A 57311-nucleotide genomic window follows, 5' to 3' on the forward strand; every position below is an offset into this window, starting at 1 on the left:
CGGTGCTCGCGTTCCGCGACGGCGCGGACCCGTGGGCGACCGCGACGCTGGTCGTCGGTGCGGTCGTCGGCGTGCTCGTGCTCGTCGCCGGGGTCGCGATCGGCGGCCGGGCGTTCGACCGGCACGGACCGGACCTCCTGGCGGCGGCCCAGCGCAACTGACCGGTCGCGCAGCGCGCGCCGACCTGTGCGCCCCCACCGGGCCGACCGTTCAGCGGGACCCAGCGGGTCGCCCCCGACGCGTGGCGACCGACCGACGGCCGGGAGGCGCGTGGCGGGTCCGCCCCGCGCCTCCCGGCCGTCATCGGTCGAGTCCCGCACCCGGTGGCGGCCGCGCGCGACGCGACCGCATCGCACCGTCGCGCGCCGCGTCGTACCCTGGACCCATGAGCATGACGGAACCCGGTGGCGGCCTCGACGTGATGGACCGCGAGCTCGAGAAGCTCCTCGAGGACGAGGGGATCGAGCCCGGCGATCACGAGCGGTTCTCGCACTACGTGAAGAAGGACAAGATCCTCGAGTCGGCGCTCAGCGGCAAGCCCGTCAAGGCGCTGTGCGGCAAGAAGTGGATCCCCGGGCGCGACCCGGAGAAGTTCCCGGTCTGCCCCGACTGCAAGAAGATCTACGAGCGCATGAAGGCGGAGTAGTCCTCCGCGACCCACGACCGCCGGTCAGATGACGAGCGTGGGGATGGCCGGGTCGCCTCGACCGATGCGTGACGCGTCGGCGGGCAGCTCGGCCTTCGCCATCCTGTGGTGCTTCCGGGCCGCCTCGACGCCCTGGCTCCCGAGGAACGCCGGGTCGACCTCGCCGTCCGTCACGACCGGCACGAGCAGCGGTCGCTCGTCCGGCCCGACCGTTCCCTTGGTGAGCACGACCTCGGCGGTCGCGATGCCGTTGCGGAGTCGTCGGCCCGCCTCCTTGCGCCCACCCGTCGATGCCTTGTCGGCGGACTTCTTCGCCACCGGTACCCAGGCCTCGTCCGCGGCGTCGCGGTGGGCCACGAGCTTGAACACCATGCCGGCGGCCGGGTGACCGGAGCCGGACACGACGGACGTGCCGACGCCGTAGGAGTCCACCGGCGCCGCCCGGAGCGCCGCGATCGTGTACTCGTCGAGGTCGTTGGTCACGGTGATCTTCGTGCCGGTCGCGCCGAGCCGGTCGAGCTGCGCGCGGACCGCGGCCACGACTGACGGCAGGTCACCGGAGTCGATGCGCACGGCACCGAGCTTCCCGTCGGTGAGCCGGACGGCGGTCTCGACCGCGGCCTCGATGTCGTACGTGTCGACGAGCAGGGTCGTGCCGTTGCCGAGGGCGTCCAGCTGCGACCGGAACGCCGCTTCCTCGGAGTCGTGCAGCAGCGTGAACGCGTGCGCGGCGGTGCCCATCGTCGGGATGCCCCACGTGCGTCCGGCCTCGAGGTTGCTCGTCGCACCGAACCCGGCGATGTACGCGGCCCGGGCGGCGGCGACCGCGTTCCACTCGCCCGTGCGGCGGGACCCCATCTCGGCGAGCGGCCGGTGGTCGGCGGCGGACACCATGCGCGCTGCCGCGCTCGCGATCGCGCTGTCGGCGTTGAAGATGCTCAGCGCGAGGGTCTCGAGGACGACGGCCTCGGCGAACGTGCCCTCGATCTGGAGGACCGGGGAGTTCGGGAAGAAGACCTCGCCCTCGCGGTAGGCCCGGACGTTCCCGGTGAACCGGTAGTCGGCGAGCCACCGCGCGGTGCCTTCGTCGATGACGCCGCGGTCGCGCAGGAAGCCGATCTCCTCGTCGCCGAAGCGGAAGTCGCCCAGCGCGGTGAGGAACCGTCCGAGGCCGGCCGCGACGCCGTACCGGCGGCCGTCCGGCAGGCGGCGGGTGAACACCTCGAAGACGCACCGACGGTCGGCGGTGCCGTCCTTCAGTGCGGCGTCCACCATGGTGAGTTCGTACTGGTCCGTGAGGAGCGCGCTGGTCACCTCCCCGACACTACGGCAGGGGTCGACCGGGAGGCACGGGTTGCGTCGGGCGGTCGGCTCGCGTCGGTACGCTGGTCACCGTGACGGATGCACCGATCGGAGTCTTCGACAGCGGGGTCGGCGGGCTGACGGTGGCGCGGGCGATCATCGACCAGCTGCCGCGCGAGAGCATCCGGTACGTCGGGGACACCCTGCACTCGCCGTACGGGCCGAAGCGCATCGCCGACGTCCGCCGCTACGCCCTCGAGGTCATGGACGACCTCGTCGAGCAGGGCGTGAAGGCGCTCGTGATCGCGTGCAACACCGCCTCCTCCGCCGTGCTCCGCGACGCCCGTGAGCGCTACGAGCAGGCGTACGGCATCCCCGTGGTCGAGGTCATCCAGCCCGCGGCCCGAGCCGCCGTGAAGCAGACCCGCACCGGCCGCATCGGAGTGATCGGGACCGTGGGGACCATCGCCTCGCGGGCGTACGAGGACGCCTTCGCGGTCGCGGCCGACGTCTCCCTGTCGCTCGCCGCCTGCCCCCGTTTCGTCGAGTTCGTCGAGGCCGGGGACACCTCGTCGCCGGCGCTCCGCACGGTCGCCGAGCAGTACCTCGCCCCGGTCCGGGCCGCCGACGTCGACACGCTCGTGCTCGGCTGCACCCACTACCCGCTGATGTCCGCGGCGATCCAGTACGTCATGGGCCCCGACGTCACCCTCGTGTCGAGCGCCGAGGAGACCGCGAACGACGTCTACCGCCGACTCGTCGAGCACGGCCTCGAACGCACCGCACCCGAGCCGCCGACCTACGCGTTCGAGGCCACCGGCGACGACAAGAACGGCTTCATCCGGCTCGCCCGACGCTTCCTCGGACCCGAGGTCTCGAGCGTCGACCACCTCCAGACCGGGGCCATCCTGCTGCCCCACACCGAAAGGACGCCATGAGCACCCGCATCGACGGCCGCGCCGCGACCGACCACCGTCCCGTCACGATCGAGCGGGGGTGGAGCACGCAGGCCGAGGGCAGCGCGCTCATCTCCTTCGGCGACACGAAGGTGCTGTGCACCGCGTCGTTCACCAACGGCGTGCCCCGCTGGCTCGCCGGCAAGGGCACCGGCTGGGTCACCGCCGAGTACTCCATGCTGCCGCGCTCCACGAACGAGCGGATGCAGCGGGAGTCGATCAAGGGCAAGGTCGGCGGCCGCACGCACGAGATCTCCCGGCTCATCGGTCGCTCGCTGCGCGCGGTGGTCGACACGAAGGGCCTCGGCGAGAACACCCTCGTGATCGACTGCGACGTGCTGCAGGCCGACGGCGGTACCCGCACGGCGTCGATCACGGGCGCGTACGTGGCCATGGTGGACGCGATCGAGTGGGGCCGCGAGCGCGGCTTCGTCGGGAAGAAGGCGACCCCGCTGCTCGACAGCGTGCAGGCGATCTCGGTCGGGATCGTCAAGGGGGAGCCGATGCTCGACCTCGCGTACACCGAGGACTCCGCGGCCGACACCGACATGAACATCGTCACGACCGGCTCGGGCAAGTTCATCGAGGTCCAGGGCACCGCCGAGCACGCGCCGTTCGACCGCGACGAGCTGGACACGCTGCTCGACCTCGGTCTCGCGGGGAACGCGTCGCTCGCCGCGATCCAGCGCGAGGTGCTGGGGCAGGCCTCGTGACCGACCGTCGGGTCGTCCTCGCCAGCCACAACGCCGGCAAGCTCGTCGAACTCCGGGACATCCTCGGCGACGCGCTCGGCGCCGGTGTCGAGCTCGTCGGGTACGACGGCCCGGAACCCGTCGAGGACGGTGACTCCTACGCCGCGAACGCCCTGATCAAGGCCCGGGCGGCGGTCGCGCACACGGGGCTCCCGGCGCTCGCCGACGACTCCGGCATCGCCGTGGACGCGCTCGACGGTGCGCCCGGCATCCACTCGGCCCGGTACGCGGGGACCCGGGTGGACGCGGACAACATCGCGCTGCTGCTCCGGAACCTCGAGGGGGTCGTCGAGCGGACGGCCGCGTTCGTCTGCGCCGCGGCGTTCGTGACGCCGGACGGCACCGAGCACGTGTTCGAGGCGGTCTGGAACGGCGAGGTCACGACCGAGCCGATCGGCGACGGCGGACACGGGTACGACCCGGTGTTCCGGCCGGACGACGCGGACCGGACCTCGGCCGAGCTCACGCGCGACGAGAAGAACGCGCTGAGCCACCGCTCGAAGGCGTTCCGCGGCATCGCGCCGATCGTGCGCGAGTACTTCGGCGCGGAGTAGTCGCCCGGCGCGGATCGTCCCCGCACGACGGAAGTCGCCCCGAACCACGCGATCACGTGCTTCGGGGCGACTTCGTTGCGCGAACGTGCCGCAGCCGAGCGCGCCGCAGCCGGACGCGCCGCAGCCGCGCGCTACTGCGGCTCGACCTCGGCGTGCTGCTCCGCCTGCTTCGCCTTGCGGGCGTTGCGGAAGTAGGTCAGTGCCATCGGGACGACCGTCACGACGACGGCCGCGAGCAGGATCACGTCGATGTAGGACCGGACGATGTGCGCCACGAACGGGATGTGGCCGATGAAGTAGCCGAGGAACGTCACGCCGACGCCCCAGATGACCGCACCGATCGCGTTGTAGAGCGAGTACTTCTTGTAGTTCATCCGGCCGACACCGGCGGCGATCGGCAGGAACGTGCGCACGACGGGCACGAAGCGGGCGAGGATCACGGCGAGCGGCCCGAAGCGGTGGAAGAACGCGTTCGTGCGGTCGACGTTCGCCTTGGAGAACAGGCCGCTCTCCTTGCGTTCGAAGATCGGCGGCCCGGCCTTCTTCCCGATGTAGTAGCCGAGTTCACCGCCGATGAAGGCGGCCGCGGCGATCATCAGGGCCGCGACCCAGATCGGGATGCCGCCGATCGCGCCGCCCCGGTCGAAGGCGAACAGGCCGGTGATGACGAGGAGGCTGTCGCCCGGGAAGATGAAGCCGACGAGCAGGCCGGTCTCGGCGAAGATGATCGCGCAGACGACGAGCACGGCGACGGCCCCGAAGTGGTCGAGGATGTACTGCGGATCCAGCCAGGGGATCAGGGCGAGTGCGACGGAGTGCATGGTTCTTCCGGTCGGGCGGGCGGGGGCACGAGGACGACCCCGCAGGGGTCAGGGTACCGTCCCCACGTGTCCGGACCATCCGCCCTCGGTATGAGTCTGCGGACGTGGCCAGGAATCTGCGGACGTGGCCAGGAAGGTGCGGAGAACCGCCGTCGTGCGGAAGGAGGGACTCGAACCCTCACGCCGGGGCACAGGAACCTAAATCCTGCGTGTCTACCAATTCCACCACTCCCGCGAGCATCGGCAGTCTACCGAGCGGGACCGGCGGGACGGACGCGCACCGTGCCTCCCGGCCGTCCCGACGCGCGCAGCGCCGTCGACGCCGTCACCGCAAGCGGCGGGGGAGGTACCGCGGCACGTACCGCAGGAGCACCCCGGCGCCGACCAGACCGAGGACGCCCATCACGCCGCTCGCCACCGCGATCGACGCGACGGCGGTGACCCCGGAGATGACCAGGGGCGCGGCGGCCGAACCGAAGTCCCCGGTGAAGCGCCAGGCGCCGAGGAACGGCGCTGGGTGGTCCCGCGGAGCGAGGTCCGCGCCGAGCGTCATGAGGATGCCGGAGCCGACGCCGTTCGCGAGCGACATCCCGATCGCGATCGCGACGAACCAGCCGACGCGCGCGTCGAGGTGGCCCGACCAGGCGAGCAGGAAGTAGCTGATGCTGAGTCCGAGCATGCAGGGGAGGGCGCTCGCGAGGCGTCCCCACCGGTCCATGATCTGCCCGCTCGTGTAGAACAGCGCGAAGTCGACGGCTCCGGCGATGCCGATGACGAGCGCGGCGGTGGAGTCGTCCAGGCCGACGCTCACGGCCCACAGGGGCAGGATGACCTGCCGTCCGGCGCGGAGCGCGCCGATGAGGCCGGCACCGCTGCCCAGACGGAGCAGGACCTTCCGGTGGGTGCGGATGGTGCGGAAGAGGCCGTGGGCCTCGTCCTGCACGAACTGCGCGCCGGTGTCGGTGGGCGGCTCCGCGACGGTCGTGGCGGTCGCGGGGACCGCGGTGTCCGGCCGGGAGGCGCGGGTCGGCTTCCGGAAGCCGCGTGCGCCCGTCGCCGGGTCGCGGATGACGAGGAGCACGACGGCCGCCAGCATGCAGCAGGTGACGTGGATCCAGAACGCGCTCTGCGTCGCACCCGTGAGGTGGATCACGCCCGCCGAGACGAACGGGCCGATGAAGTAGCCGAAGCGGAACACGCCGCCGAGGCTCGACAGCGCGCGGGCCCGGACGTGCACCGGGATCGCGGTCGTCATGTACGCGTGCCGGGCGAGCGCGAACACGGCGGTCGAGACACCGACGAGGAACACCCCGACCGCGAGGACCCACGGGTTCGGCGACCAGACGCAGACGAGCAGCCCGACGACCGACACTGCGGCCGCGCCGATCATCGCGTTCCGCTCGCCGATCCGCCCGACGACGACCCCGGACGGCACGTCGCCGATGAGCTCGCCGACGAGGATGAGCGACGCGACGAAGCCCGCGAACGCCAGACCCGCGCCGAGGTTGTCGGCGGCGATGGGGATGATCGGGATGATCGCGCCCTCTCCGATCGCGAACAGGGCTGCGGGGAGGAAGCCGGACAGGACGACCGCCCGGAGGTCGAAGGCGGGGGTCTCGGAGGGCATCGTTCGCACAACGCTACGCCGGTGCTTACCCTGGGTGCATGCGAGTACTGGCAGCGATGAGCGGTGGCGTCGACTCTGCGGTCGCGGCGGCACGGGCCGTCGACGCCGGACACGACGTGGTCGGGGTGCACCTGGCCCTCAGCCGGATGCCGGGCACGCTCCGGACCGGCAGCCGCGGGTGCTGCACGATCGAGGACTCGATGGACGCTCAGCGTGCGGCCTCGGTGCTCGGCATCCCGTACTACGTGTGGGACTTCTCGGCGCGGTTCAAGGAGGACGTCGTCGACGACTTCGTGGCCGAGTACCAGGCCGGCCGGACGCCGAACCCCTGCATGCGGTGCAACGAGCGGATCAAGTTCGCGGCGCTGCTCGAGAAGGCGCTCGCCCTCGGGTTCGACGCGGTCGCGACCGGGCACTACGCCTCGGTCGTCACCGGGCCGGACGGGTCGCGCGAGCTCCACCGGGCCGCGGCGTGGGCGAAGGACCAGTCCTACGTGCTCGGGGTGCTGACCGCCGAACAGCTCCAGCACGCGATGTTCCCGCTCGGAGCCACGCCCTCGAAGGACGAGGTCCGCGCCGAGGCCGCCGCCCGCGGGCTGACCGTGGCGCAGAAGCCCGACTCCTACGACATCTGCTTCATCCCCGACGGCGACACCCGTGGCTGGCTCGCAGACCGCGTCGGCACCGCCCCCGGCGACGTCGTGGAGCGCGACGGCACGGTCGTGGGGGAGCACCAGGGGGCGACGGGCTACACCGTCGGGCAGCGGCGGGGCCTGCACCTCGGCCGTCCCGCGCCCGACGGGAAGCCGCGGTTCGTGCTCGAGATCCGCCCGAAGGAGAACACCGTCGTGGTGGGCCCGAAGGAGGCGCTCGACGTGTCCTCGATGTCCGGCGAGCGCTTCACCTGGGCGGGTACGGCCCCGGCAGACCCGTCGGTGCCGTTCGCGTGCGACGTGCAGATCCGCGCGCACGCCGACCCGGTGCCCGCGACCGCACGCGTGTCCGACGGCCGGCTCGTCATCGACGTCGACGAGCCGCTCTCCGGTGTGGCTCCGGGGCAGACGGCCGTGGTGTACGTGGGCACGCGCGTGCTCGGGCAGTGCACGATCGACGCGACGGTGTCGGCGGTGCCGGTCGGCGCCTGACCGCGCGGCCGCCTCGCCGCTCCCGGGCCGGGTGATCGCTGCGCGCTCGGTCGGTGGTTGCCGGTAGAAATGAGGGCATGAGCGAGAGCACGCCCGACGACGACACGACGTTCGAGACGACCGCCCCGTCCGACCTCGACGCCGCCCAGTCGGCGCGTGAGGTCGACCGGCTCCGCGCCCGCATCACCGAGCTCCGGCACGAGTACTACGAGGGCAACGCCTCCACCGCGTCGGACGCCGACTACGACGCGCTGCAGCACCGGCTCGCCGCGATCGAGGAGCTCCACCCCGAGCTCCTGACCGAGGACAGCCCGACGCAGACCGTCGGCGGCCAGGCGCAGACGACGCAGTTCGCCCCGGTCGAGCACGCCGAGCGCATGCTCAGCCTCGACAACGTGTTCAGCCCCGAGGAACTCACGGAGTGGGCGACCAAGGTCGAGCGCGACGCCGGTGCCGAACGCGTGCGGTGGCTCACCGAGCTGAAGATCGACGGGCTCGCGATCAACCTCCGGTACGAGGACGGCCGACTGGTCTCGGCCGCCACGCGCGGCGACGGCGTCGTCGGTGAGGACGTCACCGGCAACGTGCGGACCATGGGCACGATCCCGGACCGCCTGTCGGGCACCGGTCACCCGCCCATCGTCGAGGTCCGCGGCGAGATCTTCTTCCCCGTCGCCGAGTTCGACGAGCTCAACGCGAAGCAGCGCGAGGCGGGCGAGAAGGTCTTCGCCAACCCGCGCAACGCGGCCGCTGGGTCCCTCCGGCAGAAGGAGGAGGGCAAGTCCGAGGCGAAGCGTGCCCTCATGGTGGACCGTCTGCGCCGGCTCCGGATGCTCGTGCACGGCATCGGCGCGTGGCCCGTGCGCGAGCTCGAGCGCGCGACCGAGGCGCACTCGCAGTCCGAGGTCTACGAGCTGCTGCAGACCTGGGGGCTGCCGACGAGTTCGCACTACCGGGTGTTCGACACGGTGGACGAGGTCCTCGCCTTCGTGCGCGAGTACGGCGACCGTCGCGCATCGGTCGAGCACCAGATCGACGGCATCGTGATCAAGGTCGACGACCTCGCCCTGCACGAGGAACTCGGATCGACCTCGCGCGCGCCGCGGTGGGCGATCGCGTACAAGTACCCGCCGGAAGAGGTCCACACCAAGCTGCTCGACATCGTGGTGAGCGTCGGGCGCACCGGCCGTGCGACCCCGTTCGCCTCGATGGAGCCGGCCGAGGTCGCCGGGTCCGTCGTGCGGCAGGCCACGCTGCACAACCAGGACGTCGTCAAGGCGAAGGGCGTCCTCATCGGCGACACGGTGGTGCTCCGCAAGGCCGGCGACGTCATCCCGGAGGTGCTCGGCCCGGTCGTCGAGCTCCGCGACGGCACCGAGCGCGAGTTCGTCATGCCCGTGGCGTGCCCGGAGTGCGGGACGCCCCTCGCCCCCGCGAAGGAGGGCGACAAGGACCTGCGGTGCCCGAACGCGAAGAGCTGCCCCGCGCAGGTCCGGGGCCGGGTGGAGCACATCGCCTCGCGCGGCTCGCTCGACATCGAGGGCCTCGGCGAGGTCGCCGCGGCCGCGCTGACCCAGCCGTCGCACCCGGAGACCCCGCCGCTCGTGACCGAGGCCGGGCTGTTCGACCTGACGATGGAGCACATCGTCCCGATCGAGGTGATCGTCCGCGACGCCGAGACCGGCATGCAGAAGACCGACGACGCCGGTTCGCCGAAGCGCGTGACGCCGTTCAGCCGCGCGCGCAAGAAGACCGACCCGCCGTTCGACCCCGGAGCCCACGGCGCGGACTACACGGGCGAGCCGAGCCGCTACCCGTCCAAGAACGCGTTCGAGATGCTCGCGAACATCGACGCCGCGAAGACGAAGGACCTCTGGCGCCAGCTCGTGGCGCTGAACATCCGGCACGTCGGACCGGTCGCGGCGCGCGCACTCGCCACGCACTTCGGCTCCCTCGAAGCGATCCGTGCGGCGACCCGCGACGACCTCGCGGCGGTGGACGGGGTCGGCGGGATCATCGCCGACGCCCTGCTCGCCTGGTTCGACGTCGACTGGCACCGCGACATCGTCGACCGGTGGACCGCGGCAGGGGTGCGGTTCGCGATCCCGGGCCACCCCGGGCCGGGTGCGGCCGCTGCCGAGGGCGGGGTCCTGACCGGGGTCACGGTCGTCGCCACGGGCACGCTCGAGGGGTACACGCGCGAAGGTGCGCAGGAGGCGATCCTCGCCGCGGGCGGCAAGGCGGCGTCGAGCGTCAGCAAGAAGACCGACTTCGTCGCGGCCGGTCCGGGGGCCGGGTCGAAGCTGACGAAGGCGGAGCAGCTCGGGGTGCGGATCATCGATGCCGAGCAGTTCCGGGTGCTCGTGACCGAGGGCCCGGACGCGCTCGGGGACGCACCGGAGACGCCCGCAGAAGACTGAGCAGCACTCAGGAGCACGCCGTACTCGTGTCCGCTCAGAGCGGCACACCCCTCGGTGCACCCAGTTGGGGGGCCAAGTTGCAACAGGCATGTTCCCAGAGGGGCCGGTTTCCGTAGACTCGACGGAGCATCACCCGTCGTCTGCAGGGGGACGACGGGACGGCCTTCCCGGGGGAGACCCGATTGCTGCTCATCGCCGCGGCTCTGCTCACCGCCTCGATGCACTCGTTCGGAGTGGTCGAGGCCCCCGCCGTGCCCGCTCCCACCCCGGTGGCCGTCGTGCACACCGCGCAGCGCCTCCTCGAGGACGCCTCAGTACCCCAGAGTGCGTCGATCGGGGTACAGATCGACGCCGACGCCGTCGCGCACGCCCCGGGCAACGAGTTCCTCGACGACCTGGTGTCGATGCCGACCGCCGACCTCCGGCGCGTGGCCGTCGACCCGGCCGTCGTGGCCACCGTGCAGGACGACCCGCCGACGGCGCGGCAGGTCGCGTCGTGGTGGGCAGGTCTCGGCGACGACGAGCACCAGGTCCTGGAGACCCTCGCGCCGGGGGTCGTCGGCAACCTCGATGGCGTTCCGTACGCCGTCCGGGACCGCGCGAACCGCATCACGCTCACCGCAGCGCTCGAGGACCCCGCCACCCCGTCCGCCGAGACCGCGATGCTCGGCCAGGTCCGCCGCTCACTCGAGTCCGCTCCCGGAGACCCCCGGCGGACGCTCGTCACGCTCGACACCCGCGGTGCCGGACGGGCAGCGATCGCGATCGGCGACCTCACGACCGCGGCCGACGTGACCGTCGTCGTCCCCGGCATGTTCTTCACCGTCACCGGCCAGATGCGGGACTTCACCGACACCGCGAACGACCTCGCCACGGAGCAGGCGACGCTCGCGCCCCTGGCCGCTGCGGGGCACGGACACGGCGTGGCCGTCGTGGCGTGGATGGGGTACCGCACGCCGGACCTGTCGAACATCCTGTCGCTCTCGCTCGCTCAGACCGGAGCCGAACGGCTCGAGCGTGCGGTGACCGGGCTGCGGGAGGTCCGCGGCACCGAACAGCCGCGCCTGAACATCGTCGCGCACTCGTACGGCTCGACGACGGCGCTCATCGCCCTGGCCTCGGGGCGGATGCACGCGGACAGCCTCACCGTGCTCGGGTCGCCCGGCAGCTCCGTCCGGACGGCATCGCAGCTCGCGGTGACCCGGGGCGAGGTGTTCGTCGGGGGTGCACACAGCGACCCGATCGCCGGGTCCGGGTACTTCGGCACCGACCCCGGCTCGGCGTCCTTCGGCTCGACCCTGCTCGACCTCGCCGGGAGCGCGGACACCAGTGCGGCGGGTGACGTGTTCCGTCGTCCGTCGGGACACAACGACTACCTCAAGCCCGGCACCGCATCGCTGCACGACGTGGCCCTCATCGCCGTCGGCCGGGGCGACCTGGTGCGCGAGCAGCTCCGACGGGGCGAAGGCACCGGCGGTGGTGGTGTGCCGGGCACGCCGGACATGTACCTCGTCCGGCCCCAGGACGTCCAGCAGCGCGATTGACGCGACCGTGCCGGGGTGCACCGTGACCCGATCGTGACCGACGGCCGGTCCGTCGGGGGGTTCGCCGTGCCTCCAGGCCGGATCCGCAACCCCGCGCGGGAGCCGAGCGGGTACGTCGTCAGCCTGAGCGGCAACCTGAGCGACGGTGCAGTCTGCGGTGGTTCCGCGGCAGAACCAACCCAGGGCGCCCACCTAGCGTGCTCGCCATGCGTGTGATCCGGTGGCCGGCGGCCCTCCTGACCTTCCTCGGCATGTCCGTCCTCGCGGGGATGCTCGTGACCGTCGCCGTCACGCCCGCCGTGGCGGTCGTCGGCGAGGGGGCGTCCGGGGCGGCCTCGTTCTTCGAGGACCTGCCCGACTACCTCGACATCCAGACGCCGCAGCAGGTGTCCGCCGTCTACGCGACGAAGGGCGGCAAGCAGGTCAAGATCGCGTCGTTCTACGCCGAGAACCGGACGAACGTGACGAGCGCGCAGATGGCGGACTCCCTCAAGGAGGCCGCCATCGACACCGAGGACCCCCGCTTCTACGACGAGGGCGGCATCGACGTCATCGGCACCCTCCGGGGCGCGGCGGCGACCGCGGTCGGCGGCGACGTCCAGGGCGGGTCGAGCATCACGCAGCAGTACGTCAAGAACGTCCTCGTGCAGCAGTGCGAGTCGCTGACCGGCAAGGACGCGGCCGCCACGAAGGCGAAGGTCGACGCCTGCTACGCGGACGCGGCCGGCGTCACCCCGCAGCGCAAGCTGCAGGAGATGCGGTACGCGATCGCCGTGAACAAGAAGTACTCGAAGGACCAGATCCTCACCGGGTACCTCAACATCGTCGGGCTCGGCGGCCGGGTCTACGGTGCCGAGGCCGGCGCCGAGTACTACTTCGGCGTGCACGCGAAGGACCTCTCCCTCGTGCAGTCCGCGACCCTCGTGGCGATCCTCAACAACCCGTCGAACCTGCGCATCGACCAGCCGAGCGACAAGGCGAACGGCAAGGCGAACGGCTACGCCCTCACGAAGGAGCGTCGCGACTACGTCCTCCGGCGGATGGAGGCGCACCACTCGATCACGAAGGCGCAGATGACCGCGGCCATCGCGACGCCGATCCAGCCGAAGATCACCGCGACGGCGAACGGCTGCTCGACCGCCGCCACCGGCTTCGACGCGGGCTACTTCTGCGACTACGTGCGCGACGAGGTGCTGCAGGACCCGGCGTTCGGCAAGACCGCGGCCGAGCGCATCGCGACGCTCGACACGAAGGGTCTGCAGATCCACACCTCGCTCGACCTCGACCTGCAGGCGCAGGGGCAGTCGGCTCTGTCCGCCTACGTCCCCGCGACGATGGCCGGTGTCGACGTCGGCGGCTCGAACGTCACGGTGGAACCGGGGACCGGCCGCATCCTGTCGATGGTGCAGAACACCGCCTACACGCAGGGCGACAGCAGTGCGCCGGGCACGACCGCGGTGAACTACAGCGCGGACACGGCGTACGGCAACTCGGGCGGGTTCCAGACCGGTTCGACGTTCAAGGTGTTCACGCTCGCGGAGTGGCTCGCCACCGGGCACACGCTGAGCGACTCGGTGAGCACGACCGAGCACACGTACCAGGCGTCCGAGTTCACCAACTCGTGCGAGGGGATCGGGGGAGTGTGGAACGTGGCGAACGCCGAGGCGGTCCCGGCCTCGATGTCGGTGCAGGCCGCGACGAGCGAGTCGATCAACACCGCCTTCGCCGCCATGGGCAAGCAGCTCGACCTGTGCAACATCGCGAACCTCGCCGAGAAGATGGGCATCCACCTCGCGAACGGCGGCAAGATCAGCTCGGTCCCGTCGATGATCCTCGGCACGAACAACCTCTCGCCCATCGACCTCGCCGAGGCGTACGCGGGCTTCGCGAACGACGGCATCGTCTGCACCCCGACCGCGATCGACTCCGTCACCGAGGCCGACGGCACGAAGATCACGCCCACGAAGTCGTCCTGCACCCAGGGCGTGGACCCGGCCGTCGCCGGCACGGTCGACTACGCGCTCCAGGGTGTGCTGAAGGGCAACGGCACGGCCGCGAGCGCCAACCCGAACGACTCCATCCCGAAGTTCGCGAAGACGGGCACGACCGACAGCGACGTGCAGAACTGGCTCGTGGCGTCGAGCACGAAGTACACGAACGCGACCTGGATCGGCAACGTGCAGGGCAACGTCGGGCTCGCGAACACGCCGTTCCTGCAGAACACGACCGGGTACAGCGCGAAGTTCGGGGTCGGCAAGCAGATGATGACCTACCTCGACGGGCACTACGGCGGCGATGCGCTGCCGACGCCGGACCCGGCGATGATCGGACACGCGTCGTCGTCCTCGTCCGCGTCGTCCTCGTCGTCCTCGTCGTCGGGCTCGGCGGGCTCGGCGGGCTCGCAGTCCGGCGACGGGTCGGGTTCGCCCGCGACGCCGGGGGACCAGCCGTCCTCCGGGACGCAGCAGCCCGGTCAGCAGCAGACGGGCGCGCCGGCTGCACCCGCGGGTGCCGGTGGCACCGGCTCCGCCGGCGGAGCCGGGGCGGGCGGTGCCGGCGGGAAGAGCGGCGGGGCGGGCAAGGGCGGTACGACCGGCGGGTGACGGCCGGGAGGCACGGCTCGGCCCCGTCTCCCCGTCGCCGACGTGCGGACGGCCGGGTCGCGACGCCGCGCCCGGCTGGGGCACGCCGGCGCGGCTCGCCCCCGCACGGGCGAGTGCGGCTCGTTCCTGCACCGGCGGTGGTGCGACGCGCTCCGTCCACGGCGTCTCGTCCGGCGGGCAGGCCCGCCGGACCTCGGCAATAGACTGGTGCGCATCCCACGAACGCAATCGACGGAGCACCATGCCTGACATCACGAGCGAGCAGGTCGCCCACCTGGCGAGCCTCGCGCGTATCGCACTCACGCCCGACGAGATCGAAAAGATGACCGGGGAGCTCGCGCACATCGTCGAGAGCGTCGCCAAGGTCACCGAGGTCGCGACGCCCGACGTCCCGGCGACGAGCCACCCGGTCCCGCTCGAGAACGTCACCCGCCCGGACGAGGTCGGGACGACCCTCACGCAGGAGCAGGCGCTCTCCGGTGCGCCCGACTCCGACGGTGAGCGTTTCCGGGTCACCGCCATCCTCGGCGAAGAGCAGTAAGGGGCCACGACCGTGACCGACATCACCAAGCTGAGCGCCGCTGCGCTCGCCGATGCCCTCGTCGCCCGCGACGTCTCGAGCGTCGAGGCCACGCAGGCCCACCTCGACCGCATCGCTGCCGTCGACGGGGACGTGCACGCCTTCCTCCACGTCAACGAGAACGCCCTCGCCGTCGCGAAGTCGGTGGACTCACGCCGCGCGGCCGGTGACGAGCTCGGGGCGCTCGCCGGCGTGCCCGTGGCCGTGAAGGACGTCCTGTGCACGCAGGACATGCCGACGACCTCCGGATCGAAGATCCTCGAGGGTTGGCGGCCCCCGTACGACGCCACCCCGGTCGCCAAACTGCGTGCCGCCGGCCTGGTGCCGATCGGCAAGACCAACATGGACGAGTTCGCCATGGGGTCGACCACGCAGTTCTCGGCCTACGGCCCGACCCACAACCCGTGGGACCTCGACCGCGTCCCCGGCGGCTCCGGTGGTGGCTCGGCGGCTGCGGTCGCCGCGTACGAGGCGCCCTTCGCGCTCGGCTCCGACACCGGTGGCTCGATCCGGCAGCCCGGCGCGTTCACCGGCACCGTCGGCGTGAAGCCCACCTACGGCGGCGTGAGCCGGTACGGCGCGATCGCCCTCGCGTCGTCGCTCGACCAGATCGGCCCGGTGTCGCGAACGGTGCTCGACGCCGCCCTGCTGCACGACGTCATCGGCGGGCACGACCCGCGCGACTCGACCTCGATCCCGGCGGAGTGGCCCTCGATGGCGGACGCCGCCAGGGCGGGGCTCCAGGCCGACACGCTGCGCGGACTCACGGTCGGTGTCGTCAAGGAGCTCGCGGGTGGCGAGGGCTTCCAGGCCGGTGTGACCCAGCGGTTCCAGGAGACCGTCGCGCTCCTCGAGTCGGCAGGTGCCGAGGTCGTCGAGATCGACGCCCCCTCGTTCGCCTACGCGATCAGCGCGTACTACCTGATCCTGCCGGCCGAGGCGTCGTCGAACCTCGCGAAGTTCGACTCCGTGCGCTTCGGCCTCCGTGTCACGCCCGAGAACGGTGCGACCGTCGAGGACGTCATGGCCGCCACGCGTGAGGTCGGCTTCGGCCCCGAGGTCAAGCGACGCATCATCCTCGGCACCTACGCGCTGAGCGCCGGCTACTACGACGCGTACTACGGCTCCGCGCAGAAGGTGCGCACGCTCGTGCAGCGCGACTTCGCGGCGGCCTTCGACAAGGTCGACCTGCTCCTCAGCCCCTCCGCGCCGACGACGGCCCTGCCGTTCGGCGACCGCATGGACGACCCGCTGGCGATGTACCTCAACGACCTCACCACGATCCCGGCGAACCTCGCGGGTGTGCCCGGCATGAGCATCCCGAACGGCCTCGCGCCCGAGGACGGCCTGCCGACCGGTGTGCAGCTCATGGCGCCGCAGCGTGAGGACGCCCGTCTCTACCGGTACGGCGCCGCGCTCGAGCGACTGCTCGAGCAGCAGTGGGGCGCCCCGCTCATCGACCGAATCCCCGACCTGGACGCCTCCCAGCAGTCGGCAGCGCAGGAAGGCGTGATCTGATGGCGCAGAAGGAAGCCCTGATGGACTTCGACGAGGCACTCGAACGCTACGAGCCGGTGCTCGGGTTCGAGGTGCACGTCGAGCTCGGCACGAAGACCAAGATGTTCTCCGACGCGCCGAACTTCTTCGGCGGCGAGCCGAACACGAACGTGACGCCGGTCGACCTCGGGCTGCCCGGGTCGCTGCCGGTCGTCAACGAGCAGGCCGTCCGCTACTCGATCAGCCTCGGCCTCGCGCTCGGTTGCTCGATCGCCGAGTCGTCGCGGTTCGCGCGGAAGAACTACTTCTACCCGGACAACCCGAAGAACTACCAGATCTCGCAGTACGACGAGCCGATCGCGTACGAGGGCGAGGTCGAGGTCGAACTCGCCGACGGCACCATCTTCCAGGTGCCGATCGAGCGCGCCCACATGGAGGAGGACGCCGGCAAGCTCACGCACGTCGGCGGTGCCACCGGACGCATCCAGGGCGCCGAGTACTCGCTCGTCGACTACAACCGTGCGGGTGTCCCGCTCGTCGAGATCGTCACGAAGCCGATCTTCGGCGCCGAGCACCGTGCACCCGAGCTCGGCGCGGCGTACGTGCAGGTCATCCGTGACCTCGTCCGGGCGCTCGGTGTCTCCGAGGCCCGCATGGAGCGCGGCAACCTCCGCTGCGACGCGAACATCTCGCTCCGCCCGCGCGGGCAGGAGAAGCTCGGGACCCGCACCGAGACGAAGAACGTCAACTCGTTCCGCTCGGTCGAACGCGCCATCCGCTACGAGATCCAGCGGCAGGCGGCGATCCTCGCAGCCGGCGGCGCGATCACGCAGGAGACCCGGCACTGGCACGAGGACACCGGTCGCACGTCGGCCGGCCGTCCGAAGTCGGACGCGGACGACTACCGCTACTTCCCGGAGCCCGACCTCCTGCCCGTCGTGCCCGACCCCGCGCTCGTCGAGGAACTGCGTGCCGCGCTGCCGGAGGCGCCGGTCGCTCGTCGTCGTCGGCTCAAGGGCGAGTGGGGCTTCGCCGACCTCGAGTTCCAGGACGTCGTGAACGGCGGCCTGCTCGACGAGGTCGAGGGCACGGTCGCGGCTGGTGCAGCGCCCCAGGCCGCGCGCAAGTGGTGGACGGGTGAGATCACCCGCGTCGCGAACGCACAGGACGCCGCCGCCGGCGACCTCGTGTCGCCGCAGCACGTCGCCGAGCTCATCGCGCTCGTCGAGTCCGGCGACCTCACCGACCGCCTCGCGCGTCAGGTCCTCGAAGGCGTCATCGCCGGTGAGGGTTCGCCGGCGCAGGTCGTCGAGTCGCGCGGGCTGAAGGTCGTCTCGGACGACTCCGCGCTCACGGCCGCGGTCGACCAGGCACTCGCCGCGCAGCCGGACGTCCTCGCGAAGATCCAGGACGGCAAGGTCCAGGCGGCCGGCGCGATCATCGGCGCGGTCATGAAGGCCATGCAGGGCCAGGCCGACGCCGCGCGCGTCCGCGAGCTCGTGCTCGAACGGGCGCAGCAGGGCTGACGCAGCAGGGCTGACGCAGCAGGGCTGACGCACCCGCCGCCGAGCCCGGCCGAACCAGGTTCCGGACACAGCACCGTGGTTCTCCACGGTGCTGTGTCCGTTCCACGGTGCCGTTCCCGTTCCGACGCAACCTGGGGACGCGTCAGCGACCCGGTGACAGGATGAGTCGTGTCTGCAACGATCCGCGCCATCGGTACCGCCGTCCCGCAGACGACCCTCGGACAGTCCGCCGTCCGCGACCTCTTCCGCAGTCAGACCGCCACGTCGCGGTTGGCGCAGCGGCTCATCGGTGCGGCGTTCGACGGGTCCGCCGTGGACACGCGACACACCGTGCTGCCCGAGCTCGACCCGGCGGCCGACGCCGGTGCCTTCCGCGACGTCCGGGGTGCGCTGGTCTCCCCGTCGACCGGGTCCCGGAACGACGCGTACCGGGTCCTCGCCCCGCCGCTCTTCGTCGCGTCCGCCCGTGACGCGCTCGACCGTGCGGGGACGGCGCCGGAGACGATCACCCACGTCGTGACGGTCTCGTGCACGGGGTTCACCCAGCCCGGGCCCGACCTGGACGTCGTCGAACAGCTCGGCCTCCGCCCCTCGGTCTTCCGGCAGCACATCGGGTTCATGGGTTGCTGTGCGGCGTTCCCGGCGCTCCGCATCGCCGCCGCGTTCGTCGACGCCGACCCGGACGCGGTGGTGCTCGTCGTCTGCGCCGAGCTCTGCACGCTCCACGTCCGGACCTCGGACGACCCGGACCAGATCGTGTCGAACAGCGTCTTCGGCGACGGGGCGGCGGCGGCGGTGGTCGCCGCTGACGGCCCGGGCCTCCGGATCGACGACTTCGCGACGAGCGTCGTGGCCGAGGGTGCGGGCGACATGGCGTGGAACATCGGTGACGAGGGCTTCGAGATGGTGCTCTCCACGGCCGTCCCGAAGCTCATCGGGGAGCACGTCGGTGCGGCGGTCGCCCCGCTGCTCGGCGACGCTCCGGCCGCTGCGGTCCCGACCTGGGCCGTGCACCCCGGTGGTCGGGCGATCCTCGACCGGACGGAGGAGGCGCTCGGGCTGCCCGCCGACGCCCTCGCCGCGAGCCGGACCGTCCTCCGGGAGCACGGGAACATGTCGAGCGCGACCGTCCTGTTCGTGCTCGCCGAGGCACTCGGGAGCGGCCTCGAGGACGGTGACCCGGTCATCGCCCTCGCGTTCGGGCCGGGACTCACCGTGGAGTGCGCGCGCCTCACCGTGGCGGCACCGGCGCGCACCGAACTCGCCGGAGCCGCGTCGGCGACCGTCGCGGCCGACGCCGACGCCGACGCCGACGCCACCGACGCGACCGACACCGACCCGGTCGCCACCGGCGCAGCGGTGACCGCAGGCCGGCCGTGAGCCGGCGCGACGGGGCCGCGCCGCGCCTCCCGGTCGACCTCTCGGTCCGTGACCTCACGTTGCGCGAGCTGATGGACGACCCCGACTGCGACCCGCGCGCGCTGGACCGGACCTTCCGGCGCTTCGCCGTGGTGAACGCCCTCGTGAGCGGGTGGCGGACGGCGTGGCGGACGCACGTCATGCCCGCGCTGCCGCCGACCGGGCGGGGCCGGGTGCTCGACCTCGGGTGCGGCGGCGGCGACCTCGCCCGTGCACTCGTGCGGTGGGCGGCGAGCGACGGTTTCGACGTCGAGGTCGTCGGCGTCGACCCCGACCCGCGTGCGATCGCCGCGGCCAGCCGATCGCGGCTCCGGGGCGCGACGTTCCGGGAAGCGTCGAGCGGGGACCTCGTCGCGGCCGGTGAACGCTTCGACGTGGTGGTCTCGAACCACGTGCTGCACCACCTCGGCGACGACGAACGCTCCGGCTTCCTCGCCGACTCCGTGCGCCTCGCCGCGTCACGGGTGGTGCACTCCGACATCCGGCGCTCGCGCAGCGCCTACCGTTCCTACGCCCTGGCGTCGCCCCTCGTGGCCGCGGGCACCTTCGTGCGGGTCGACGGACTCCGGTCGATCCGACGGAGCTTCACGGTCGACGAGCTCCGACGGGCACTGCCGACCGGCTGGGTCGCCGAGGCCGCGTCCCCGCACCGCGTCCTGGCCGTCCACGACACCTGACCCCGGCGGCTGCCACGGCCGGTCCGCCCGGTGGTCGTAGCTGATCCGCTAGCGTCGGCGCATGGCCGATCGTCCGCACCGCGTGGCCGTCCTCGTCCTGCCCGGCGCGAAGCCCCTCGACGTCGGGATCCCCGCGCAGGTGTTCTCGAACCGCCCGAGCATGCCGTACGAGGTCCGGGTCTGTGGCCCACGAGCGGGCACGGTACGGGGCGGCGACGGACTCTCGTACGCCGTCGGCCGCGGGCTCGAAGCCGTGGACTGGGCCGAGACGGTCTTCGTGCCGGGCTACCGCTTCCCGGCTGACACCCCACCGCCCGAGGCCGTCGTCCGTGCCCTCCGGGGAGCCCACGCCGACGGCAAGCGCATCGCGGCGATCTCGACCGGAGCGTTCGCGCTCGCCGCCGCAGGACTCCTCGACGGGCGTCGGGCGACGACGCACTGGCACTACACGCGGGTCCTCCGTGACCGGTACCCCGCGGTCGACGTCGACGAGGACGTCCTCTTCGTCGACGAGGGCAGCGTCCTGACCAGCGCGGGAGCGGCGAGCGGCATCGACCTCTGCCTGCACCTCGTGCGGCGCGACCACGGCGTCGGGCTCGCGAACCACGTCGCGCGACGGCTCGTCAGTGCGCCGCACCGCAGCGGCGGGCAGGCGCAGTACATCGAGCGCTCGGTCCCGGAGCCGACCGACGCAACGTACGCCGACACCCGGGAGTGGGCACTGCGGCACCTCGGGGATCCGCTCACCCTCGCCGACCTGGCCGGACACGCGGCGGTCTCCACCCGGACGTTCTCGCGGCGCTTCGTCGAGGGGACCGGGTACACCCCGATGCAGTGGGTGCTGCGGGCACGGGTCGACCTCGCACGAGAGCTCCTCGAGCGGTCCGACCTCGCCATCGACCAGGTCGCCGCACGGGTGGGACTCGGGACGGACGCGAACCTCCGGCTGCACTTCCGGCGCGTGCTCGGGGTGACGCCGACGGCGTACCGGAGGACGTTCCAGCAGGAGTGAGGGAGCTTGGCGAGATCCTTCCGGAAGAGGGCGAGAGCGCCACTGGGGGAGTCCGCGGCCGCCGGTGAGCATGGAGGTCGAACGAAAGGAACGCCATGACCCGCATCGGCATCAACGGCTTCGGCCGCATCGGTCGCAACACGCTCCGCGCCCTGCTCGCGCGCGCAGGAGACGCCGCCCACCGCTCCGACGGTGACCGGCTCGAGGTCGTCGCCGTCAACGACCTGACCGCGCCCGACACCCTCGCGCACCTGTTCCGGTACGACTCCGCCCTCGGGCCCTTCGACGGGACCGTCGAGGTCGCGCACGACGACGGCACCGACTTCCTGGTCGTCGACGGGCACCGCATCCGTGTGCTCGCCGAGCGCGAACCGTCCGCCCTGCCGTGGGGCGAGCTGGGCGTCGACGTCGTCCTCGAGTCCACCGGCCGGTTCACCTCCCGCGAGGCCGCGGCGCAACACCTCGACGCCGGCGCACGACGGGTGCTCATCAGCGCTCCGGCGACCGGTGCCGACGTGACCCTGGCGTACGGCGTCAACACGGACGCGTTCGACACGGACCGGCACACGGTGGTGTCGAACGCGTCCTGCACGACGAACGCGCTGGCACCGCTCGCCTCCGTCCTCGACGACCTCGCCGGCATCGAGCACGGCTTCATGACGACCGTGCACGCGTACACGCAGGAGCAGAACCTGCAGGACGGCCCGCACCGGGACCTCCGCCGGGCCCGCGCGGCCGCGGTCAACATCGCGCCGACCACCACCGGCGCGGCGAAGGCGATCGGTCTGGTGTTGCCGCGCCTCGACGGCAAGCTGTCCGGGGACGCGATCCGGGTGCCGGTCCCGGTCGGGTCCATCGTGGAGCTCAACACGGTCGTCGGGCGGGACGTCACCGTCGACGAGGTCAACGCCGCCTACCGTGCCGCCGCCGGAGGAGCGCTCGCCGGGGTGCTCGCGTACACGAGCGACCCGATCGTGTCGACGGACGTCCAGCAGAACCCGGCGTCGAGCATCTTCGACTCGCTCCTCACCCGGGTCGACGGTGGCCGGCACGTGAAGGTCGTCGCATGGTACGACAACGAGTGGGGCTTCTCGAACCGGGTCGTGGACACGCTCGGCCTGCTCGGCCGGGCGGTCGCGGCCGCCGCGTAGCGGCACGGCACGGCCGAGGCTCGGCCCCGCGGACACCCTCGTGGGCGGGGCGTCGCGAAAGAGTCCGCACAGCCGAGACTCGGGTGATCGGGCGGGCCGCGCTCTGCGCGCAACGCACGCAGCAGACGGACGGGAGGCCCGTGGCGGCGCCGCCACGGGCCTCCCGTCCGTCGTGTGGTGCGGTCAGACGATCGGCGCGGCCGTCGACGCGAACTCGCGTCCGAGGACCGCTGCGCGGTACCGGTCCAGCGCTTCCGGTCCGGCCCCGACCGACTCGAGCGCCGCGAGTCCCGCGCCGAGCACCGGCGGCGCCGTGACCCACGTCGGGACCGCACCCGGCACCCGCTCGGCGAACCCGGCGACGACCGGCTCGACGAGGAGTGGGTGCCGTGCCGCGAGGACCCCGCCGCCGAGCACGATCGGCACCGGGGTGTCCGTGCCGCCGAGACCGAGCCGTTCGAGTGCGACCGAGGCCATGAGCACGATCTCCTCCGCCTGCCGCTCGATGACCGACCGGGCGACCGCGTCCCCGTCGCCGGCGACGTCGAAGAGCACCGGGCAGAGCCGACCGACGGCAGCGGGCTCGAGGCGTCCGAAGTGCAGGGCCTCCGTGACCTCGCGGACGGACCGGAACCCGAGCGACCGCGGGACGGCGTCGACGAGGGCGGTCGCCGGGCCGCGGCCGTCGTCGGCGCGGGCGGCGTGCCAGAGTGCCCGGTTGCCGAGGTAGGCGCCACCGCCCCAGTCGCCCGAGACGTCGCCGATCGCCGGGTAGCGGATCGTGGCGCCGTCGGCCCGGACCGCGAGGGCGTTGATGCCCGTGCCGCAGACGAGCGCCGCGGCGTCGGGCGAGAGCGTCCCGGCACGGAGCAGGGCGAACAGGTCGTTGTCGAGGACGTCCGGTGCTCCGCCGTCCTCCGACCAGTGGGCGAGTGCTGCCTCGGCCGCGACGAGCTCGTCGTGCAGGTCGAGCCCGGCGAGGTAGACGTGTGTCGTCCGGACCTCGCGTGTGCCGATCTCGTCGAGCACGGCGGCGCGGACCTCGTCGAGCACCGGTCCGACGGCCGCCCAACCCCGCGTCTGCGGGTTCGATCCCGGCCCTCGGGCGTGGGCGATCAGCGAACCGTCGAGCCCGATCGCGACGACGTCGGTCTTGCTGCCGCCGCCGTCGACGGCGAGCACGACGTCGTCGGAGCGCACGACGTCGTCCGAGCCGTACCCGGAATCACTCGGCGCGCGGACCACGCCGTCCGCGGTGGTCATCGTGCTCCGGCGAGCGCGCCGCCCGCCCAGGGGAGGAGGTCGGCGTTCGCGGCGAGCAGCAGGTCGGTCAGGCGCTCGGCCTTGTCGACCTGTCCGACGAGCGGGTGCGCCCACATCGCCCGGAGCACCCGGTCGCGGCCACCGTGGAGCGCGGCCTCGAGGGCGAGCCGCTCGTAGCCGGCCACGTGCGAGACGAGTCCGGCCATGTCCGGAGCGAGCGGCGCGACCGGCAGCGGGGTGATCGCCTGCCGGGTGACGCGCGCCGGGACCTCGATGACGTGGTCGTCGGGGAGGAACGGGAACGTGCCGTCGTTCCGCACGTTGAGGACCTGCACGTCGCCGCGGTCGCCGAGGATCGAGGACAGCACGTCGATCGCGGCCTCGGAGTAGTACGCGCCGCCGCGCTGTTCGAGCTCGGCCGGCTTCGTCACGACGGCCTCGTCGGCGTACTTCGCGAGCAGTGCCCGCTCGGTGTCCATGACGGCCTCGGCGCGGGTGCGCTCGTGCAACTGCTCCTCGAGCACGACGTCGTGGGCGTAGAAGTAGCGGAGGTAGTACGAGGGCACGGCGTGCTGGAGTCGGATGAGGTCGGCGGGCATGTGCACGCTCTCGGCCATCCGGTCGAGGGCTCCGCTGTCGGCGGCGAGGAGGTCCGGCAGGACGTCGCGCTCCGTCCCGTCGGCGGACCGGACGTGCACCCCGCGCTCCCACGTCAGGTGGTTCAGGCCGACGTGGTCGAGCCGGACCGCCTCGGGGGCGACGTCGAACTCGCGGGCGAAGCGGCGCTGGAACCCGATCGCGACGTTGCAGAGCCCGACCGCGCGGTGCCCGGCGTCGAGCAGCGCACGGGTGACGATGCCGACGGGGTTCGTGAAGTCCACGATCCAGGCGTCGGGCTTCGCGTGCTCGCGGACCAGATCTGCGTACTCGAGGACCACCGGCACCGTCCGGAGCGCCTTGGCGAACCCGCCGGGTCCGGTGGTCTCCTGGCCGATGCAGCACGCCTCGTGCGGCCACGTCTCGTCCTGCTGCCGCGCCGCCTGTCCGCCGATGCGGAGCTGGAACATGACGGCGTCGGCGTCCGACACCCCGGCCACCACGTCGTCCGTGACGTGCACCGTGCCCGGGTGCCCGGCGTGCGCGAACATCCGCTGCGCGACGCCGCCGACCAACCGGCGGCGCTCGGGGTCGGGGTCGACGAGCCAGAGCTCGTCGATCGGCAGCTGGTCGCGGAGCCGGGCGAAGCCGTCCACGAGTTCGGGGGTGTAGGTGGATCCGCCACCGATGACCGTGAGTTTCACTGTGGTGCTATCCCTTCACGCCGGTGAGCGCGATGCCCTCGACGAATGCCTTCTGTGCGAAGAAGAAGATGACGACGACCGGGACCATGACGACGACGGTCATCGCCATCGTCATCGACCAGTCGGTGCCGTGCTGACCGCGGAACGTGGCGAGGCCGTACGCCACCGGCCACGCGGCCTGGTTCTCGGACGCGTAGAGCAGCGGCCCGTAGTAGTCGTTCCAGGAGTGGAAGAACATGAAGATCGCCGCCGACGCGATGCCCGGCCGTGCCATCGGGACGACGACGCGGGCGAGCACGCCCCACTCGCTGCAGCCGTCCATGCGGGCGGCGTCGCCGTACTCCTTCGGGATCGTCAGGAAGAACTGGCGGAGCAGGAAGATGCTGAACGCGTCGCCGAGCAGGTTCGGCAGGATCAGTGGCCACAGCGTCCCGGTGAGGTGCAGTTCGGACCACATCACGTAGACGGGCACGGCGGTGACCTGCGGTGGCAGGAGCATCGCCACGATGATGATCGTGAAGATCGCGTTCGCGCCCCGGAACCTGATCTGGGCGAGGGCGTACGCCGCCGGAACAGAGCTGAGGAGCATGAACGCGGTCGCGAGCACGGCGTACAGCGCGGAGTTGCCGAACCACTGCGCGAGGGGCAGCTCGGTGAACACCCGGCCGTAGTTCGCGAGGTCGAACGGCTTCGGGATGATCGACGCCGTCAGGGCCTGGTTGCTCGACATGAGCGACGTCAGCACGACGAACACGATCGGGGCGATGGTGACCACCCCGAGCGCGACGAGGGCCGCGTGCTCGGCGATCCAGACCAGCAGGCTCCGGCGCGGGCCGCGGGCGGTTCGGAGGGGTGTGGGAGACGGCAGCTCCACAGCGCGGACGGCCTCCGGCCGCAGTGTCGGTGTCCTCGGGTCGACTGTGCTCATGATCCGTCCTCCGGCCGGAACACGGAGATGCGGCGCATGGTGAGGACGAGGACGATCGCGGTGACCACGAACAGCACCACGGCCATCGCGGAGGCGTAGCCGAACTGGAAGTTCGCGAACCCGTGCTGGTACAGCAGCTCGGTGTAGGTCAGCAGCGAGGTGCCCGGGTACCCGAGCTGCGCCGCCGTGCCACCACCGATCGTCGCCTTGCCCGACGCCACCCCGGATGCGACGGCTGCCTCGGTGAAGTACTGCAGCGCCGCGATCACCCCCGTGACGACCGCGAACCCGATGACGGGCGCGATGGTCGGCAGGGTGATGTGGCGCACCTGTTGCGGGCCGTTGGCGCCGTCGAGTGACGCTGCCTCGTAGAGGTCACGGGGGACGTCGAGCAGCGCCGCGAGGAAGATGATCATGATGTCGCCCATGACCCAGACGCCCATGATCACGAGCGACGGCTTCGACCACGCCGGGTCGTTGAACCACAGGGGACCGTCGATGCCGAAGAACCGCAGGATCTGGTTCACGGGCCCGGTGCCGGGGTTGAACAGGAACACGAACGCGACGACACTCGCCACGGGCGGCACCAGCGCCGGCAGGTAGAACAGCGTCCGCCAGAACCCGGTGGCCGCCTTCGCTCGGCTGAGCAGCCCGGCGACGAGCAGTGCGCAGACGATCCGGACCGGCACGAGGATCACCACGAACCAGATCGTGTTGACGACCGCGGCCCCGATCTGCGGGTCCTGCGTGAACAGGAAGCGGTAGTTGAGCAGCCCGACGAACTGCGGCTCCTGCAGCTGGTTGTACCGCGTGAACGAGTACACGATCGACGCGACCAACGGGTACGCGAAGAAGACCACGAGCCCGAGGATCGCCGGCGCGAGCATCGTCAGGGCGACGGTGCGACGCCGGGACTCGGCGCTGCGGCGCCGACGCGACGTGCGCGCGGGCGCACCGGATGGGGTGCGAGGCGACCCGGCTGGGCCGGCCGGCCGGGAGGCGCGGGTGGGCCGCGCCTCCAGGCTGTCCGTTCCGGGGGTGGTGACGTCCGTCATCACGGACCCGCCAGCTGGTTGGCGTTGTCGATGTCCTCGTCGAGCTGCTTCAGCTTCTGGTCGAGGTTCCCGCCGTTCTCTTGGTACGCCTGCCAGAACTTCGTGAAGGTGCCGATGTAGGCGGCGCCGTCGGCGGTGCCGGGCGAGGTCATCGTGTCCTTGTTGCCCGCGACGTCGACGAAGGTCTTGTAGTTCTCGTCGACCTCGAGCTTCGGCGACTCGAGTGCCGAGGTGATCGTCGGGATGTTCTTCAGCCCGTTCGCCATCGTGACCTGCGCGTCGGTGTTCGTCGACAGGTACTTCAGGAGTGCCCAGGCGAGCTCGGGGTGCTTCGACCCCTTCGCGATGCCCGCCACGTTGCCCGCGATGTAGGTCGAGCCGTAGTTGCCGAGGCCCTCCATCACCGGGGTGGGGGCGGTGCCGTAGTCGAGGTCCGGCTTCTGGTCCTTGATGAACGCCGTCCGGTACTCGCCGTCGATCTGCATGGCGACCTGGCCGGTCTGGAACGCGTTGTCGGCCGCGAACTCCTGCCCGAGGCCGGACGTGAACGCCTTGAGCTTGTCGTAGCCGATCTCGTCGACGAAGTCCTTCTGCCAGGTGATGAGCTTCTTCCAGGCGTCGGAGGTGCCGATGACGCTGTTGCCCTTGCTGTCGAGCCACGAGCCGTCGATCATCGGCGCCCAGTGCTCCGGGGAGTTCTCGTAGAAGTCGATGAGCGGGTTGAAGCCGAGGGTCTTGATCGATCCGTCGGCGTTGTAGGTCGTGAGCTTGAGTGCGTCGGTCTTCAGCTCGTCGAGGGTCTTCGGCGGGGTGCTGATGCCGGCCTTCTCGAGCAGCGGCTTGTTGTACATGAGCGCGCTGACGTCGGCGAGGGCCGGGAGGGTGCAGCGCTTGCCCTTGTACTCGGTGTACGACCGCACGGCCTTCGGGATGTCGGAGAGGTCGACCTTGTCCCGCTCGACGTACGGAGTGAGGTCGCGGAAGGCACCGGACGAGCAGAAGCTCCCGACGATCGCGGTCGAGTAGGACAGGCCGACGTCGATGTTCTGGCCCGACGAGATCGCCTTCTGCAGCTTCTCGTCGTCCTGGCCGGCGTGGATGTCGACCGTGACGCCGGGGTTGGCCTTCTCGAAGCCCGCGACGGCCGACTTGACCACGCCGGCCTCACGGCCCGTGAAGAAGTGCCAGAGGGAGACGGTGCCCGTGAGCTCCTTCGGCGCGGTCTTGTCGATGCTGTCGGCGCTCGACCCCGAACTGCAGCCCGCGATGACGAGCGCTCCGGTGGCGGCGACGGCGGTCGCGGCGACGATCCGCCGGATCCTGGGACTGGGGAGTGACATGTGGGACTCGCTCTCTGCGCTCGCTCCGGCGCGGCCCGTTTCCGGGCGCGCCGAAGAGCCCTGGGACAGGGCTGGTGGTGGTGCCTCGAGTGGTGCGGGTGGGTGGTGCTGGTCAGGTGCGCTCGACGGGGGTCGGTGCATCGTCACTGATGCGGTCGACCCGGGCGGCGAGTGCGGAGCGCACCACGTCGATGAGGACGTGCCGTGCTCCGTGCAGGACGGGTGTGTCGGGGACACCGGGTGCGACCACGGCGGTGGACCAGCGGGTGCGGGTCCGGAGCCAGGCGGTCACGGCGGCGGCCAGGGCGGGACCGCCCGCGATGCCGGTCGGGCCGTGCAGGACGACCGTCTCGGGATCGGCGACGGCGAGGGCGGGGAGCACGTTGTGCCCGATGCGCTCGCCGAGGGCGGTCGTGAAGGGGTGCTGCTCGGGGAGTCCGGGCAGCCGCAGGAGCACCTCGCGCCAGTCGGTCGGTGAGCCGTCCGGTGCGGTGATCCCGTGCTCGGCGGCGAGCGCGGTGATCGCGGACTCGGAGATGAGGTCCGCGATGATCGTGGCCGTCGGGTCGATGGGGCGTGCGTCGGCGGGCACACCGAGGTAGCCGATCTCACCGGCGGCTCCGGAGGCCCCGGTGTGCAAGCGGCCGTCGAGGTCGAGTGCCATGCCGAGGCCCTCGGCCATCCAGAACAGGGCGAAGGAGCCGACGGTCCGGCCGGCGCCCATGCTCCGCTCGGCGATCGCGGCGAGGTTGGCGTCGTTCTCGACGACGACCTGCACACCGAGTTCGGCCGAGAGCGTCGCCGCGACACGCTCACGCGGCCAGCCGGGCAGGCCGTCGGTGAAGATCAGGGTGTCCGTGGTGTGGTCGACCGAGGCCTGCACACCGACCGCGACCGCCGTGACGAGGTCCTCGTCGATGCCGGCAGCCGACGCTGCACGGGCGATCGCGGCGGCGACGATGTCCGCTCCGGGGGCGCGCACCTCGTCGGGCGTCATGGTGTGCGTGGCGACCGGGTAGGGCCGACCGACCGCGTCCACGACGGTGGAGCGGACGTCGACGAGCTGGACGTCGACGGCCACCGCGAGGTCACGGTCGGTGATGGCCTCGTACACCGCCGCGCTCGGGCCACGCCGGCCGGCCTGGGCCTCGGTGCCCGCGGCGCGGATGAGGTCGGCGGACTCGAGTCGGCGGATGATCTCAGCTGCGGTGGGCTTGCTCAGCCCGGTGCGGCCCGCGATCTCGTTCCGGGTGAGCGGCCCCTCGTCGAGGAGCAGCTCGAGGGCGGCTCGGTCGTTGAGCACGCGCAGCAGACCGGGCTGGCCGGGGGTGCGTCCGCGAGTGCTCATGCGAGGACTGTAACGGACAACCTTCTTTACTGAAAGGTTTGTTCACAGATCCGAAACACGAGTTCCGCACCGCGGAACGCGGACTACGGGCGGAGCAGCACCTTGATCGCGCGACGCTCGTCCATCGCCCGGTACGCCTCGGCGGTCTCGTCGAGCGGCAGCTCGAGGTCGAACACCCGGCCCGGGTCGATCGCGCCCGAGAGCACGTCGGGCAGCAGCTCGGGGATGTACTTCCGGGCCGGGGCCATCCCGCCCGCGACGGAGATGTTCGTGTCGAAGAGGTAGCGCGTCCCGATGGTCGGCACCCCGTGGGGGACCCCGACGAACCCGAGTGCGCCACCGGGGCGGACCGAGTGCAGGGCCTGGTCCATGCTCTCCTCGGTGCCGACGGCCTCGACCGCTGAGTCGGCGAGGTCCCCGCCGAGCAGCTCGCGGATCGCCGCGACGCCCTCGGCACCGCGCTCCGAGACGATGTCGGTGGCGCCGAACTCCCGTGCGAGGGCCTGCCGGTCGGCGTGTCGGCTCATCGCGATGATGCGCTCCGCCCCGAGTCGCTTCGACGCGAGCACCGCCGAGAGCCCCACCGCGCCGTCGCCGACCACGACGACGGTCCGCCCGGGGCCGACCTGTGCCGACACCGCGGCGTGGTGTCCGGTGGAGAACACGTCCGACAGGGTGAGGAGCGACGGGACGAGCGCGGGGTCGACCGGCCCGGGGACCGCCACGAGCGTCGCCGAGGCGTCCGGGATGCGCACGTACTCGGCCTGCGCGCCGCCGACCGGGTCGCCGTACGCGTCCTTCCCGCCGAACCCGGACAGGTGCTCGCACCCGGTGGTCATGCCGTGGCGGCAGGCCTGGCACGTGCCGTCGTTCATGGTGAAGGGGGAGATGACGAAGTCGCCCTCGTGCAGGTCGGTGACCGCGTCGCCGACCTCCACCACCGTGCCGACGAGCTCGTGGCCGATCGGCCGCGGCCGCTTCGTCTCGGTCACGCCGCGGTAGGGCCAGAGGTCGGAGCCGCAGACGCACGCCGCGACGACCTGGACGACGACGTCCCCCGGCGTCAGGACGGTCGGCCGGTCGCGGTCCTCGACGCGGACGTCGTTCGGGGCGTGGATGATGGCTGCGCGCACGGGGGTGCCTTCCGTCGGATGGGTGGGTGTCCGGCCCGGCGACGTCGTCCTGGGCCGCATCGACACTACGCTCCTGCGGGTGGACGACGACCGGTACGGCAACGACGTCCTCTCGGGCGACTGGCGCTCGCGGGGCGTGAAGAAGGTGCGGCAGGTGCCGCTCGAGCGGGACATGGTGCTCGAGGACCCCACGACCGGCTGGGCCGGCGCGGTGGTGCGGCTCGAGGCCGGCAACGTCGAGCTCGAGGACTGGAAGGGTCGCACGCGGTCGTTCCCCTTCACCGGGCAGTTCCTGCTCGAGGGCGAGCTCGTCACGCTCGGCCGTCCGCAGGCGCCGGTCGGGCGACCGGGCGGTGGCGCGTCCGCTGCGGCCGGGCGGTCTGCCGCGGCCGCTCCACCGGCCAGGAGGCCCGGATCGGCTCCAGCGGTGCAGCACGCGTCCGACGGTGGTCGCCTCCGCACCGCGTCCGGATCGTTCGCGGTCGAGCAGCAGCGCGCGCGTGTGGCGCTGCCGTCGCGGATCATGGTCGAGGGCAAGCACGACGCCGAACTCGTCGAGAAGGTCTGGGGAGCCGACCTCCGCGTCGAGGGCGTCGTCGTCGAGGAGCTCTCCGGGGTGGACAACCTCGCGGACGTCCTGGACGACTTCCGGCCGACCCGGGAGCGCCGCGTGGGCGTCCTCGTCGACCACCTCGTGCCGGGCTCGAAGGAGTCCCGGTTCGCCGACGCCGTGATGCGCGGGAAGTGGGGCGCGCACGTGCTCGTCGTCGGGCACCCGTTCGTCGACGTCTGGCAGTCGGTCAAGCCCGCGCGGCTCGGCCTCGAAGCGTGGCCGACGATCCCGCGCTCCGTCGAGTGGAAGCAGGGCATCTGCCAGCACCTCGGCTGGCCGCATGCCGAGCAGGCCGACATCGCGCGCGCGTGGCAGCGCATCCTCGGCCGGGTCCGCACGTTCGCGGACCTCGAGCCGCAGCTGCTCGGCCGTGTCGAGGAGCTCATCGACTTCGTGACGGAACCGAAGGCCTGACGACCCGACCGTTTCGTCCACGCGCGCGGGATGGCGGGGGTGATCCGAGCCTCCAGGCCTACTGTTGAGGGATGGACGGCATCGACGGTCGCGTGCGGAGCGCCGTCGACGTCTGGTTGCGGTGGTTGCCGCGGTGGCAGATCGGCACCGCACGCCCGCGGACCCGCATCTGCCGGAAGTGCACCGGGTCGCCGATCGCGAGCGCGGCCGGGTTCGGGCCGGACGTGCCGCACGCGGTCCAGCACGCCCTCATCGGACGCATCTCGACGATCATCGAGGACGCGGTCGACGACTACACGGCGCGGAACCTGCCGCTGCTGCACCGCGAACTCGAACGCGCGGCGGCGCGCAAGCGGCACGCGGGCTACCAGCCGACGGAGGGGCTCTCGCCCGAGTTCCAGGGGCTCGACGTCGACCCGGAGCCCTCGCCGGGATCGCCGTTCCTGTTCACCCTCGGCGAGATGACCGGTACCGGGGCGGGGGAGCAGACGCCGCGCGAACCGCTGTCCGACGAGGCGAAGGCGGCGCTCCGACACGAGATCGAGCTCTCCGACGAGTGCGCCAGGGCCACCGGGACGGCCGTGTGCCTGGCGTTGATCGAGCACCGGCCGCGCATCGCCGAGGCCGTCGAGCGGCTGGTCGAGCCGCAGATCGAGGCGCTCGTGTCCGACATGTTCCGCGGGTTCGACGGACTCGAGGAGGACCGGCGCGACGGACTGTTCTGAGCGGCGCGGGAGAATGGCGGTGTGACTCGTACCTGGGGCTGGCTCGCAGCCGTCGTCGACATCGTCCTCATCGTCGCCTTCGCCGCGATCGGTCGGTCCTCGCACGCCGAGGCGTTCTCGCCGCTCGGCCTCTGGACCACCGCGTACCCGTTCCTCGCGGGCTGGGCGATCGGCTACGTCTCGAGCGGTGCCTGGGGTCGTCCGCTGCGCCTCTGGCCGACCGGGGTCGTCGTGTGGGTCCTGACCGTGTTCATCGGGATGGCCGTCCGGGTCGCGACGGGGCAGGGCGTCGTCGACGGGAACCCGCTCCCGGTGTCGTTCGTCATCGTCGCGACCATCGTGCTCGCGGTGTTCCTGCTGGGGTGGCGTCTGGTCGCGGGGCTGCTCGTCGCCCGGCGCGAGCGGCGCTCGGTCGGGGCGCCGGCGCGCTGACGATCGGGCGCGGATGCGCTGACGGTCGGGCGCGGGTGCGCTGACGGTCGGGTGCGGGTGCGCTGACGATCGGCGTTCACCGACGCGTCACCGGGGGTTCGCTCGGCGGCGGCACGATGCCGGGATGACGACGCTCGACCAGGCACCGACGACGGGTCACCTGCGACCGCGGACGCGTCCGGCGCTGGTCGCCCGGGGCGGCGCGCCGCGGGTCCGACGGGAGAACACGATGCCCGCCGTCGCGGTGGCGGAGGCGCTCGGCGCGGAGGCGATCGAGGTCGACGTCCGCCGGACGTCCGACGGTGTCGCCGTCCTGCTCCACGACGAGACCCTCGGACGACTGTGGGGCGACGCCCGCCGTGTCGACGAGGTGCCGTGGTGCGAGGTCGCCCGCCTCGGCAACGGTCTCGACCGCATCCCCCGGCTCGACGCCGTGCTGGAGCGGCTCGACGGCTGCCGGTCCGCGCTCGTGGTCACGTGCCGTTCGGCGGAGGACGCCGAGGTCGCGGCGGACACGGTCGCGACGTCGTCCGCCGACGTGTCGGTGGCCTGGCGCGGGGCCCCGGACGCCCTGCGCGCTGTCCGGGCGGCCCTGCCGGACGCGGACACGTGGCTCGCGTGGGAGTCGCTCGAGCCGCCCACCTGCGACGACCTCGTCGGTGCCGCTGCGGGTACCGGTGCCGAGCCGTCGACGCTCGACCTCGACGTCGCGTTCCTCACGCCGCGCACCGTGGCGGCCGCGCACCGGCTCGGCCTGCGGGTCGCGGTGCGGACCGTCAACGACCCGGAGCCGGCGCTCTGGGCGGCCAGGACGGGGGCGGACCTCGTCGCGACCGACGACCTCGCGACCCTGCACGCGACGTTCGCGGCGGCGGAGCGGGACGGCTGGCCGACGGCCGCGCACGAGCCCTCGGAGGCCGAGGTCGCCTCACGGGCACAGGCCCTCGCGCACCGCATCGCACACGAGGTGGTCGCCTTCACCCGCGAGCACCCGGTCGGGCAGGTCGCCACGAAGGCTCACGCCGCCGACCTGGTCACGGACGTGGACCGTCTGGTCGAGCAACACGTCCGAGGACGGGTCCGAGCAGCCTTCCCGACCCACGGCTTCACCGGAGAGGAGTACGGCGACGCGCCCGGCGACCGGCACCGCTGGTACCTCGACCCCGTCGACGGCACCACCAACCTGGCGAACGGCGTCCCGTGGACGTCGATGTCGCTCTGCCTCACCCGCGGCGGGCAGCCGGTCGTCGGGGTCGTGGCGGACCCGTGGCGCGGCGAGGTCCTCGAGGCCCGACGCGGGCGCGGGGCCGTCCTGCGCGACCGACCCCTGCGCCTGGACGACGATCCGCGGCCGCTCGCCGGCGCGGTCGTCGGCACCGAGCTCGACGGGCACCGGCCCTGGCCCGGGTTCGGGAGGTTCCTCGACGCCCTCGCGGAGCGGTCGTGCACGCTCCGGGTGCCGGGTTCGGGCACGCTCACGATCGCGCAGGTCGCAGCCGGACGGGGCATCGGCGGCTGCGTGTCCGCGTTCGACCCGGTGGACCACGGCGCCGCGGTGCTGCTCGTGCACGAGGCCGGTGGCGTCGTGCTGACGCGCAGTGGTCCCGTCGACGGGTTCCCTCCGCTCGGCGAGCCGTTCCTCGTCGCCCACCCCGGTGCCGCCGACGAGCTGCACACGGTCTGGGTGTCGGCGCTCGGCGTTCTCTGAGTCGGCGTACAGGGACCGGCCGCCGGTCGCTCGTAGGCTCGGCATCCCAGCACCGCACCGACCTCCCGAAGGAGCACGGACCATGGGTTTCCTCGATCGACTGCTCGGCCGCCCCGAGCGCCCGCAGCAGGACCAGAACCAGTGGGGGCAGCCCCAGCAGCCGCAGCAGCCGCAGCAACAGGGCTACCGCTACGGGCAGCAGTCGTACCAGGTGCCGTCCGGAGCGCCGCAGTGGGGGTCCGGATCACCAGCGGGCGCTCCTGCCGGGGGACCGGCGCCGCAGGTCGGGTCGGCCGAGGACGAACGCGCCGTCGAGCGCTACCGCTACCTGCTCCGCACCGCGCCGCCGGAGCGCATCGAGGAGGTGCACGCCGAGGCCTTCGCGACCCTGACGCCCGAGCAGCGGCGCATGGTCTACGACGAGTTCACCCGCAGCGCCCCCGCTGGCGAGGCCCCGCGCGGTGACGACCCGCGCTCCCTCGCCCAGGCGGCGACGCGGTCCGAGATCCGGCAGCCGGGGTTCATGGAGCGCTCGCTCGGCGGGATGGGCGGCGGCGGTGTCGGCGGTGGGTTCGGCGGACGCCAGGGGCCGTCGTTCGGCCGCATGGTCGGTGCCTCGATCCTCGGCACGGTGGCGGGCTACGTGATCGGCTCGGCGATCATGAGTGCCTTCCTGCCGGATCCCGGTTCGTTCGACGGCGGTACCGACGCTGCGGATGACGGCGGGTCGGGGGACACTGGTGGCGGGTACGACGAAGCGTCTGCCGACGGCGGCTCCGACTGGGGCGGCGACTTCGGTGGCGACTTCGGTGGTGACTTCGACGTCTGAGCGTGCGGAACGACCGGCAACGGTCGTCCACAGGTGTCCGGTCACCCGCTGACACACTGGTATTCTCCATGCTCGAACGAGGAGCGACATGGCGATCATCGAAGCAAGCGGACTGACCAAGACCTACCGGTCGAAGTCGGGTCCCGTGCACGCCCTGGCGGGGCTCGACCTCGCCGTCCCCCAGGGCACCGTCAAGGCCCTGCTCGGCCCGAACGGCGCGGGCAAGACCACCACGGTCAAGGTGCTGACCACGCTCATCACCCCCGACAGCGGCACCGCGACGATCGACGGTGTCGACGTCGTGCAGGACCCACAGGCGACCCGCCGGTCCATCGGGGTGTCCGGGCAGTACGCCGCGGTCGACGAGAACCTGACCGGGTTCGAGAACCTGGAGATGATCGGCCGGCTGTACCACCTCGGCCGTCGGACCGCGCGGGACCGAGCCCGGCAGCTGATCGACGTGTTCGACCTGTCCGAGGCCGGCGACCGGCCGGTGAAGGGCTTCTCGGGCGGCATGCGTCGCCGCATCGACCTCGCCGGCGCCCTCGTGATGAACCCGCGCGTGCTGTTCCTCGACGAGCCCACCACCGGACTCGACCCGCGGAGCCGACTCGCCCTCTGGGACATCATCGAGGGCCTGGTCGCGGACGGTGCGACGGTGCTCCTGACGACCCAGTACCTCGAGGAAGCCGACCGCCTCGCCGACGACATCGCGGTGATCGACGGCGGCACGGTCATCGCCGAGGGCACTGCCGACCAGCTGAAGGCACAGGTCGGCGGACACCGCGTGGTCGTGACCCTGGTCGACGCTGCGGACGGGGACGCCGCCACCACAGCGCTCCGCCGGTACGGCGTGGGTGACGTCGAGGTCTCCGGCGACGGCCGCACGTTCGCCATCGCGGTGGACGCCGGGCCCGCTGCGCTCCAGCGGGTGCTCGCCGACCTGGGCGAGGCGGGCATCGACCTGCACGACGCCGGGATGCGCCGTCCGACCCTCGACGACGTGTTCCTCCGGCTCACCGGTCACGCCGCGACCGAGGACGAACCCGACGACACCGCCACGGGACCGAGCCGCACGAAGCAGAAGCAGAAGCAGAAGCAGAAGGAGTCGGCGCGATGACCGCTACCGTCTCGGCGCCGGGTCGGGCGCTCCCCGTCGCGATCACCTCGCCGGTCGCCGTCTGGTTCGAGGACGGCTGGACCGTCACGAAGCGGAACCTCACGAAGATCAAGCGGTCGCCGGACATGCTCGTGTTCGCCGTGCTGCAACCGATCATGTTCGTCCTGCTCTTCAGCCAGGTCTACGGCGGCGCGATCGACGTCAAGGGCACGGACTACACGCAGTTCCTGATGGCCGGCATCTTCGCGCAGACCGTCGTGTTCGGCGCCACGTTCTCGGGGTCGGCGATGGCACAGGACCTCAAGGAGGGCTTGATCGACCGCTTCCGCACGCTGCCCATGTCGGCCTCGGCGGTGCTCATCGGACGCACGAACTCCGACCTCGTCCTCAACGGCATCTCGATGGTGATCATGATGCTCACCGGGCTCGCCGTCGGGTGGCGGGTGAACTCCTCGCCGCTGGAGTTCCTCGCCGGCATCGCGCTGCTCCTGCTGTTCAGCTACGCGTTCAGCTGGGTGATGGCGCTGCTCGGGATGAGCGTCAAGACGCCTGAGGTGATCAACAACGCCTCGTTCATGATCCTCTTCCCGTTGACCTTCATCTCGAACGCGTTCGTGCCGAGTGACACGCTGCCGCTCGTGCTGCGGGTGTTCGCGGAGTGGAACCCGGTGTCCTCCCTCGTGCAGGCCGCCCGCGAGCTCTTCGGCAACGTCGGGTCGGCGCCGGTGCCGGACATCTGGACCATGCAGCACCCCGTCGTCACCGTGCTCGTCGGCATCGCGGTGATGCTCGTCGTGTTCGTCCCGTGGGCGGTGAACAAGTACACCCGCATCAGCGCGAAGTGAGGAGCGCGACAGGGTGCACCGGGACGACTCCGTGACCGCTTAGCATCATCCCGTGACCGCGACCGAACCCCGACGCCTGCCCGAGCGTCGAAGCCGCCTCAAGCGCTGGATGCTCGAGGGCACCGACCGTGGCGCCTCCCACCAGGGGCCGCACCAGGTCGAGGTCGAGAAGACCCACTCCTGGTGGCGCGTGATGTGCCTGACCGGCGTCGACTACTTCTCGACGCTCGGCTACCAGCCGGCCATCGCCGCGCTCGCGGCCGGGCTGCTCTCGCCCATCGCGACGATCGTCCTCGTGCTCGTGACCCTGTTCGGCGCGCTCCCCGTGTACCGCCGGGTGGCCCAGGACAGCTTCAAGGGTGCGGGGTCGATCATGATGCTCGAGAAGCTCCTGCCGTGGTGGGCGGGCAAGCTCTTCGTGCTCGTGCTGCTCGGGTTCGCGGTCACGGACTTCATGATCACGATGACGCTCTCGGCCGCCGACGCCACCGCGCACATCGCCGAGAACCCCTTCACGCCGCACTGGTTCACCGAGATCCCGGTGCCGCTCACGCTCGCGCTGCTGCTCCTGCTCGGGGTGGTGTTCCTCCGCGGCTTCCGGGAGGCCATCGGCATCGCGGTCGGACTCGTCGCCGTGTACCTCGCGCTCAACGCGGTCGTGGTCGTGGTGGCGCTCGCGCACGTGTTCGAGAACCCGATGGTGGCGAGCGACTGGTGGAGCGGCCTGACCGCCCAGCACAGCAACCCGCTGGTCATGATCGGCATCGCGCTCGTGGTGTTCCCCAAGCTCGCGCTCGGCCTCTCCGGCTTCGAGACCGGCGTCGCGGTGATGCCGCAGGTCCGCGGCGACGCGTCCGACGCGGGGTCGCCCCGGCCCGAGGGTCGGATCCGCGGGACGAAGCGACTGCTCACCACGGCGGCGATCATCATGAGCAGCTTCCTCATAACCTCGTCGATCGTCACGACGTTCCTCATCCCGCAGCGCGAGTTCCAGGCCGGCGGGCAGGCGAACGGCCGTGCGCTCGCGTACCTCGCGCACGAGTACCTCGGTGGCGTCTTCGGATCGATCTACGACTTCTCGACCGTCGCGATCCTGTGGTTCGCGGGCGCGAGTGCGATGGCCGGGCTGCTCAACCTCGTACCCCGCTTCCTGCCGCGCTACGGCATGGCGCCGCAGTGGGCGCGCGCGACCCGACCGCTCGTCGTCATCTTCACCCTCATCGCCTTCGCGATCACGATCCTCTTCGACGCGAACGTCGACGCGCAGGGCGGCGCGTACGCCACCGGTGTGCTCGTGCTCATCACCAGCGCGGCGGTCGCGGTGACGCTCTCGGCACGGCGCAAGGGACAGAAGAAGCGCACGATCGGCTTCGGGATCATCACCGTGGTCTTCGTCTACACGACGGTCGCGAACGTCATCGAACGCCCGGACGGCGTCCGGATCGCCGCGGTGTTCATCATCGCGATCGTGGTCGTCTCGCTGGTGTCCCGCGTGCGGCGGTCGTTCGAGCTCCGCGCCTCGTCGATCGAGCTCGACGCCGTCGCCCGGCAGTTCGTCGAGGCCGACGCCGACCAGTTCAGCTCCGTCTGCATCATCGCCAACGAGCCCGGGGCGGGAACGGCCGAGGCGTACCGGTCGAAGGGGCGGGAGGAACGCCGTGACTCGGGCATCCCGGCGCGCGTCCCGACGATGTTCCTCGAGGTCCTGCCCGCGGACTCGTCCGACTTCGAGGAGGACCTCGTCGTCGAGGGCCACGTCGTGCACGGCCACCGGGTCCTGCGGGTCCGGTCCGGCAACGTGCCGAACACCATCGCGTCGACGTTGCTCGCGATCCGTGACCTCGCGGGCGTCGTGCCGAGCATCTACTTCGAGTGGAACGAGGGCAGCCCGATCCAGAACGCGCTGCGCTTCGTGTTCACGGGCGTCGGCGACGTCGCTCCGGTGACGCGCGAGGTCCTGCGCGAGGCTGAGCCGGACGTGCACCGCCGACCGAGCGTCCACGTGTCCTGACGCGACGAGACGGCGCGCGCCGTCGACGTGACGGTGCACGCCATGGACGTGACCGCGAAACGGACGGGAGGCCCGTGGCGGCGCCGCCACGGGCCTCCCGGCCGTCGTGCCGGTCGCGTCAGGAGCCGCCGGTGATCTGGTCGCGCACCTTGCGGCGCAGCACCTTCCCGATCATGGAACGGGGGAGGTCCTCGACCAGGACGATGCGCCGCGGCACCTTGTACGGGGTGAGGTGCTCGCGCGACCACGCACGGAGCGCGTCGGCGTCGAACGACGACGGGTCCTTCGGGACGACCGCGGCGACGACCTGCTCGTTGCCGCCCTGCGTGATGCCCACCACCGCGACCTCGCGCACGCTGGGGTGGCGCATGAGGGTGTCCTCGACCTCGGACGGTGAGACGTTGAACCCACCGGTGATGATGAGTTCCTTGAGGCGGTCGACGATCCGGACGTAGCCGTCGGGGTCGATCGCGACGATGTCGCCGGTGCGGAACCAGCCGTCGGCGGTGAAGACCTCGTCCGTGGCCTCCGCTTTGCCCCAGTAGCCCCGGAACACCTGCGGGCCGCGGACCTGGAGCTCGCCGGCCTCGCCGGTCCCAAGGATCTTCGTGGCGTCGTCCGGGTCCGCGACGCGTGCCTCGGTCGACGACAGCGGGAGGCCGATCGAGCCGAGTCGGCGCTCCGGTGACACCGGGTTCGCCATGAGCACGGGGGAGCACTCGGACAGCCCGTAGCCCTCGACGAGGTAGCCGCCGGTGCGGGCCTCCCACGGCTCGACGACGTCCTGCGACAGCGGCATGGCGCCGGAGATGCCGATCTCGATGCCCTCGAGCGAGACCTTCGCCGAGTCCGCCGCGTGCTGCAGTCGAGCGTAGATCGGGGGCACGGCCGGGAGGAATGTCGGCGGGTGCTTCCGCATGGCCTTGAGCACGAGGGCCGGGTCGAACGCCGGGAAGAGCACGAGCCGCGAGGCCATGCTCATCGCGAAGGTCAGGCAGAGCGTGAGGCCGTAGGCGTGGAACATCGGCAGGACCGCGTAGACGGTGTTGTCGCCGCGGCGGATCTGCGGGACCCACGCCCGTGCCTGTGCGGCGTTGGCGATGAGGTTGCCGTGCGTCAGCACCGCCCCCTTCGGCGTGCCCGTCGTCCCGGAGGTGTACTGGATCAGCGCGACCGCGTCGGTCGCCGGGCGCGGGTGCCGCTTCGCGAGCTTCCGGTTCCCGACGAGGTCGTCCCACCTCGTCGTGCCGCGGACCTTCGTGGTGAGCTTCGCGCGGCTCTCGCGGGCCTTCGCGACCGGCAGCGACAGCGCCAGCCGCGTGCTGCGGGGCATCGCCCGGGTGAGGTCGACGGAGACGATCGTGTCGAGCGCCACGTCGGCCGGGAAGTCCTGCACGGTGGCGACGGACTTGTCCCACACGATCGCGACCTTCGCGCCGTGGTCCTCGAACTGGTGGCGGAGCTCGCGCGGGGTGTACAGCGGGTTGTGCTCGACGACGATCGCGCCGAGCCGGAGGGCGGCGTAGAACGCGACGACGTGCTGGGGGCAGTTCGGCAGGACGATCGCCACCCGGTCGCCCGCCGTGACGCCGGCCTTGCGCAGGCCGTTCGCGGCGCGGAGCACCTGCTCCTCGAGTTCGGCGTAGGTCGTCGTGCGGCCGAAGAACTCCAGGGCGACGCGCTTCGGGAACCGCCGTGCGGACTCCTCGACCAGGTCGTACAGGGAGCCCGTCGGCTCGTCGATGTCGTGCGGGACCCCCGGGGCGTACGAGGCAAGCCAGGGACGAGGCGTGTCGATGCTCACGCCGTCCAACCTAGCGGCCGGGCCCCAGGGCGCCTGGGAGGTGCCGCGCTGCGACGATCCCTCGGCGGAGTGTCAGGGGCGGGACGGAACATGGGGGCATGGCCTCGCTCTCGAACGCCTTCCGCTCCCGACTCGACGACACCTTCACCGGCGGCTCTCCCGGCCGTCCCGAGTGGATCGACGCCCTCGAGCAGGGCTCTGACGCCGGGTACTTCGGCCCCGGGTCCGCGACGTGGAGCGTCCACGGCGGCCGGCAGACCGTGCTCGCGGGCGTCCGGGCGCTGCTGGTCCAGGCACTCCACCCGGGTGCGCTCGCCGGTGTGGTCGACCACTCGCGCTACCGCGAGGACCCGTTCGGGCGGCTCGCCGGCACCATCCGGTGGATCTACACCGTCTCGCACGGCGACCGGGCCGCGGCGGAGCACGCGAGCGCCTGGGTCGTGCGGTTGCACGAGAAGGTCCGGGGTGAGTACGTCGACGGACACGGGGTGTCGCGGCCGTACGCGGCGAACGACCCGGACCTCGCGCGCTGGGTGCACCTGGCGTTCACGGATGCCTTCCTCCGCAGTGCCCAGACGTGGGGTGAGCCGATCCCCGGCGGGCCCGACGCGTACGTACGGGAGTGGGCGACCGCCGGACACCTCATGGGCGTGACGGACGCCCCGGAGTCCGAAGCCGAGCTCCGGGCGCAGATGGACGGCTACCTCGAGCGCGGCGAACTCGTCGCGACGGCGCGCACCCACGAGGTCGTGCGGTTCATCAAGGACCCGCCGCTCGCGAAGCTGCTCCGACCGGGCTACCGGGCGCTCTTCGCGGGGGCGGTGTCGACGCTCGACCCGCGGCACCGGGAGATGCTCGACCTCCGGGTGCCGACCGTGGGGCCGCTGGAGTTCCCGTCGCGTCGGGCAGCGGGGCTCGTCATCGACGGGATGACCGGCGTCCTCGGCGGGCGGCCGGACACGGAGACGGCGGCGAGGCGGCGCATCGCGCGGCTCGCAGCGGAGTCGGCTGAGCCGGCGGAGTCGGCTGAGCCGGCGGAGTCGGCTGAGCCGGCGGGGTCGGCTGAGCCGGCGGGGTCGGCTGGGTCCGCTGCGGCGTCCTAGTCCGCTGCGGCGTCCTCGTCCGCGATCCCGCCCCTGACGTGGTGAAGACGCGACCCGCCGTCGGCCTGGAGGCGCGGTGCGGGCCCGCCCCGAGCCTCCAGGCCGTCCGGTGCGAGCGTCAGAACCCGGACGGCACCCGGGGCGTGTACGCCTGCTCGAGCCGCGCGACCTCGTCCGCGGTCAGCTCCATCGCGGACGCGGCGACCGCGTCGTCGATGTGGTGTTCCTTCGTCGCACCGACGATCGGCGCGCTCACCACGGACCGGCCCGCGACCCACGCGAGGGCGACCTGTGCCATCGGCACGCCGCGCTCGTCGGCGACCTGCGCGACCGCCTCGACGATCGCGCGGTTCGCGTCCTCGTCCTGCCGGTAGAGGGTCTTGCCGAACTCGTCGGTGTCGGCGCGCGAGCCGGAGCCCTGCGCGTCCCACGGGCGGGTGAGCCGGCCGCGGGCGAGGGGGCTCCACGGGATCACGCCGACGCCGGTGTGGGCGCAGAACGGGTGCATCTCGCGCTCTTCCTCGCGCTCGAGGAGGTTGTACTGGTCCTGCATGGCGACGAACCGCGTCCAGCCGTGCAGTTCGGCGACGTGCTGCATCTCGGCGAACTGCCACGCCCACATGCTGCTCGCGCCGATGTAGCGCGCCTTGCCGGCCTTGACGACGTCGTGCAGTGCCTCCATCGTCTCCTCGACCGGCGTGTGCGGGTCGAAGCGATGGATCTGGTACAGGTCGACGTAGTCGGTGCCGAGGCGGGTCAGTGAGGCGTCGATCTCGTGCATGATCGCCGCGCGGGAGAGCCCGGCGCCGTTGCGACCCGGCCGCATCCGGTTGAACACCTTCGTGAAGACCTGGACGTCCTCGCGCGGGGCGACCTCCTTGAGGAGCTGGCCCGTGATCTCCTCGCTGCTGCCGGCGGAGTACACGTTCGCGGTGTCGAACGTCGTGATCCCCGCCTCGAAGGCGCGGCGCACGAACGGTCGTGCCTCGTCGATGCCGACGCTCCACTCGTGCGACCCCTTCGCCGGGTCGCCGTAGGACATCATGCCGAGGATCACGCTGCTGATCTCGAGGCCGGTGGCGCCGAGTCGGGTGGTGGCGGTGGTCATGCGTCCACCCTGGCATCACGCCCTGTGACCGCGAGGAGCCGGACCTGCAGCGGTGCGTCGTCGGGGACCCGGACCGGCGGGGCGTAGAGGCCGGTGGCGGCGAGGTCCTCGATCTTGGGCTCGAACCGGTGCCACACGGCCTCGACCAGCTCGTCCGGGAGCGTCTCGTCGGATCCCGTGGCGCGCGCGAGGTCCCACGTGTGGATCGTGATGTCGCTCGTCTGCTCGGCGAGGTACTCGTGCGCCGGGACGACGTCGGTGCTGAGGTGCACCGGGACGTCGGCCGGGGCGTCGCGCCAGGCCTCGGTCGCACGGGAGGCGTGCTTCGACCACTCGGCGGTCAGGTCGTCGCCGATCGGTTCGAGGTCGGCCTCGGCCTGGGCGTACTCGCACCCGGTCAGGAGCAGGGGGATCCACCGCTGCTCGTCGACCACGTGTGCGACGAGGTCCCGGGTGGTCCACTCGGAGTCGGGGGTGGGGGCGTCCCAGTCGGTGACTGCGGCGACGCGGCGGCCGAACTCGGCGGCGGCGAGGGCCTGCAGTGCGATCCAGTCGGTGGCCATGCGGGTGCTCCTGTCCGTGGTGCGGGTCGTTCCGAGGTGCGGGTCGTTCCGTCGTGCCGGTCGTTCTGTGTGCCGGTCGTGCGGCGGCGGTGGACGCCACGAACCGGAACCCGTGTTCGGGTCGGGCGATTCCCGTGCCCCACACGCTACTGCGCCGGGCCCCCTCGACGAGCGGCCGCCGGCCGATCTGTGGACACGACCTCCGGACACGACGACGCCCCGGCTCCGTGGGGGAGGAGTCGGGGCGTCGAGGCGGGTGCTGCAGTACTGCTGTTCGGTGTCCTCAGGTCGCGCGGGTCAGGCGGACCTCAGGCTCGGGCGACCGGCCGGACCGGTGTCGCCGGGGTGTGTGGTGCTCAGGCCGCCTGGAGGACGAACTGCACGTCGAGGTTGATCGTCACGTCGTTGCCGAGCGTGAAGCCACCGGCCTCGAGCGCGGCGTTCCAGTTCACACCGAACTCGGTGCGGTCGATCTTGGTCGTCGCCTCGGCGCCGAGCTTGACCTGGCCGTAGCCGTCGGTGGTGACGCCGCCGAACTCGGTCTTGAGGGTCACGTTCTTGGTGACGCCACGGAGCGAGAGCTCGCCGTCGATGAGCATGTCGTCGCCGTCCTCGCGGATGCCGGTCGATCGGAAGGTCATCTGCGGGTGCTCCTCGGCGAGGAAGAAGTCGCCGGTCGCGAGGTGCTGGTCGCGCTGCTGCTGGTTGGTGTTGACGCTGGCGACGTCGATCGAGGCCTCGAGGGTCGAGTCGAGCGGGTTCTCGGCGGTGACGAGCGTGGCGTCGAAGCGCTCGAACGAGCCCTTGACCTTGCTGATCGCGAGGTGGCGGACCGAGAAGGTGACCTCGGAGTGCGTCGGGTCGATCTTCCAGGTACCGGTCTGGTAGCCGGGGATGGCGGAAGCGGTGAGCGTCATGGTGTGTCCTTCGAACGGTGTCTGCGGTCCCGAGCGGCGCGGAGTGTTCCATGCGCCTGCATCGACTTGAACTGTACGCCATTCTGCACCTGTTTGGTTGAAGCGTCAACCAATTCTTCCCGAACAGGTCGCATCACGCTCACGGGTACCGGCACTGCCCCTCTGGCCGCCGCATGAGCCAGTAGCGTCGGGACCATGGAATTCAGGTACCTGGGCAACTCCGGACTCAAGATCTCCGAGATCACCTACGGCAACTGGCTGACGCACGGATCGCAGGTCGAGAACGACGTCGCGTCCCAGTGCGTGCGGGCAGCGCTCGACGCCGGCATCACCACGTTCGACACGGCCGACACCTACGCCAACACCGCCGCCGAGACCGTCCTGGGCGAAGCGCTCAAGGGGGAGCGTCGGCAGTCCCTCGAGGTCTTCACGAAGGTGTACTGGCCGACCGGGCCGAAGGGGCACAACGACACCGGCCTCAGCCGCAAGCACATCCTCGAGTCGATCGACGGGTCGCTCGAGCGCCTCCAGACCGACTACGTCGACCTCTACCAGGCGCACCGGTACGACCACGAGACGCCGCTCGAGGAGACCATGCAGGCCTTCGCCGACGTGGTCCGGCAGGGCAAGGCGCTCTACATCGGCGTCAGCGAGTGGAACGCCGAGCAGATCCGCGCCGGCGCCGCGCTCGCGAAGGAGCTCGGCTTCCAGCTCATCTCGAACCAGCCGCAGTACTCGATGCTGTGGCGGGTCATCGAGGGCGAGGTCGTCCCGGCCTCGAAGCAGCTCGGCCTGTCGCAGATCGTCTGGTCGCCCATCGCGCAGGGCGTGCTGACCGGCAAGTACAAGCCGGGTCAGCCGCTGCCGGAGGGCTCGCGCGCCACCGACGAGAAGGGCGGCGCCGACATGATCAAGCGGTTCATGCGCGACGAGGTCCTCGAGGCCGTGCAGCGCCTGCAGCCCGTCGCGGACGAGGCCGGCCTCACGCTCGCCCAGCTCGCGATCGCGTGGACCCTGCAGAACGAGAACGTCGCCTCGGCGATCGTCGGGGCCTCGCGCCCGGAGCAGGTCACCGACAACGTCAAGGCGTCCGGCGTGCGGCTCGACGCCGACGCGCTGGCCGCGATCGACGCGGCGCTCGGGGACATCCCGGAGCGCGACGTCGCGAAGACGGTGTCGCCCGCCTCGCGCGTCGCCTGATCGACGACCCGGCGGACGGACGGGAGGCACGGTGCGGGTTCCGCACCGTGCCTTCCGTCCGTCCGTGCGGTCGCGTCCGCTCCCAGGCGCTGGTCAGCCAGTTCGTAGGGACCCTGTCCGGGTTCGAAGTGGCGTCGCGGCACCTTCGCACCGCGCGACCGATACCTTGGCCAGCGAGCAAGGAGCACCACCATGGACGAGTCACTGGTCATCATCCCGACGTACGACGAAGCGGAGAACATCCGTCCGATCGTGGCGCGCACGCTCGCGGCCACGGACGCGTCGGTGCACGTGCTGGTCGTGGACGACAACTCACCCGACGGCACCGGCGACATCGCCGACCAGCTCGCGACCGAGACCGACCGGGTGCACGTGCTGCACCGCACCGTGAAGGACGGCCTCGGCGGCGCCTACCTCGCTGGCTTCGCCTGGGGGCTGGAACACGGCTACGACAAGCTCGTCGAGATGGACGCCGACGGCTCCCACCACCCCGAGTACCTGCCCTGGATGCTCGAACTCGCCGACACCGACGACCTCGTCCTCGGCTCCCGCTGGGTCCGGGGCGGACAGGTCGAGAACTGGCCCTGGTACCGGGAAGCGCTCTCCCGCGGCGGCAACCTCTACACCCGTCTCGCGCTCGGGATCGCAGTCCGCGACGCCACCGGCGGGTTCCGGGTCTTCACCCGCAGCGCGTTGGAACGGATCGACCTGGCCGGGATCGCGTCGAAGGGGTACTGCTTCCAGGTCGACCTGTGCTGGCGTGCCCTCGAGGCCGGCCTGCGGGTCGTGGAGACACCGATCACGTTCACCGAACGGCAGCACGGGGTGTCGAAGATGAGCGGCAACATCGTCCGCGAATCACTCACCCTGGTCACGAAGTGGGGCATCGACCGACGCCTCCGCGAAGTCCGGGCTCTCGTCCGCGACCACCGACCCCTGCCCTCCGTCCGACGGAACGCCCACGCGGTGTCGGGCCGCGCCGCCTGACGTCCCCGCGGGACCGACCAGGAGGCGGGACCGACGACGAGCGCCGCCCCGGCGGCCGATCTCCGGATCGGTCGACGGGGCGCTCGTCGTCGGTGGTGGGGTCGTCAGCGCACGACGACCACGCCTCGACCGGTGAAGCGCACGCACCCGCGCTCGACCGTGGCCTCGCCGAAGCGGTAGAGCTCCTCACCGGAGGCCGTCGGTACCGGCACCTCGGCGACGTCGTCGAGGAAGTTCACGACGACGTGCGCGGGAGCGGCGTCCGAGCCGAGGAGCCCGCGCGACAGCACGAGCCAGCGTCGGTCCTCGCTGAACCGGACGGCGTTCGCCTCGTAGCGGTGGTCCACGAACGCCTGCTCCGTGCGACGCAGCGCGACGAGCACCCGGTACGCGGTGAGGATCGTCGACTCGCGTTCCCCGGAGAGCGACGACCAGTCGAGCTTCGACCGACGGAAGGTCTCGGGGTCCTGCGGGTCCGGCACGACCGACTCGTCCCAGCCGTGCTCCGCGAACTCCTTGATGCGACCCTCGGCGGTGACCTTGCCGAGCTCCGGCTCCGGGTGCGAGGTGAAGAACTGCCAGGGTGTCGAGGCCGCGAACTCCTCGCCCATGAACAGCATCGGCGTGAACGGTCCGAGCAGGGTCAGGGCCGCCGCGATGACGAGCTGCTCGTCGTCGAGGGTCGCCGCGAGCCGGTCGCCCGCGGCACGGTTGCCGATCTGGTCGTGGTTCTGGTTCGCGATCACGAGCGCCGTGGTCGGCGAGGTCCCGCGGTCGATCGGACGACCGTGCCGCTTCTTCCGGAACGACGACCACGTGCCGTCGTGGAAGAACCCGTGCTCGAGCACCTTCGCGAGCGCCCCGAGCGGAGCGAAGTCGCCGTAGTAGCCGTTCGTCTCACCGGTGAGGGCGACGTGCACGGCGTGGTGGAAGTCGTCGGACCACTGCCCGGCGAGCCCGTACCCGGCGGACTCTCGCGGACGGAACATGACCGGGTCGTTGAGGTCCGACTCCGCGATGAGCGACAGGGGCCGACCGACGAACGCCGAGTAGGCGTCCGTCTCGGATGCCATGTCGGCCAGGACGTGCGGCCGGGTGGTGTCGCGGATGGCGTGCACGGCGTCGAGCCGGAGCCCGTCGACGTGGTGGTCACGGAACCACATCCGCACGTTGTCGAGCACGTACCGCCGCACCTCGGGGTGCTCCACGTTGACGGAGTCGCCCCACGTGTTGCCGAGCCCTTGGAGCAGGTACGGCCCGAACAGCGGCAGGTAGTTGCCGCTCGGCCCGAGGTGGTTGTAGACGACGTCCTGGATGACGCCGAGGCCGAGCGCGTGCGCCCGGTCGACGAAGCGGTCGTACGCGTCCGGCCCGCCGTAGGAGTGCTGCACCGCGTACCAGGCGACGCCGTCGTAGCCCCAGTTCCACTCGCCGTTGAAGCCGTTGACGGGGAGGACCTCGACGAACGACACCCCGAGTTCGACGAGGTGCTCGAGGCGTGCGGTCGCGGCGTCGAGCGTGCCCTCCGGCGTGAAGGTGCCGACGTGCATCTCGTAGACCACACCACCGCGGGCCGGGCGACCGGTCCAGGCGTCGTCGGTCCAGGCGAAGCGCTCGGGGTCGACGACCTCGGACGGGCCGTGCACCCCCTCGGGCTGGAACCGGCTGCGGGGGTCCGGGCGGAGCGCGTCGTCGTCGTCGATGCGGAAGCCGTAGCGCGCACCGACGTGGGGGAGCACCGCGTCGGTGGTCCACCAGTCGTCGGTGCCGCGGGTCAGTGGGTACTCGACGTCGTCGACGACGAGCCGGACCCGGTCGGGCTCCGGCGCCCAGACGGCGTAGCGGGCGGGGACGGTCATGCGTGGCCTTCCAGGATGTCGACCTCGGCCTGCGCCTCGGACTCGGGTTCGTCGGGGCTCGTGCCGCCGGACGTGGTGGTGGAGCCGGTCGTGGCCCGGGAGCCGGACGCGGTGTCTGCCGTGGTGTCGGCGCCCGCGGACTCGCGCTCCGTGCCGTCGGCGACGGCCGCGGGCACGAGGAGGGCGACGGGGAGGTCGGCGAGCACCTCGGCCAGGGGGATGCCCCGGGAAGCCGGCACGCGCCTCCCGGTCAGCAGGTCCACGCGCTCCACGGGGGCCGCGTGCACCAGGGTGTCACCCCAGCCACCGACGCGCTCGAGGCCGATCGGCAGGCGCGTCGCGATGGTGACGGCGCCGCCGCGGTCGAACGCGAGCACGTGGTCGGCGGCGACGCCACTGGCCTCGAGACCGAGGTACCGGGTGAACAGCTCCGGGTGGTCGCGGCGGAGCCGGAGTGCGCGGCTCGTGACGAGCACCTTCGCGGCACCGTCGAGCCCGATCGCTGGCAGCTGCTCGGGCCCGGACTCCTCCGGCCCGTCGAGGGTCGCGAGCGTGTGGCGGCGCTCGGCGTAGTCGACGGGTCGACGGTTGTCGGGGTCGACGAGGGAGCGGTCCCACGTCTCCGTGCCCTGGTAGACGTCCGGGACCCCCGGTGCGGTGAGCTGCACGAGCTTGGCGCCGAGGCCGTTCGACCAGCCGGCCAGGTCGATCCGCTCGTCCAGTGCGTCGAGCACCGCGACCACGGCCGGGTCGTCGAACGCCGCGTCGACGAGCGCGTGCATCCGACGCTCGAAGTCCTCGTCCGGCTCCGTCCAGGTGGTGCTGTCGCCGGCCTCGCGCGACGCCTTCTCGGCGTAGGCGTGCAGACGCTCACGGCTGGCCGGCCGTGCTCCTACGATCGCTTGCCAGAGCAGGTCGGCGAGCACCGCGTCCTCGAGCGGGGCGAGGGACTGCAGCCGGTCGAGGGTCGACGACCACTCGTCCGCGATCTCGGCGAGCACGGCGATGCGGGCGCGGGTGTCCTCGCTCCGTTTCGTGTCGTGCGTGGTCAACGTCGTCATCGTGTGAGGCCAGCTGCCGAGACGATCACGCTGCGCCCGGTGGAAGTCCGCGACCGACACCGCGAACACGCTCGGGTCGCCGCCGACCTCGCTCAGGCTCGTCAGGCGGGAGGTGCGGTAGAACGCGGTGTCCTCGACGCCCTTCGCCATCACCATGCCGGAGGTCTGTTGCAGGCGCACCGCAGCGGCGGAGTCGGGGTCGATGAGGGTCGGCGCGATCCGGTCGATCACGTCGTCGAGGTCCGGACGTGCCTCGGCAGCGCCCTCGAGCGCGTCGATGAGGTGGTGCCCGCCCTCGGGCAGGTAGGTCCGGTAGACGTCGAAGGACGCGATGACCTCGGCCAGTGCGTCGACGACGCGGTCCTCGGGGAGGCCCTCGGTCGTCGGGGCGAGCAGCCGCGCGAGGCGTCGGACCTCGCTCCCGAGGATGCCGTCGGCGATGCCGCGCCGGGTGTCGTGCGTGAGCTGCTGCCAGTCGGTCGGTTCGGCGCCCGACGCGGCGGTCAGGGCCTCCTGCCCGGCGGGGTCCACGAACACGCGGTCGACCACCCCGAGGGCGTCGTAGCCCGTCGTGCCGTCGACCGGCCACGACGCCGGCAGCTCCTCACCGGGCTCGAGGATCTTCTCGACGAGCGTGTAGGCGCCGCCGGTCAGGCCGGCGAGGTCGTCGAGGTACCCGGCCGGGTCGTACAGGCCGTCCGGGTGGTCGATGCGCAGACCGTCCACGAGGCCGTCCCGGAACCACCCACCGATCACGCCGTGCGACGCGGCGAAGACCTCCGGCTCCTCGACCCGGATCGCCGCCAACGTGTTCACCGCGAAGAACCGGCGGTAGTTCAGCTCGTGGTCGGCGCGCTTCCAGTGCACGAACTCGTAGTGCTGCCGGGCGTGCACGTCCGCGACGGAGTCGCCCGCGTGCACCGTGCCCGGCGCGGTCGGGTACGCGGTCTCGCCGACGTACAGCCGGTCGTCACGGAGTTCGACGGCGTCGAGCAGCCGGTCGTCGAGCACCGGCACCCGGATGCGACCGTCGGCGGCCTCCCAGTCGACGTCGAACGCCCACGCGACCGGTGAGCCCTGCCCCTGCTCGAGCAGCGACCACCACCACGGGTTCGCCGACGGGGTGGCGACCCCGACGTGGTTCGGGACGACGTCGACGAGCACGCCGAGCCCCGCCGCGTGCGCGGCCTCCGCCAGCGCACGGAAGGCCTCGTCACCGCCACGCTCGACGTCGACGCGGGTGTGGTCCACCACGTCGTAGCCGTGCTGCGAACCGGGCTCCGCCTGGAGCACGGGCGACAGGTACAGCCAGTCCGCGCCGAGGTCGTGCACGTAGTCGACGACCTCCCGCGCACGCGACAGGTCGAAGTCGGGCGTGATCTGGAGTCGGTAGGTCGAGGTGGGGACGCGCCTGGCGCTCATCGGGTTCCTTCGTCGGACGGCGCGGGGGCTCCGGCCGGGTTCTTCGGGGTGCTCGGCTCGGTGGAGGTCGCGTCGACCGGGGTGGTCCGGACCTCGTGGTCGGGCTCTTCGCGGAGGACGATCATCGACCGTGCGGGCACGTCGAGCGCGGTGCCGGCGTCGAGGACCTCTTCGCGGGCGCCAGGGTCGGCCGTGTCGATGCGGACCGTCCAGCCGGGCGCGTACTCCTCCGGCGGCAGGGTGAACGTGACGACGCCGTCGTGCGCGTTGAAGTACGTGATGAACGCGACGTCGCTCACGCGTTCACCACGGGCGTCGCGGCCACGGATGCCGTCGCCGTTGAGGTACATGCCGACGCTCTTGCCGAAGCCCGAGTCCCAGTCCTCCGGGTCCATCGCCTCGCCGGAGGGGGTCAGCCAGACCACGTCGGGGAGCGGTTCGCCCTCACCCCGGCGGACCGGGCGCCCGTTGAAGTAGCGCGTCCGTCGGAAGGTCGGGTGGTCGTGCCGCAGCTTCACGACGTCGGCCGTGAACTGGACGAGGTCGTCGTCGGCGTGCTCCCAGTCGATCCAGCTGATCGCGGAGTCCTGTGCGTACACGTTGTTGTTGCCGGACTGCGTGCGCCCGAGTTCGTCGCCGTGCGCGATCATCGGCACGCCCTGGCTGAGCAGCAGCGTCGCGAGGAAGTTCCGCCGCCGCTGGAGCCGCAGCGCGGTGATCTCCGGGTCGTCGGTCGGACCCTCGACCCCGGAGTTCCACGACCGGTTGTGGCTCTCGCCGTCGTTGTTGTCCTCGCCGTTGGCCTCGTTGTGCTTCTCGTTGTAGGCGACGAGGTCGTACAGCGTGAAGCCGTCGTGCGCGGTGATGAAGTTGATGCTCGCCTTGGGCGTCCGGCCGTCGTGCTCGTAGAGGTCTGCCGAGCCGGAGATCCGCGACGCGAACTCGCCGAGCGTCGAGGGCTCCCCGCGCCAGAAGTCACGGACGGTGTCGCGGTACTTGCCGTTCCACTCCGACCACTGCGGCGGGAAGTTGCCGACCTGGTAGCCGCCGGGACCGACGTCCCACGGCTCGGCGATGAGCTTCACCTGCGAGACGATCGGGTCCTGCTGGACCAGTTCGAAGAACGCCGCGAGCCGGTCGACCTCGTAGAACTCCCGCGCGAGGGCGGCCGCGAGGTCGAAGCGGAAGCCGTCGACGTGCATCTCCGTCACCCAGTACCGCAGGGAGTCCATGATGAGCTGCAGCGAGTGCGGGTGCCCGACGTTGAGCGAGTTGCCCGTGCCCGTGGTGTCCATGTAGTACCGCTTGTCGTCCTCGACGAGGCGGTAGTAGGCGGCGTTGTCGATCCCGCGGAAGGACAGCGTCGGGCCGAGGTGGTTGCCCTCTGCCGTGTGGTTGTAGACCACGTCGAGGACGACCTCGATGCCCGCGCGGTGCAGTTCGCGCACCATCGCCTTGAACTCCTGCACCTGCTGCCCGCGGTCGCCCGAGGACGAGTAGTGCGAGTGCGGCGCGAAGAACCCGATGGTGTTGTAGCCCCAGTAGTTCGACAGCCCCTTCTCCTGCAGGGTCGAGTCGTTCACGAACTGGTGCACGGGCATGAGTTCGAGCGTGGTCACCCCGAGGCGCTGCAGGTGCGCGATCACGGCCGGGTGCGCGACGCCCGCGTACGTGCCGCGCTGCTCCTCGGGCACGTCCGGGTGGGTCTCGGTGAGCCCCTTGACGTGTGCCTCGTAGATCACCGTCTCGCCGTAGGGGATCCGCGGTGCGCGGTCGCCCTGCCAGTCGAAGAACGGGTTGATCACGACGCCCTTCATCATGTGCGGCGCCGAGTCCTGGTCGTCCGTGGAGTCCGGGTCGCCGAACGTGTACGAGAACAGCGCCTGGTCCCAGTCGATGTCGCCGCTCGTCGCCTTCGCGTACGGGTCGAGCAGCAGCTTGTTCGGGTTCGCGCGCAGGCCGTTCGCGGGGTCGTACGGGCCGTGCACGCGGAAGCCGTACTCCTGCCCCGGCCCGATGTTCGGCAGGTAGGCGTGCCACACGTAGGCGTCCACCTCGACGAGGTCGACGCACTCCTCGGTGCCGTCCTCGTCGAAGAGGCAGAGCTCCACGCGGTCCGCGGTCTCGCTGAACAGGGCGAAGTTCGTGCCGCTGCCGTCGTAGGTCGCGCCGAGCGGGTACGGGTTGCCGGGCCAGGTGTGCAAGCGGTCCTCCAGGTGTGGGTTGCGCCAACATATCGGCGCCACCCCTCCACGTCCGCAGACAAGCCCCAGCGGTGGATGAACACCCCGTGCTCGCCCGCCTGTGGAGGGAGCGCCGAGTAGCCTCGCGCGCATGGCCAACATCGTGACGCAGATCGCAGACAAGGTGCGCCCCGCCGGGGTCAGCACGAACTACGGGGAGCCCGTCGAGGTCGGCGACCAGACGCTCATCCCGGTCTCCATCGCCTGGTTCGGCTTCGGCGGCGGCGGGGACGACGAGAACGGCGGCGGCGGTGGCGGTGGCGGCACCTCGATCCCGGTCGGCGCCTACGTCCGCCGCCCCGGCAAGGACCTCGAGTTCGAGCCGAACCTCATCTCCCTGCTCGCGGTGAGCATCCCGGTGATCTGGGTGACCGGCACGGTCCTCCGCAAGCTGGTGCGGGTCCTCAAGAAGTAGCGGACGACGGCCTGGAGGCACGTGGCGGGCCCGCCACCCCTCCCTCGCAGGCTCGGTCGGCGCGGCCCGCGTGCCGCTGGCGCGTCACCGCTGAGCGGGCCGCGCCAGGCCGTCTCATGCGCACCACGCGCAACGCGAGCGCAGCGCGCAGTACACTGCTGGCACACACACGGGAGTCCGGTCACCGGGCTGAGAGGGAGCGAACGGCGCTCCGACCGTCGAACCTGATCCGGATCATGCCGGCGCAGGGAGGAGTCACCACCATGCCTTCGCGCATCCAGTCAACCGTTCCGTCCACCGGCCAGACGGTCCCGGCCCCCAGGCGCTCGCTGCGCTGGCGGGTCGTCGACATCGTCGTGGCGAGCGTCCTCGCCGTCGCGCTCGGCGTCGTCTTCAAGGTCTGGGAGTTCCCCTACGAGCCACTCAGCGCGGCCATGAAGCTCGTGCTCCCGGGCACCCAGGCGCTGTTCGGCGGTGTCTGGCTGCTCGCCGGGCCCGTCGTCGCCATCGTCGTCCGGAAGCCCGGCGCCGCGCTCTACGGCGAGATCGTCGCCGCGTCCGTCGAGGCCCTCTTCGGTACCCAGTGGGGCTGGGGCACGCTCGAGGCCGGACTCGTGCAGGGCCTCGGCGCCGAACTGGTCCTGGCACTGTTCCTGTACCGCGTGTACCGCCTGCCGGTCGTCGCGCTCGCCGGGGCCGCCGCCGGCCTCGCCCTCGGCATCAACGACTCGATCCTCTGGTACCCCGGCTACGCGCTCGGGTTCAAGGTCGTCTACATCGTCTGTGCGGTCATCTCCGGCGCGGTGATCGCCGGGGTCGGCTCGTGGTTCCTGGTCCGGGCACTCGCCCGCACCGGTGTGCTGTCGTCCTTCGCCGCCGGACGCGAGCACAACCGGCGCGCCGACCGGTGACCAGCGGCACCCGGATCGCCTTCGCGGGCTGGGGCTGGCGGTACCCGGAACGCGCCGAGTGGGCGGTCCGCGGCGTCGACCTCGTCGTCGAGCCCGGCGAACGGGTGGCGGTCGTCGGACCGTCCGGCGCCGGGAAGTCCACGCTCCTCCGAGCCGTGGCCGCCGTGCTCCCGGACGAGCCCGACGCGACCGACGACACCGCCGCCGAGGTGGAGGGGACCCTGCTCGTCGACGGCACCGACCCGCGCGACGCCCGCGGCCGGGTCGGCCTCGTCATGCAGGACCCCGAGGCGCACACGGTCATGTCGCGCATCGGCGACGACGTGGCGTTCGGCTGCGAGAACGCCGGCGTGCCGCGCGCGGAGACCTGGGAACGTGTCCGGGACGCCTTGGAGGTCGTCGGCCTCGACCTGCCGCTCGACCGCAGCACCGCGCAGCTCTCCGGCGGGCAGCGGCAGCGACTCGCTCTGGCCGGGGTGCTCGCCATGCAACCCGGCGCCCTCGTGCTCGACGAACCCTGCGCCAACCTCGACCCGTCCGGCGTCGAGCAGGTCCACGCCGCCGTCCGTTCCCTGCTCGACGCCACCGGGGCGACCCTCCTGGTCGTCGAGCACCGGATCGGCACCTGGCTCGACCTCGTCGACCGGCTCGTGCTGCTCGAACCGGGCGGTGGGGTGGTCGCGGACGGGGCTCCCGACACGGTGCTCGCGAGGCACGGAGCCGCGCTGACCGCTGCCGGGGTGTGGGTGCCCGGTGCCGAGCCCGGCCGGGGGAGCGCCCGGCACGACCGTCCCGGAACCGCGACGGAACTCCTCCGCGCCGCACGCCTCGGGACGGCGCGCGGCCGGCGACAGCCCGTCGGGAGGGGCATCGACCTCGCGGTGCGGTCCGGGAACGTCGTCGCCGTCACGGGGCCGAACGGCATCGGCAAGTCGACGCTCGGCCTGACGCTCGCCGGACTCCTCCGGCCCACGGACGGCACGCTGACGGCCGCACCGGAGCTCGCCGGGGACGCCGGCGCCGGCACCGCCCCGCACGCGTGGTCGAGCCGGGCCCTCGCGGCGCGGATCGGCACGGTGTTCCAGGACCCCGAGCACCAGTTCGTCGCACGGACCGTCCGCGAGGAACTCGCCGCCGGCCCACGAGCCCTCGACCAGGACGGCGTCGACGAACGGGTCGCCGAGCTGCTCGACGAGTTCGGCCTCGCCCAGCTCGCGGACGCGAACCCGTTCACCCTGTCCGGCGGCGAGCAACGGCGGCTCGCGATCGCCGCGGTCGTCGCGAGCAGTCCGCCGGTCGTCGTCCTCGATGAGCCGACGTCCGGTCAGGACCGCGCCACGTGGGAGTCCGTCGTGCAGCACCTCGGTGCGCTCGCCGACGCGGGTACCGCGATCGTCGCGGTGACGCACGACCGCGACCTCGTCCGGGCGCTCGACGCCGACGAGGTGGTGCTCGCCGCCGACGGCGTGACCAGGGTCTCGGCCGCGCGGTCCGACGACGCGACGGCCGCGACGGCACAGGGGGTGCCGCGGTGACCGCCCCGTCGACCGCGCCCGCACGCCGGACGCGACCCGTGCCTCCCGGCCGGCCCCTGCCGCCACCCGCCGCCCGCGGGATCCGCGGCGTCCAGCCCGTCGCCTCGCTCCTGGGGGTCCTCGGCCTCGGGGTGTTCCTCGTCCTGAGCCTCGACGTCGTGTCCGCGGCCGTCGCCCTCGCCCTCGAGCTCGCGCTGCTGCCGCTCCTCCGCATCCCACCACGCACGCTGCTGCTCCGGACGTCGCCCGTGCTCCTCGCGGTCCCACTCACGGCGCTCAGCATCGCGCTGTACGGCCGACCCTCCGGACGTGAGTGGTTCGACCTCGGCTTCGCGCACGTGACCGACGGCTCCCTGACGCTCGCGCTCGCGACCGCGCTCCGGGTGCTCGCGATCGGACTGCCCGGCGTCGTGCTCTTCATCCAGGCCGACCCCACCGACCTCGCGGACGGCCTCGCCCAGGTGCTCCGGCTGCCCGCGCGGTTCGTGCTCGGAGCACTCGCGGCCGTGCGGATGATCACGCTGCTCGGCGACGACTGGCGGCAGCTCGCCATGGCCCGCCGGGCGCGGGGCCTCGCCGACACCGGACGCATCCGCCGAGCGGCGTCGATGGCGTTCGCGCTGCTCGTGCTCGCGCTCCGGCGGGGGACCACCCTCGCGGTCGCCATGGAGTCCCGGGGGTTCGGGGCGCCCGGACGCCGCACGTGGGCGCGTCCGGCCCGCTTCGCCGGCCCGGAGTGGGCGATGGCCGCGGTGCTCGTCGGGATCGGCGTGGTCGCCACCGCGGTCGCGATCGCGGCGGGGACGTGGCGTGCCTGACGGCGACGGCCTGGAGGCGCGGGTCGCTCGGGCAGCGTCGACCCGCGTCGGTGATCGGGCCGCCACGG

49 protein-coding genes, 1 tRNA gene and 1 riboswitch (2 of these 51 running past the window's edge) are annotated in these 57311 nt (G+C 71.9%); of the genes, 32 read left to right on the forward strand and 18 right to left on the reverse strand.

Annotated features, from left to right (window positions below; all coding sequences use genetic code 11):
* Together ACRQ4C_RS05030 and ACRQ4C_RS05035 are read left to right on the forward strand one after the other, a co-directional pair.
* Positions 1-161, forward strand: partial view of an ABC transporter permease gene (locus ACRQ4C_RS05030; RefSeq protein WP_439690353.1) — the end only. The gene continues 1411 nt to the left of window position 1, outside the view; only the last 161 of its 1572 coding nucleotides appear in the window; its start codon lies beyond the left edge, outside the window; it ends in the stop codon at positions 159-161.
* A gap of 224 nt (positions 162-385) precedes the next feature.
* Positions 386-646 carry a DUF3039 domain-containing protein gene (locus tag ACRQ4C_RS05035; RefSeq protein WP_022904204.1) on the forward strand — a complete coding sequence of 87 codons (261 nt, stop codon included), beginning with the start codon at positions 386-388 and terminating at the stop codon, positions 644-646.
* 24 nt (positions 647-670) lie between these two features.
* Here ACRQ4C_RS05035 and ACRQ4C_RS05040 read toward each other — a convergent pair whose 3' ends face one another.
* Complete coding sequence (locus tag ACRQ4C_RS05040) at positions 671-1960, reverse strand: nicotinate phosphoribosyltransferase (protein WP_439690354.1); 1290 nt, start codon at positions 1958-1960, stop codon at positions 671-673.
* 80 nt (positions 1961-2040) lie between these two features.
* Between ACRQ4C_RS05040 and murI the strand changes: the two genes are divergently transcribed.
* From murI to rdgB, 3 genes are read left to right on the forward strand one after another with little or no spacing between them, the layout of a single operon-like run.
* Entirely contained in the window at positions 2041-2886 is an 846-nt protein-coding gene (gene murI, locus ACRQ4C_RS05045) for a glutamate racemase (RefSeq protein ID WP_439690355.1), read from the forward strand.
* Positions 2883-3617, forward strand: coding sequence for a ribonuclease PH (gene rph / locus ACRQ4C_RS05050; RefSeq protein WP_290132465.1), 735 nt, complete (start codon positions 2883-2885; stop codon positions 3615-3617). The genes murI and rph overlap by 4 nt, the downstream gene beginning before the upstream one ends.
* Positions 3614-4210, forward strand: coding sequence for an RdgB/HAM1 family non-canonical purine NTP pyrophosphatase (gene rdgB / locus ACRQ4C_RS05055; RefSeq protein ID WP_290132464.1), 597 nt, complete (start codon positions 3614-3616; stop codon positions 4208-4210). Before rph ends, rdgB begins: the two co-directional genes overlap by 4 nt.
* A 131-nt stretch (positions 4211-4341) precedes the next feature.
* Here rdgB and ACRQ4C_RS05060 read toward each other — a convergent pair whose 3' ends face one another.
* From ACRQ4C_RS05060 to ACRQ4C_RS05070, 3 genes are all read right to left on the reverse strand, one after another.
* Positions 4342-5031, reverse strand: coding sequence for a DedA family protein (locus ACRQ4C_RS05060; protein ID WP_290132463.1), 690 nt, complete (start codon positions 5029-5031; stop codon positions 4342-4344).
* A 155-nt stretch (positions 5032-5186) separates the two neighbouring features.
* Positions 5187-5266: transfer RNA gene (locus tag ACRQ4C_RS05065), tRNA-Leu, on the reverse strand.
* A 90-nt stretch (positions 5267-5356) separates the two neighbouring features.
* Positions 5357-6658: an MFS transporter gene (locus tag ACRQ4C_RS05070; RefSeq protein WP_439690356.1), complete on the reverse strand. Its 1302-nt coding sequence runs from the start codon at positions 6656-6658 to the stop codon at positions 5357-5359.
* A 38-nt stretch (positions 6659-6696) separates the two neighbouring features.
* Between ACRQ4C_RS05070 and mnmA the strand changes: the two genes are divergently transcribed.
* From mnmA to gap, 11 genes are all read left to right on the forward strand, one after another.
* Positions 6697-7803 carry a tRNA 2-thiouridine(34) synthase MnmA gene (mnmA, locus tag ACRQ4C_RS05075; protein WP_439690357.1) on the forward strand — a complete coding sequence of 369 codons (1107 nt, stop codon included), beginning with the start codon at positions 6697-6699 and terminating at the stop codon, positions 7801-7803.
* Between the two features lie 77 nt (positions 7804-7880).
* Positions 7881-10223 carry an NAD-dependent DNA ligase LigA gene (ligA, locus tag ACRQ4C_RS05080; protein WP_439690358.1) on the forward strand — a complete coding sequence of 781 codons (2343 nt, stop codon included), beginning with the start codon at positions 7881-7883 and terminating at the stop codon, positions 10221-10223.
* Between the two features lie 182 nt (positions 10224-10405).
* Positions 10406-11767 carry an alpha/beta hydrolase gene (locus ACRQ4C_RS05085; protein ID WP_439690359.1) on the forward strand — a complete coding sequence of 454 codons (1362 nt, stop codon included), beginning with the start codon at positions 10406-10408 and terminating at the stop codon, positions 11765-11767.
* Between the two features lie 206 nt (positions 11768-11973).
* Positions 11974-14370: a transglycosylase domain-containing protein gene (locus tag ACRQ4C_RS05090; RefSeq protein WP_439690360.1), complete on the forward strand. Its 2397-nt coding sequence runs from the start codon at positions 11974-11976 to the stop codon at positions 14368-14370.
* 241 nt (positions 14371-14611) lie between these two features.
* Positions 14612-14911, forward strand: coding sequence for an Asp-tRNA(Asn)/Glu-tRNA(Gln) amidotransferase subunit GatC (gene gatC, locus ACRQ4C_RS05095; RefSeq protein ID WP_290132457.1), 300 nt, complete (start codon positions 14612-14614; stop codon positions 14909-14911).
* Positions 14912-14923: 12 nt separating this feature from the next.
* Positions 14924-16468, forward strand: coding sequence for an Asp-tRNA(Asn)/Glu-tRNA(Gln) amidotransferase subunit GatA (gatA, locus tag ACRQ4C_RS05100; RefSeq protein WP_290132456.1), 1545 nt, complete (start codon positions 14924-14926; stop codon positions 16466-16468).
* Complete coding sequence (gene gatB, locus ACRQ4C_RS05105; protein WP_439690361.1) at positions 16468-17973, forward strand: Asp-tRNA(Asn)/Glu-tRNA(Gln) amidotransferase subunit GatB; 1506 nt, start codon at positions 16468-16470, stop codon at positions 17971-17973. The genes gatA and gatB overlap by 1 nt, the downstream gene beginning before the upstream one ends.
* Before the next feature lie 168 nt (positions 17974-18141).
* On the forward strand, positions 18142-19353 hold the full coding sequence (locus ACRQ4C_RS05110; protein WP_439690362.1) for a type III polyketide synthase: 1212 nt from the start codon (positions 18142-18144) through the stop codon (positions 19351-19353).
* A complete protein-coding gene (locus ACRQ4C_RS05115; protein WP_290132453.1) occupies positions 19350-20069 on the forward strand; it encodes a methyltransferase domain-containing protein in 720 nt (239 codons plus the stop codon). Before ACRQ4C_RS05110 ends, ACRQ4C_RS05115 begins: the two co-directional genes overlap by 4 nt.
* 61 nt (positions 20070-20130) lie before the next feature.
* Entirely contained in the window at positions 20131-21081 is a 951-nt protein-coding gene (locus tag ACRQ4C_RS05120; RefSeq protein WP_400410026.1) for a GlxA family transcriptional regulator, read from the forward strand.
* A 95-nt stretch (positions 21082-21176) separates the two neighbouring features.
* Positions 21177-22232 carry a type I glyceraldehyde-3-phosphate dehydrogenase gene (gene gap, locus ACRQ4C_RS05125; protein WP_439690363.1) on the forward strand — a complete coding sequence of 352 codons (1056 nt, stop codon included), beginning with the start codon at positions 21177-21179 and terminating at the stop codon, positions 22230-22232.
* A gap of 183 nt (positions 22233-22415) precedes the next feature.
* Here the strand turns inward: gap and ACRQ4C_RS05130 are convergent, their stop codons facing one another.
* The 7 genes from ACRQ4C_RS05130 to ACRQ4C_RS05160 all read right to left on the reverse strand — a co-directional run bounded on the left by ACRQ4C_RS05130 (position 22416) and on the right by ACRQ4C_RS05160 (position 30600).
* Positions 22416-23495 carry an N-acetylglucosamine kinase gene (locus tag ACRQ4C_RS05130; protein ID WP_439690364.1) on the reverse strand — a complete coding sequence of 360 codons (1080 nt, stop codon included), beginning with the start codon at positions 23493-23495 and terminating at the stop codon, positions 22416-22418.
* Complete coding sequence (locus ACRQ4C_RS05135) at positions 23492-24796, reverse strand: 6-phospho-beta-glucosidase (RefSeq protein WP_439690365.1); 1305 nt, start codon at positions 24794-24796, stop codon at positions 23492-23494. The genes ACRQ4C_RS05130 and ACRQ4C_RS05135 overlap by 4 nt, the downstream gene beginning before the upstream one ends.
* Before the next feature lie 7 nt (positions 24797-24803).
* On the reverse strand, positions 24804-25724 hold the full coding sequence (locus ACRQ4C_RS05140; protein ID WP_439690366.1) for a carbohydrate ABC transporter permease: 921 nt from the start codon (positions 25722-25724) through the stop codon (positions 24804-24806).
* Complete coding sequence (locus ACRQ4C_RS05145) at positions 25721-26611, reverse strand: carbohydrate ABC transporter permease (RefSeq protein WP_439690367.1); 891 nt, start codon at positions 26609-26611, stop codon at positions 25721-25723. Before ACRQ4C_RS05145 ends, ACRQ4C_RS05140 begins: the two co-directional genes overlap by 4 nt.
* Positions 26612-26778: 167 nt before the next feature.
* Positions 26779-28119 (reverse strand): extracellular solute-binding protein, encoded by a 1341-nt coding sequence (locus ACRQ4C_RS05150; protein WP_439690368.1) that lies wholly within the window; start codon positions 28117-28119, stop codon positions 26779-26781.
* Between the two features lie 112 nt (positions 28120-28231).
* A complete protein-coding gene (locus tag ACRQ4C_RS05155; RefSeq protein WP_439690369.1) occupies positions 28232-29467 on the reverse strand; it encodes an ROK family protein in 1236 nt (411 codons plus the stop codon).
* Positions 29468-29550: 83 nt separating this feature from the next.
* On the reverse strand, positions 29551-30600 hold the full coding sequence (locus tag ACRQ4C_RS05160; RefSeq protein ID WP_290132444.1) for a zinc-binding dehydrogenase: 1050 nt from the start codon (positions 30598-30600) through the stop codon (positions 29551-29553).
* Between the two features lie 79 nt (positions 30601-30679).
* On the opposite strand from ACRQ4C_RS05160, the gene ACRQ4C_RS05165 reads away from it, so the two are divergent.
* The 8 genes from ACRQ4C_RS05165 (at position 30680) to ACRQ4C_RS05200 (ending at position 39297) form a co-directional block, all read left to right on the forward strand.
* Entirely contained in the window at positions 30680-31627 is a 948-nt protein-coding gene (locus ACRQ4C_RS05165) for a DUF3097 domain-containing protein (protein ID WP_439690370.1), read from the forward strand.
* 71 nt (positions 31628-31698) lie between these two features.
* Complete coding sequence (locus ACRQ4C_RS05170) at positions 31699-32352, forward strand: spermidine/putrescine ABC transporter substrate-binding protein (RefSeq protein ID WP_439690371.1); 654 nt, start codon at positions 31699-31701, stop codon at positions 32350-32352.
* A 21-nt stretch (positions 32353-32373) separates the two neighbouring features.
* Positions 32374-32784, forward strand: coding sequence for a DUF3054 domain-containing protein (locus tag ACRQ4C_RS05175; RefSeq protein ID WP_439690372.1), 411 nt, complete (start codon positions 32374-32376; stop codon positions 32782-32784).
* A 124-nt stretch (positions 32785-32908) separates the two neighbouring features.
* Positions 32909-34492, forward strand: coding sequence for an inositol monophosphatase family protein (locus ACRQ4C_RS05180; protein WP_439690373.1), 1584 nt, complete (start codon positions 32909-32911; stop codon positions 34490-34492).
* Positions 34493-34574: 82 nt separating this feature from the next.
* Positions 34575-35321 (forward strand): hypothetical protein, encoded by a 747-nt coding sequence (locus ACRQ4C_RS05185; protein WP_439690374.1) that lies wholly within the window; start codon positions 34575-34577, stop codon positions 35319-35321.
* A gap of 88 nt (positions 35322-35409) precedes the next feature.
* Complete coding sequence (locus ACRQ4C_RS05190) at positions 35410-36441, forward strand: ATP-binding cassette domain-containing protein (RefSeq protein ID WP_439690375.1); 1032 nt, start codon at positions 35410-35412, stop codon at positions 36439-36441.
* Complete coding sequence (locus ACRQ4C_RS05195; protein ID WP_439690376.1) at positions 36438-37286, forward strand: ABC transporter permease; 849 nt, start codon at positions 36438-36440, stop codon at positions 37284-37286. Before ACRQ4C_RS05190 ends, ACRQ4C_RS05195 begins: the two co-directional genes overlap by 4 nt.
* A 109-nt stretch (positions 37287-37395) precedes the next feature.
* Positions 37396-39297: an amino acid transporter gene (locus ACRQ4C_RS05200; protein WP_290134273.1), complete on the forward strand. Its 1902-nt coding sequence runs from the start codon at positions 37396-37398 to the stop codon at positions 39295-39297.
* Between the two features lie 118 nt (positions 39298-39415).
* Here ACRQ4C_RS05200 and ACRQ4C_RS05205 read toward each other — a convergent pair whose 3' ends face one another.
* On the reverse strand, positions 39416-41101 hold the full coding sequence (locus ACRQ4C_RS05205) for a long-chain-fatty-acid--CoA ligase (protein ID WP_439690377.1): 1686 nt from the start codon (positions 41099-41101) through the stop codon (positions 39416-39418).
* Between the two features lie 98 nt (positions 41102-41199).
* Between ACRQ4C_RS05205 and ACRQ4C_RS05210 the strand changes: the two genes are divergently transcribed.
* Positions 41200-42204: an oxygenase MpaB family protein gene (locus ACRQ4C_RS05210; protein WP_439690378.1), complete on the forward strand. Its 1005-nt coding sequence runs from the start codon at positions 41200-41202 to the stop codon at positions 42202-42204.
* A 118-nt stretch (positions 42205-42322) separates the two neighbouring features.
* Here ACRQ4C_RS05210 and ACRQ4C_RS05215 read toward each other — a convergent pair whose 3' ends face one another.
* The 3 genes from ACRQ4C_RS05215 to ACRQ4C_RS05225 form a co-directional block, all read right to left on the reverse strand.
* On the reverse strand, positions 42323-43312 hold the full coding sequence (locus ACRQ4C_RS05215) for an aldo/keto reductase (RefSeq protein ID WP_439690379.1): 990 nt from the start codon (positions 43310-43312) through the stop codon (positions 42323-42325).
* Entirely contained in the window at positions 43309-43875 is a 567-nt protein-coding gene (locus ACRQ4C_RS05220) for a TIGR03086 family metal-binding protein (RefSeq protein ID WP_290132433.1), read from the reverse strand. The genes ACRQ4C_RS05215 and ACRQ4C_RS05220 overlap by 4 nt, the downstream gene beginning before the upstream one ends.
* Before the next feature lie 356 nt (positions 43876-44231).
* Positions 44232-44792 (reverse strand): YceI family protein, encoded by a 561-nt coding sequence (locus tag ACRQ4C_RS05225; protein ID WP_058726641.1) that lies wholly within the window; start codon positions 44790-44792, stop codon positions 44232-44234.
* A 195-nt stretch (positions 44793-44987) separates the two neighbouring features.
* Here ACRQ4C_RS05225 and ACRQ4C_RS05230 point away from each other — a divergent pair, with 195 nt between their 5' ends.
* Together ACRQ4C_RS05230 and ACRQ4C_RS05235 are read left to right on the forward strand one after the other, a co-directional pair.
* Positions 44988-45992, forward strand: a complete 1005-nt coding sequence (locus tag ACRQ4C_RS05230) for an aldo/keto reductase family protein (protein WP_290132432.1) — start codon at positions 44988-44990, stop codon at positions 45990-45992.
* A gap of 192 nt (positions 45993-46184) precedes the next feature.
* Positions 46185-46979, forward strand: a complete 795-nt coding sequence (locus ACRQ4C_RS05235; RefSeq protein WP_439690380.1) for a polyprenol monophosphomannose synthase — start codon at positions 46185-46187, stop codon at positions 46977-46979.
* Between the two features lie 104 nt (positions 46980-47083).
* On the opposite strand, the gene treZ is transcribed toward ACRQ4C_RS05235, so the two are convergent.
* Genes treZ through glgX form a run of 3 tightly spaced genes read right to left on the reverse strand, consistent with a single transcriptional unit; the run spans position 47084 to position 53525 of the window.
* Positions 47084-48838, reverse strand: coding sequence for a malto-oligosyltrehalose trehalohydrolase (treZ, locus tag ACRQ4C_RS05240; protein WP_439690381.1), 1755 nt, complete (start codon positions 48836-48838; stop codon positions 47084-47086).
* Positions 48835-51321: a malto-oligosyltrehalose synthase gene (gene treY, locus ACRQ4C_RS05245; RefSeq protein WP_439690382.1), complete on the reverse strand. Its 2487-nt coding sequence runs from the start codon at positions 51319-51321 to the stop codon at positions 48835-48837. Before treY ends, treZ begins: the two co-directional genes overlap by 4 nt.
* Complete coding sequence (gene glgX / locus ACRQ4C_RS05250) at positions 51318-53525, reverse strand: glycogen debranching protein GlgX (RefSeq protein ID WP_290132429.1); 2208 nt, start codon at positions 53523-53525, stop codon at positions 51318-51320. Before glgX ends, treY begins: the two co-directional genes overlap by 4 nt.
* A gap of 130 nt (positions 53526-53655) precedes the next feature.
* On the opposite strand from glgX, the gene ACRQ4C_RS05255 reads away from it, so the two are divergent.
* The 5 genes from ACRQ4C_RS05255 to ACRQ4C_RS05275 all read left to right on the forward strand — a co-directional run.
* Positions 53656-53979, forward strand: a complete 324-nt coding sequence (locus tag ACRQ4C_RS05255) for a hypothetical protein (protein WP_290132428.1) — start codon at positions 53656-53658, stop codon at positions 53977-53979.
* A gap of 159 nt (positions 53980-54138) precedes the next feature.
* A riboswitch (TPP riboswitch) is annotated at positions 54139-54248 on the forward strand.
* Positions 54243-54890 (forward strand): ECF transporter S component, encoded by a 648-nt coding sequence (locus ACRQ4C_RS05260; RefSeq protein ID WP_439690383.1) that lies wholly within the window; start codon positions 54243-54245, stop codon positions 54888-54890. Its footprint overlaps the riboswitch before it by 6 nt.
* Entirely contained in the window at positions 54887-56425 is a 1539-nt protein-coding gene (locus ACRQ4C_RS05265; protein ID WP_439690384.1) for an ABC transporter ATP-binding protein, read from the forward strand. The genes ACRQ4C_RS05260 and ACRQ4C_RS05265 overlap by 4 nt, the downstream gene beginning before the upstream one ends.
* Positions 56422-57243 carry an energy-coupling factor transporter transmembrane component T family protein gene (locus ACRQ4C_RS05270; RefSeq protein WP_439690385.1) on the forward strand — a complete coding sequence of 274 codons (822 nt, stop codon included), beginning with the start codon at positions 56422-56424 and terminating at the stop codon, positions 57241-57243. The genes ACRQ4C_RS05265 and ACRQ4C_RS05270 overlap by 4 nt, the downstream gene beginning before the upstream one ends.
* Positions 57236-57311, forward strand: the beginning of a protein-coding gene (locus tag ACRQ4C_RS05275) for a hypothetical protein (RefSeq protein ID WP_439690386.1). It continues 674 nt past the right edge of the window; 76 of the gene's 750 nt are visible here — the first part of the coding sequence; it begins with the start codon at positions 57236-57238; its stop codon lies beyond the right edge, outside the window. Before ACRQ4C_RS05270 ends, ACRQ4C_RS05275 begins: the two co-directional genes overlap by 8 nt.

Origin of the sequence: Curtobacterium sp. SP.BCp (assembly GCF_051903255.1) — a bacterium.
In the GTDB taxonomy this organism is placed as follows: Bacteria; Actinomycetota; Actinomycetes; order Actinomycetales; family Microbacteriaceae; genus Curtobacterium.

What these genes read in the sequence shown, in the direction of transcription:
- ACRQ4C_RS05155 (WP_439690369.1), bottom strand. Translation starts at nt 29,467, where the DNA reads ATGAGCACTCGCGGACGCACCCCCGGCCAGCCCGGTCTGCTGCGCGTG.
- treZ (WP_439690381.1), bottom strand. Translation starts at nt 48,838, where the DNA reads ATGACCGTCCCCGCCCGCTACGCCGTCTGGGCGCCGGAGCCCGACCGG.
- rph (WP_290132465.1), top strand. Translation starts at nt 2,883, where the DNA reads ATGAGCACCCGCATCGACGGCCGCGCCGCGACCGACCACCGTCCCGTC.
- gatB (WP_439690361.1), top strand. Translation starts at nt 16,468, where the DNA reads ATGGCGCAGAAGGAAGCCCTGATGGACTTCGACGAGGCACTCGAACGC.
- gatC (WP_290132457.1), top strand. Translation starts at nt 14,612, where the DNA reads ATGCCTGACATCACGAGCGAGCAGGTCGCCCACCTGGCGAGCCTCGCG.
- ACRQ4C_RS05195 (WP_439690376.1), top strand. Translation starts at nt 36,438, where the DNA reads ATGACCGCTACCGTCTCGGCGCCGGGTCGGGCGCTCCCCGTCGCGATC.
- ACRQ4C_RS05185 (WP_439690374.1), top strand. Translation starts at nt 34,575, where the DNA reads ATGGGTTTCCTCGATCGACTGCTCGGCCGCCCCGAGCGCCCGCAGCAG.
- ACRQ4C_RS05130 (WP_439690364.1), bottom strand. Translation starts at nt 23,495, where the DNA reads ATGACCACCGCGGACGGCGTGGTCCGCGCGCCGAGTGATTCCGGGTAC.
- ACRQ4C_RS05225 (WP_058726641.1), bottom strand. Translation starts at nt 44,792, where the DNA reads ATGACGCTCACCGCTTCCGCCATCCCCGGCTACCAGACCGGTACCTGG.
- ACRQ4C_RS05060 (WP_290132463.1), bottom strand. Translation starts at nt 5,031, where the DNA reads ATGCACTCCGTCGCACTCGCCCTGATCCCCTGGCTGGATCCGCAGTAC.
- ACRQ4C_RS05170 (WP_439690371.1), top strand. Translation starts at nt 31,699, where the DNA reads ATGGACGGCATCGACGGTCGCGTGCGGAGCGCCGTCGACGTCTGGTTG.
- ACRQ4C_RS05260 (WP_439690383.1), top strand. Translation starts at nt 54,243, where the DNA reads ATGCCTTCGCGCATCCAGTCAACCGTTCCGTCCACCGGCCAGACGGTC.
- treY (WP_439690382.1), bottom strand. Translation starts at nt 51,321, where the DNA reads ATGAGCGCCAGGCGCGTCCCCACCTCGACCTACCGACTCCAGATCACG.
- ACRQ4C_RS05180 (WP_439690373.1), top strand. Translation starts at nt 32,909, where the DNA reads ATGACGACGCTCGACCAGGCACCGACGACGGGTCACCTGCGACCGCGG.
- ACRQ4C_RS05235 (WP_439690380.1), top strand. Translation starts at nt 46,185, where the DNA reads ATGGACGAGTCACTGGTCATCATCCCGACGTACGACGAAGCGGAGAAC.
- ACRQ4C_RS05120 (WP_400410026.1), top strand. Translation starts at nt 20,131, where the DNA reads ATGGCCGATCGTCCGCACCGCGTGGCCGTCCTCGTCCTGCCCGGCGCG.
- ACRQ4C_RS05035 (WP_022904204.1), top strand. Translation starts at nt 386, where the DNA reads ATGAGCATGACGGAACCCGGTGGCGGCCTCGACGTGATGGACCGCGAG.
- mnmA (WP_439690357.1), top strand. Translation starts at nt 6,697, where the DNA reads ATGCGAGTACTGGCAGCGATGAGCGGTGGCGTCGACTCTGCGGTCGCG.
- ACRQ4C_RS05090 (WP_439690360.1), top strand. Translation starts at nt 11,974, where the DNA reads ATGCGTGTGATCCGGTGGCCGGCGGCCCTCCTGACCTTCCTCGGCATG.
- ACRQ4C_RS05140 (WP_439690366.1), bottom strand. Translation starts at nt 25,724, where the DNA reads ATGAGCACAGTCGACCCGAGGACACCGACACTGCGGCCGGAGGCCGTC.
- ligA (WP_439690358.1), top strand. Translation starts at nt 7,881, where the DNA reads ATGAGCGAGAGCACGCCCGACGACGACACGACGTTCGAGACGACCGCC.
- gap (WP_439690363.1), top strand. Translation starts at nt 21,177, where the DNA reads ATGACCCGCATCGGCATCAACGGCTTCGGCCGCATCGGTCGCAACACG.
- ACRQ4C_RS05190 (WP_439690375.1), top strand. Translation starts at nt 35,410, where the DNA reads ATGGCGATCATCGAAGCAAGCGGACTGACCAAGACCTACCGGTCGAAG.
- ACRQ4C_RS05220 (WP_290132433.1), bottom strand. Translation starts at nt 43,875, where the DNA reads ATGGCCACCGACTGGATCGCACTGCAGGCCCTCGCCGCCGCCGAGTTC.
- ACRQ4C_RS05255 (WP_290132428.1), top strand. Translation starts at nt 53,656, where the DNA reads ATGGCCAACATCGTGACGCAGATCGCAGACAAGGTGCGCCCCGCCGGG.
- ACRQ4C_RS05150 (WP_439690368.1), bottom strand. Translation starts at nt 28,119, where the DNA reads ATGTCACTCCCCAGTCCCAGGATCCGGCGGATCGTCGCCGCGACCGCC.
- ACRQ4C_RS05215 (WP_439690379.1), bottom strand. Translation starts at nt 43,312, where the DNA reads ATGACCACCGCCACCACCCGACTCGGCGCCACCGGCCTCGAGATCAGC.
- ACRQ4C_RS05145 (WP_439690367.1), bottom strand. Translation starts at nt 26,611, where the DNA reads ATGCTCGCGCCGGCGATCCTCGGGCTCGTGGTCTTCTTCGCGTACCCG.
- ACRQ4C_RS05200 (WP_290134273.1), top strand. Translation starts at nt 37,396, where the DNA reads ATGCTCGAGGGCACCGACCGTGGCGCCTCCCACCAGGGGCCGCACCAG.
- ACRQ4C_RS05070 (WP_439690356.1), bottom strand. Translation starts at nt 6,658, where the DNA reads ATGCCCTCCGAGACCCCCGCCTTCGACCTCCGGGCGGTCGTCCTGTCC.
- ACRQ4C_RS05230 (WP_290132432.1), top strand. Translation starts at nt 44,988, where the DNA reads ATGGAATTCAGGTACCTGGGCAACTCCGGACTCAAGATCTCCGAGATC.
- ACRQ4C_RS05210 (WP_439690378.1), top strand. Translation starts at nt 41,200, where the DNA reads ATGGCCTCGCTCTCGAACGCCTTCCGCTCCCGACTCGACGACACCTTC.